The organism is Streptomyces sp. NPDC004126 (assembly GCF_050275515.1).
Lineage (GTDB): Bacteria > Actinomycetota > Actinomycetes > Streptomycetales > Streptomycetaceae > Streptomyces.
Genome location: NZ_JBNNPF010000036.1, coordinates 41,601 through 82,411, shown reverse-complemented (window position 1 = coordinate 82,411; position 40,811 = coordinate 41,601). Strand labels below are relative to the sequence as shown.

General features: G+C 74.8%; 36 protein-coding genes and 1 tRNA gene. 24 read left to right on the top strand and 13 right to left on the bottom strand.

Annotated elements, in window-relative coordinates; genetic code table 11:
- Positions 1-144 precede the first annotated feature (144 nt).
- Positions 145-699 carry an HNH endonuclease gene (locus ACQKM2_RS28730; protein ID WP_427714767.1) on the bottom strand — a complete coding sequence of 185 codons (555 nt, stop codon included), beginning with the start codon at positions 697-699 and terminating at the stop codon, positions 145-147.
- A gap of 278 nt (positions 700-977) precedes the next feature.
- Here ACQKM2_RS28730 and ACQKM2_RS28725 point away from each other — a divergent pair, with 278 nt between their 5' ends.
- The 14 genes from ACQKM2_RS28725 (at position 978) to ACQKM2_RS28660 (ending at position 19,856) form a co-directional block, all read left to right on the top strand.
- Entirely contained in the window at positions 978-2,057 is a 1,080-nt protein-coding gene (locus ACQKM2_RS28725; protein ID WP_427714766.1) for a mechanosensitive ion channel family protein, read from the top strand.
- 121 nt (positions 2,058-2,178) lie between these two features.
- Complete coding sequence (locus tag ACQKM2_RS28720; RefSeq protein WP_427714765.1) at positions 2,179-3,396, top strand: ROK family transcriptional regulator; 1,218 nt, start codon at positions 2,179-2,181, stop codon at positions 3,394-3,396.
- A 68-nt stretch (positions 3,397-3,464) separates the two neighbouring features.
- The gene (locus ACQKM2_RS28715; protein WP_427714764.1) at positions 3,465-4,799 is read left to right on the top strand and encodes an ABC transporter substrate-binding protein; all 1,335 of its coding nucleotides are present in this window, start codon (positions 3,465-3,467) and stop codon (positions 4,797-4,799) included.
- 5 nt (positions 4,800-4,804) lie between these two features.
- Positions 4,805-5,767, top strand: a complete 963-nt coding sequence (locus ACQKM2_RS28710; RefSeq protein WP_427714763.1) for a carbohydrate ABC transporter permease — start codon at positions 4,805-4,807, stop codon at positions 5,765-5,767.
- 1 nt (position 5,768) lies between these two features.
- Positions 5,769-6,608 carry a carbohydrate ABC transporter permease gene (locus ACQKM2_RS28705; protein ID WP_427714761.1) on the top strand — a complete coding sequence of 280 codons (840 nt, stop codon included), beginning with the start codon at positions 5,769-5,771 and terminating at the stop codon, positions 6,606-6,608.
- Between the two features lie 5 nt (positions 6,609-6,613).
- Complete coding sequence (locus ACQKM2_RS28700) at positions 6,614-7,879, top strand: 6-phospho-beta-glucosidase (RefSeq protein WP_427714759.1); 1,266 nt, start codon at positions 6,614-6,616, stop codon at positions 7,877-7,879.
- On the top strand, positions 7,870-8,859 hold the full coding sequence (locus tag ACQKM2_RS28695; RefSeq protein ID WP_427714758.1) for an N-acetylglucosamine kinase: 990 nt from the start codon (positions 7,870-7,872) through the stop codon (positions 8,857-8,859). Before ACQKM2_RS28700 ends, ACQKM2_RS28695 begins: the two co-directional genes overlap by 10 nt.
- Before the next feature lie 224 nt (positions 8,860-9,083).
- Entirely contained in the window at positions 9,084-10,490 is a 1,407-nt protein-coding gene (locus ACQKM2_RS28690; RefSeq protein WP_427714756.1) for a hypothetical protein, read from the top strand.
- Positions 10,491-10,495: 5 nt separating this feature from the next.
- Positions 10,496-11,497 carry a glutamate ABC transporter substrate-binding protein gene (locus ACQKM2_RS28685; RefSeq protein ID WP_427714754.1) on the top strand — a complete coding sequence of 334 codons (1,002 nt, stop codon included), beginning with the start codon at positions 10,496-10,498 and terminating at the stop codon, positions 11,495-11,497.
- A gap of 113 nt (positions 11,498-11,610) precedes the next feature.
- Complete coding sequence (locus ACQKM2_RS28680; RefSeq protein WP_427714774.1) at positions 11,611-12,870, top strand: hypothetical protein; 1,260 nt, start codon at positions 11,611-11,613, stop codon at positions 12,868-12,870.
- Between the two features lie 5 nt (positions 12,871-12,875).
- Positions 12,876-15,668, top strand: a complete 2,793-nt coding sequence (locus ACQKM2_RS28675; RefSeq protein ID WP_427714772.1) for a tetratricopeptide repeat protein — start codon at positions 12,876-12,878, stop codon at positions 15,666-15,668.
- Positions 15,669-16,139: 471 nt separating this feature from the next.
- Positions 16,140-17,399: a PP2C family protein-serine/threonine phosphatase gene (locus tag ACQKM2_RS28670; protein WP_427714753.1), complete on the top strand. Its 1,260-nt coding sequence runs from the start codon at positions 16,140-16,142 to the stop codon at positions 17,397-17,399.
- 41 nt (positions 17,400-17,440) lie between these two features.
- Positions 17,441-18,769 (top strand): vWA domain-containing protein, encoded by a 1,329-nt coding sequence (locus ACQKM2_RS28665; protein ID WP_427714751.1) that lies wholly within the window; start codon positions 17,441-17,443, stop codon positions 18,767-18,769.
- Between the two features lie 16 nt (positions 18,770-18,785).
- Complete coding sequence (locus ACQKM2_RS28660; protein WP_427714749.1) at positions 18,786-19,856, top strand: FHA domain-containing protein; 1,071 nt, start codon at positions 18,786-18,788, stop codon at positions 19,854-19,856.
- Here ACQKM2_RS28660 and ACQKM2_RS28655 read toward each other — a convergent pair.
- Positions 19,853-20,857, bottom strand: a complete 1,005-nt coding sequence (locus ACQKM2_RS28655) for a methyltransferase domain-containing protein (RefSeq protein ID WP_427714747.1) — start codon at positions 20,855-20,857, stop codon at positions 19,853-19,855. The genes ACQKM2_RS28660 and ACQKM2_RS28655 overlap by 4 nt on opposite strands.
- A gap of 108 nt (positions 20,858-20,965) precedes the next feature.
- Here ACQKM2_RS28655 and ACQKM2_RS28650 point away from each other — a divergent pair, with 108 nt between their 5' ends.
- From ACQKM2_RS28650 to ACQKM2_RS28640, 3 genes are all read left to right on the top strand, one after another.
- Positions 20,966-21,370, top strand: a complete 405-nt coding sequence (locus tag ACQKM2_RS28650; RefSeq protein WP_125817208.1) for a globin — start codon at positions 20,966-20,968, stop codon at positions 21,368-21,370.
- A gap of 183 nt (positions 21,371-21,553) precedes the next feature.
- The gene (locus ACQKM2_RS28645; protein WP_427714746.1) at positions 21,554-21,754 is read left to right on the top strand and encodes a hypothetical protein; all 201 of its coding nucleotides are present in this window, start codon (positions 21,554-21,556) and stop codon (positions 21,752-21,754) included.
- A 10-nt stretch (positions 21,755-21,764) separates the two neighbouring features.
- Positions 21,765-22,112, top strand: coding sequence for a DUF1036 domain-containing protein (locus ACQKM2_RS28640; protein WP_427714744.1), 348 nt, complete (start codon positions 21,765-21,767; stop codon positions 22,110-22,112).
- Between the two features lie 90 nt (positions 22,113-22,202).
- On the opposite strand, the gene ACQKM2_RS28635 is transcribed toward ACQKM2_RS28640, so the two are convergent.
- Genes ACQKM2_RS28635 through ettA form a run of 3 tightly spaced genes read right to left on the bottom strand, consistent with a single transcriptional unit; the run spans position 22,203 to position 25,075 of the window.
- The gene (locus ACQKM2_RS28635) at positions 22,203-22,937 is read right to left on the bottom strand and encodes a hypothetical protein (RefSeq protein ID WP_427714742.1); all 735 of its coding nucleotides are present in this window, start codon (positions 22,935-22,937) and stop codon (positions 22,203-22,205) included.
- Positions 22,934-23,401, bottom strand: a complete 468-nt coding sequence (locus tag ACQKM2_RS28630; RefSeq protein ID WP_427714740.1) for an acyl-CoA thioesterase — start codon at positions 23,399-23,401, stop codon at positions 22,934-22,936. The genes ACQKM2_RS28635 and ACQKM2_RS28630 overlap by 4 nt, the downstream gene beginning before the upstream one ends.
- A 9-nt stretch (positions 23,402-23,410) precedes the next feature.
- Positions 23,411-25,075, bottom strand: coding sequence for an energy-dependent translational throttle protein EttA (gene ettA / locus ACQKM2_RS28625; RefSeq protein ID WP_031145507.1), 1,665 nt, complete (start codon positions 25,073-25,075; stop codon positions 23,411-23,413).
- Positions 25,076-25,253: 178 nt separating this feature from the next.
- Between ettA and ACQKM2_RS28620 the strand changes: the two genes are divergently transcribed.
- Positions 25,254-25,829: a hypothetical protein gene (locus ACQKM2_RS28620; protein WP_427714739.1), complete on the top strand. Its 576-nt coding sequence runs from the start codon at positions 25,254-25,256 to the stop codon at positions 25,827-25,829.
- Here the strand turns inward: ACQKM2_RS28620 and ACQKM2_RS28615 are convergent.
- The 5 genes from ACQKM2_RS28615 to ACQKM2_RS28595 all read right to left on the bottom strand — a co-directional run bounded on the left by ACQKM2_RS28615 (position 25,814) and on the right by ACQKM2_RS28595 (position 32,877).
- On the bottom strand, positions 25,814-27,295 hold the full coding sequence (locus ACQKM2_RS28615) for a bifunctional phosphatase PAP2/diacylglycerol kinase family protein (RefSeq protein WP_427714738.1): 1,482 nt from the start codon (positions 27,293-27,295) through the stop codon (positions 25,814-25,816). The genes ACQKM2_RS28620 and ACQKM2_RS28615 overlap by 16 nt on opposite strands.
- 32 nt (positions 27,296-27,327) lie before the next feature.
- Positions 27,328-28,698: a TQXA domain-containing protein gene (locus ACQKM2_RS28610; RefSeq protein ID WP_427714736.1), complete on the bottom strand. Its 1,371-nt coding sequence runs from the start codon at positions 28,696-28,698 to the stop codon at positions 27,328-27,330.
- A 68-nt stretch (positions 28,699-28,766) separates the two neighbouring features.
- Positions 28,767-29,174 (bottom strand): single-stranded DNA-binding protein, encoded by a 408-nt coding sequence (locus ACQKM2_RS28605; RefSeq protein WP_427714734.1) that lies wholly within the window; start codon positions 29,172-29,174, stop codon positions 28,767-28,769.
- A 99-nt stretch (positions 29,175-29,273) separates the two neighbouring features.
- The gene (locus ACQKM2_RS28600) at positions 29,274-31,259 is read right to left on the bottom strand and encodes a GTPase (protein WP_427714732.1); all 1,986 of its coding nucleotides are present in this window, start codon (positions 31,257-31,259) and stop codon (positions 29,274-29,276) included.
- A gap of 4 nt (positions 31,260-31,263) precedes the next feature.
- The gene (locus tag ACQKM2_RS28595) at positions 31,264-32,877 is read right to left on the bottom strand and encodes a dynamin family protein (protein ID WP_427714731.1); all 1,614 of its coding nucleotides are present in this window, start codon (positions 32,875-32,877) and stop codon (positions 31,264-31,266) included.
- A gap of 332 nt (positions 32,878-33,209) precedes the next feature.
- Between ACQKM2_RS28595 and ACQKM2_RS28590 the strand changes: the two genes are divergently transcribed.
- Positions 33,210-33,282 (top strand) — tRNA-Arg (locus tag ACQKM2_RS28590).
- 247 nt (positions 33,283-33,529) lie between these two features.
- On the opposite strand, the gene ACQKM2_RS28585 is transcribed toward ACQKM2_RS28590, so the two are convergent.
- Positions 33,530-34,045, bottom strand: coding sequence for a phospholipase (locus ACQKM2_RS28585; protein ID WP_427714729.1), 516 nt, complete (start codon positions 34,043-34,045; stop codon positions 33,530-33,532).
- Positions 34,046-34,313: 268 nt separating this feature from the next.
- Here ACQKM2_RS28585 and ACQKM2_RS28580 point away from each other — a divergent pair, with 268 nt between their 5' ends.
- Positions 34,314-34,886: a hypothetical protein gene (locus tag ACQKM2_RS28580; RefSeq protein WP_427714727.1), complete on the top strand. Its 573-nt coding sequence runs from the start codon at positions 34,314-34,316 to the stop codon at positions 34,884-34,886.
- Between the two features lie 10 nt (positions 34,887-34,896).
- Here the strand turns inward: ACQKM2_RS28580 and ACQKM2_RS28575 are convergent, their stop codons facing one another.
- Positions 34,897-35,673 (bottom strand): alpha/beta fold hydrolase, encoded by a 777-nt coding sequence (locus ACQKM2_RS28575; RefSeq protein ID WP_427714725.1) that lies wholly within the window; start codon positions 35,671-35,673, stop codon positions 34,897-34,899.
- A 106-nt stretch (positions 35,674-35,779) separates the two neighbouring features.
- Between ACQKM2_RS28575 and ACQKM2_RS28570 the strand changes: the two genes are divergently transcribed.
- Positions 35,780-36,484, top strand: coding sequence for a 4'-phosphopantetheinyl transferase family protein (locus tag ACQKM2_RS28570; RefSeq protein ID WP_427714724.1), 705 nt, complete (start codon positions 35,780-35,782; stop codon positions 36,482-36,484).
- A 12-nt stretch (positions 36,485-36,496) separates the two neighbouring features.
- Here ACQKM2_RS28570 and ACQKM2_RS28565 read toward each other — a convergent pair whose 3' ends face one another.
- A complete protein-coding gene (locus ACQKM2_RS28565) occupies positions 36,497-37,186 on the bottom strand; it encodes a deaminase (protein ID WP_427714722.1) in 690 nt (229 codons plus the stop codon).
- 43 nt (positions 37,187-37,229) lie between these two features.
- On the opposite strand from ACQKM2_RS28565, the gene ACQKM2_RS28560 reads away from it, so the two are divergent.
- From ACQKM2_RS28560 to ACQKM2_RS28550, 3 genes are all read left to right on the top strand, one after another.
- A complete protein-coding gene (locus tag ACQKM2_RS28560; RefSeq protein WP_427714720.1) occupies positions 37,230-37,646 on the top strand; it encodes a GNAT family N-acetyltransferase in 417 nt (138 codons plus the stop codon).
- A 295-nt stretch (positions 37,647-37,941) separates the two neighbouring features.
- Positions 37,942-39,228, top strand: a complete 1,287-nt coding sequence (locus ACQKM2_RS28555) for a S8 family peptidase (RefSeq protein ID WP_427714719.1) — start codon at positions 37,942-37,944, stop codon at positions 39,226-39,228.
- Positions 39,229-39,430: 202 nt separating this feature from the next.
- Complete coding sequence (locus ACQKM2_RS28550; protein ID WP_427714718.1) at positions 39,431-40,726, top strand: hypothetical protein; 1,296 nt, start codon at positions 39,431-39,433, stop codon at positions 40,724-40,726.
- The last annotated feature ends 85 nt before the right edge of the window (positions 40,727-40,811 follow it).

The window sequence follows — 40,811 nt, the reverse complement described above, 5'->3', positions numbered from 1 at the left end:
GACAATCCCAGCCCCGCCGGCACCATCCAGCCCCGCCGGCGTTTGAGGCGCGGGGGTCTGGGGGCGGAGCCCCCAGGGGGTCCGAGGCGCAGCCCCGGGGAACGGGCGAAGGGCGGGTAGGGGACGGCCCCGCGCAGCGGGCCGTCAGGAGGCGGCCGCCGCCGCAGGGGTCGGGACCCCGATGCGCTCCAGCGCGTCCTGCGCCCCGTACGGCTGGAGGTACGGCATCCAGCGCGGATCCCGGTGCCCCGTGCCGATGATCCGCCACGCCAACCCCGACGGCGGAGCCGGCTGGTGGCGCAGCCGCCAGCCGAGTTCCAGCAGGTGCCGGTCCGCCTTCACGTGGTTGCACCGCCGGCATGCGGCGACCACGTTGTCCCAGACGTGCTGGCCCCCGCGGCTGCGCGGGATCACGTGGTCCACGCTCGTGGCGACGGCCCCGCAGTACATGCAGCGGCCGCCGTCGCGGGCGAACAGCGCGCGGCGGGTGAGTGGAACGGGCCCCCGGTAGGGGACCCGCACGAAGCGCTTGAGCCTGACCACGCTGGGCGCGGGGACGGCTCGTGTCGCGCTGTGCAGGAAGGCGCCCGATTCCTCCAGGGAGATTGCCTTGTTCTCCAGGACGAGGACGAGCGCGCGGCGGAGCGGTACGACGCCGAGGGGCTCGTACGACGCGTTGAGGACCAGGACGTGCGGCACGGACTGCCTCCTTGTACGCCGGCGGCGCGTGGCTCGCGCCGGGACGATCTGCTCTCAGTCTCCCCTTACGGCTGGTCGAAGCGCCACCACGCGCCGGTAACGGGCCCGGGGTGTTTTCAACCACACTCCCTTTCATCCCCAGGTGAGTCCGGTCTCTCCCTCGAACAACGCAACGAGGTCGGTCCCGCGCCCCGTTAGTGTGGATGGCCTGCCCGCACAGCCAGCACGACCGTACGACCGTTCCGCGGGCGGACCGCTATGCCCTGGAGGTTCCCGCCGTGCCCTCGCCCGCCACCCTGCTGCCGCAGGCCGCGTCCACCACCGACGACGCCGCCGAGAGCGTGACGAACGCCGCGAGCTTCGTCGAGGAGAACTGGGCCACCTGGCTGAGCATCGGACTGCGGATCCTGCTGATCATCGTGATCGCGGTGGCGCTGCGCAGCGTGGTCCGCAAGGCCCTGACGAAGCTGATAAGCCGGATGAACACCAGCGCGGAGGCCGTGGAGGGCACGGCGCTGGGCGGGCTGCTGGTCAATGCCGAGCGGCGCCGCCAGCGGTCGGAGGCGATCGGCTCCGTGCTGCGTTCGGTGTCCTCGTTCCTGATCCTGGGTACGGCCGCGCTGATGGTGCTGGCGGCGCTGAAGATCGACCTGGGTCCGCTGCTGGCGAGTGCCGGTGTGGCCGGTGTGGCGATCGGTTTCGGTGCCCGCAACCTGGTGACGGACTTCCTCTCCGGCGTGTTCATGATCATGGAGGACCAGTACGGCGTGGGCGACAAGATCGACGCCGGGGTGGCCTCCGGCGAGGTCATCGAGGTCGGCCTGCGCGTGACCAAGCTGCGCGGCGACAACGGTGAGATCTGGTACGTCCGCAACGGCGAGATCAAGCGCATCGGGAACCTGAGCCAGGGCTGGGCGACGGCGGGCGTGGCCGTGCAGGTCAAGCCGACGGAGAACCTGGCGCACATCCGCGAGGTGGTCCAGGGGGTCGCGGACACCCTGGCGAAGGAGACCCCGTGGGACGAGCGCCTGTGGGGCCCGGTGGAGGTGCTGGGCCTGGACGAGGTGCTGCTGGCCTCCATGACGGTGAAGGTGTCGGCGAAGACCATGCCGGGCCAGCAGTTCGCGGTGGAGCGCGAGCTGCGCTGGCGGATCAAGGACGCGTTCGACGCGGCGGGCATCCGGATCATCGGCGGCGCGCCGGCCCCGGGCGAGGACGAGGTCCCTGCCGACCCGGCGGCGGCCGTCGCGGCGCCGTCCGCGCTGGCCAATCCGGCCTCCCCGCAGTCCCTGGCCACCGCCCCGATACCGACCGCGCCGGCGCCCGCGCCCGCGCCGGGGGTCCGGCTGCCCAAGTAGCCCCCGCCCACGCCGTACGCTGCCCCGCCGGTCCGTTCCGGCGGGGCAGCGGCATTGACAGGCCTCCGAAGCCAATAGGAAACTTAACTAACAGTCTCCTCGGTGAGGGAGGGAACCCGCCATGCCCGCCGCCACCCCGGGAACGCCCAGCCTGCTGCGCGCCATGAACGACCGCGCCGCCCTGGAGCTGCTGCTGACGCACGGCCCCCTGTCCCGGACCCGGATCGGGCACCTCACCGGGCTGTCGAAGCCCACCGCCTCCCAGCTGCTCGCCCGCCTGGAGGCCGCCGGGCTCGTCGTCGCCACCGGCACCGACGGCGGCCGCCCCGGCCCGAACGCCCAGCTGTACGCGCTCAACGCCCGCGCCGCCCACGTCGGCGGCCTCGACGTGACCCCCGACCGGGTGCTCGCCGCCGTCGCCGACCTGGCCGGCACCGTGGTCGGCCGCTTCGAGCTCCCCTACACCGAGGGCGCCGACGCCGTCGGCCAGGTCACCCGGGCCCTCGGCGGAGCCCTGGAGGACGCCGGGCTGACCCTGTCCGACCTGCACCGCCTGGTCATCGCCACCCCCGGCGCCTTCGACCCGCGCACCGGACGGCTGCGCTACGCCAGCCACCTCCCCGGCTGGCACTCCCCCACCCTCCTCGACGAGCTGGCCGCGGCCCTGCCCCTGCCGGTCGAGTACGAGAACGACGTCAACCTCGCCGCGGTCGCCGAGCACCGCCTCGGCGCGGCCCGCGGCCACGAGGACTTCGTCCTGCTGTGGAACGAGGAGGGCCTCGGCGCCGCCCTCGTCCTCGGCGGCCGGCTGCACCGCGGCTGGACGGGCGGCGCGGGCGAGGTGGGCTTCCTGCCCGTGCCCGGCCACCCCCTGGTCCGCCAGGTCACCCGGGCCAACACCGGCGGCTACCAGGAGCTGGCCGGCGTACAGGTGCTGCCCGCGCTCGCCGCCTCGGCCGGACTCGGCCCCGGCTCCGGCTCCGCCCCGGGCGCCCCGCACGCCGCGCAGGTGGCCGCCGGGACCGAGCTGCTGCGGCGGGCCGCCGCCGAACCGGAGGGCGCCCGCCTGGCCTTCCTCCGGTCCTACGCCACCGCGCTCGCCACCGGTCTCGCCTCGCTGGTCGCCGTACTGGACCCGGAGATCGTGGTCCTGTCGGGCGCCCTGATCACCGCGGGCGGCGACCCGCTGCGCACCCTGCTGGAGGACGAGCTCGCCGAACTGGCCCCCTCCCGGCCGCGGCTGGTCACCGGCGAGGTGCGCGAGCGGCCCGTGCTGCGCGGCGCGCTGGAGAGCGCCCTGGCCGCCACCCGCGAGGAAGTCTTCGACACCTCCCGCTGACGCCGACACCCGTAGCCCCCGTACCCCCCACCCCTCATCCAGTTCTCCCCCAGAGAGCGAGCCCCGCCATGCCCCGAGCCGCACGCCTGACCACCACCGCGGCCGCCCTTGCCGCCATATCCGTACTCGCCACCTCCTGCACCGGCCAGAACGGCGCCGGCGCCGGCGACGACCCGAAGGCCGACGTCACCATCGCCTTCTGGCACGGCTGGTCCGCCCCCTCCGAGGTCAAGGCGATCCAGGACAGCATCGACCGCTTCGAGAAGGCCCACCCGAACATCAAGGTCAAAGCCACCGGCAACATGACCGACGACAAGATCAACCAGGCGCTGCGCGCGGGCGGGGACAAGGCCCCCGACGTCGTCTCCTCCTTCGCCACCGACAGCGTCGGCAAGTTCTGCAACTCCGGCGCCTTCGCCGACCTGAACCCCTTCATGGCGAAGTCCGGGGTCGACGGGGCGAAGGTCTTCCCCGCGACCCTGCTGGAGTACACGCGCTACAAGGGCAACCAGTGCACCCTGCCGCTGCTGCACGACGCCTACGGCCTCGTCTACAACAAGACCGCGTTCGCCGCCGCCGGGATCACCGAAGCGCCCGTGACGTGGAGCGAGTTCGCCGAGGTCGCGCAGAAGCTCACCAAGCCCAAGGGCGATTCGTACGAACAGCTGGGCGTGATGCCCACCTTCCACGGCTACGAGACCACCCCGCAGCGCCTCGTCGCCCAGTGGAGCCCCACCTACTTCACCGCCGACGGCAAGGCGAACCTGGCCGGCGACCCGGCCTTCGCGAAGATGCTGACCGCCCAGAAGGACCTGGTGGCCAAGCTCGGCGGCTACGAGAAGCTGGAACGCTTCCGCGCGGGATTCGGAGACGAGTGGAGCGCCGAACACCCCTTCCACAAGGGACTCGTCGCCATGCAGATCGACGGCGAGTGGCGCCCGGCCATGGCCAAGGAAGCCGGCGTCCCCTTCGAGATCGGCACCGCCCCGCTGCCCGTGCCCGACGACCAGCGGGCCGACTACGGCAAGGGCTACCTCTCCGGCACCGTCATGGGCATCTCCTCCGCGAGCCGGAAGCAGAACGCCGCCTGGGAGCTGGTGCGGTACATGACCACCGACACCGAGGCCGTCGTCGCCTTCGCCAACGCCATCCACAACATCCCGTCCACGCTGGCCGCGCTGCAGTCGCCGCAGCTCCGGGTGACCCCCGAGTCGAAGACGTTCCTCGACATCGCCCGGCACGCGAAGTCGAACACCACCCCCGCCCGGGCCGACGGCGGCGCCTACCAGCTGACCTTCCAGGACTTCGCGTACGCCGTCGAGAAGGGCGACGTCCCCGACCTCGCCGCCGGGCTCGCCAAGACCGACCGGCAGATCGACACGGACATCGCGAAGGCCGAGTAGCCCCGATGACCCCGGCCGCGGACACCCCGCACACCCCCGCCCTGCGGGCCAGGCACCGGCGCTCCGCCCTGCGGACCCTCGCCTTCCTGTCGCCCTGGCTGATCGGCTCCGCCGTCTTCTTCGCCTACCCGCTGCTGTCCACCGTCTACTTCTCCTTCACCCGCTACGACGGCTTCCGGCCCCCGGTCTTCAACGGCCTGGACAACTGGAGCTACGTCTTCACCGACTATCCGCTCTTCTGGCCGGCCATGCGCAACACCCTGTGGCTGGTCGTGGTCATGGTGAGCTGCCGGGTCGTCTTCGGCCTCGGCGTCGGACTGCTCGTCACCAAGGTCAAGACCGGTGCCGGGCTCTTCCGGACCCTGTTCTACCTGCCCTACCTGGCCCCGCCGGTGGCCGCGACCCTCGCCTTCGTCTTCCTCCTCAACCCCGGCACCGGCCCGGTCAACACCCTGCTGGACGCCGCCGGGCTGCCCGCGCCCGGCTGGTTCACCGACGCCGGCTGGTCCAAGCCCGCGCTCACCGCCCTCGCGGTGTGGGGCACCGGCGACCTGATGGTGATCTTCATGGCCGCGCTGCTCGACGTACCGAAGGAGCAGTACGAGGCCGCCGAGCTGGACGGCGCCGGGGCCTGGGCCCGCTTCCGGCACATCACCCTGCCGAACATCTCCCCCGTCGTGCTGTTCGCCGTGGTCACCGGGGTCATCCAGGCCATGCAGTACTACACGCAGCCGACGGTCGCCTCGAAGGCCGCCGCCGGGATCATCGGCGGCTCCGGCCAGCAGACCGAGCCGGGCTACCCCGGCAGGTCCACGCTGACCCTCCCCCAGACCGTCTACCACCTCGGCTTCCAGCGCTTCGACTACGGCTCCGCCTGCGTCCTGGCCCTGGTGCTGTTCGCCCTCTCCATGGCCTTCACCGCGCTCCTGATGCGCCGCCGGGGCGGACTGATCGGAACGGGTGACTGACATGCGCGCACACCGCCGCAAGGCCGTGCTCCACTGGGTCGGGGTGCACTCCCTGGCCGTCGCCGCCGCCCTGTTCTTCGTCCTCCCCTTCGTCTTCCTCCTCCTCACCTCGCTGATGAGCGACCAGCAGGCACTGACCCGCGAGCTGTGGCCGCGCACCTGGGAATGGGGCAACTACGCGCAGGTCTGGCACACCCCCGGCTTCCTGACCTGGTGGCGCAACACCCTGCTGTACGCGGGGCTCGGGACCGTGCTGACCGTGGTGTCCTCGGTGCCCGTCGCCTACGCCCTCGCCAAGTTCCGCTTCCGCGGACGGCGGCTCGCGCTGCTCCTGGTGATCGCCACGATGATGCTGCCGCCGCAGGTGGTCGTCATCCCCATGTACCTCTTCTGGGCGAAGCAGCTCGACCTGTCCGGCACCCTGTGGCCGCTGATCGTGCCCCTGGCCTTCGGCGACGCGTTCGCGATCTTCCTGCTGCGGCAGTTCCTGCTGACCATCCCCGACGAGTACCTCGACGCGGCCCGCGTCGACGGCTGCGGCGAGGTCCGCACCCTGCTGCGCGTCGTCCTGCCCATGGCGAAGCCGGGCATCGCGGCCGTCGCCCTGTTCCAGTTCTTCTACGCCTGGAACGACTACTTCGGCCCGCAGATCTACGCCTCCGACAACCCGGCCGCCTGGACCCTCAGCTACGGCCTGGAGTCCTTCAAGGGGGCGCACCACACCAACTGGAACCTGACCATGGCGGCGACGGTGCTCGTCATGGCCCCGGTGATCGTCCTCTTCTTCTTCGCCCAGAAGGCGTTCGTCGAGGGAGTCACCCTGACCGGATTGAAAGGCTGATCCCGATGAAACTCGCAGTGGTGGGCGGCGGTTCCACCTACACGCCCGAACTGGCCGACGGTTTCGCACGGCTGCGCGACACCCTGCCCGTCAGCGAACTCGTGCTGGTCGACCCGGCCGCCGAACGGCTTGAGCTGGTCGGCGGCCTGGCCCGGCGGATCTTCGCCCGGCAGGGCCACCCGGGGCGCGTCACCACCACCTCCGACCTGGACGCGGGCGTCGCCGGCGCCGACGCGGTGCTGCTGCAGCTGCGCGTCGGCGGGCAGGCGGCCCGGCTCCAGGACGAGACGTGGCCGCTGGAGTGCGGCTGCGTCGGCCAGGAGACCACCGGTGCCGGCGGGCTCGCCAAGGCCCTGCGGACCGTACCGGTGGTCCTCGACATCGCCGAACGGGTCCGCCGGGCCGCCCCCGACGCCTGGATCATCGACTTCACCAACCCGGTCGGGATCGTCACCCGGGCCCTGCTCCAGGCCGGGCACAAGGCCGTCGGGCTGTGCAACGTCGCCATCGGCTTCCAGCGCAAGTTCGCGCGGCTGCTGGACGTGGCGCCCGCCGAGGTCCACCTCGACCACGTCGGCCTCAACCACCTGACCTGGGAACTCGGGGTCCGGCTCGGCGGCCCGGACGGCACCGACGTGCTGCCGCGGCTGCTGGCCGAGCACGGGGACGCCGTCGCCGCCGACCTGCACCTGCCGCGGGCGCTGCTGGACCGGCTCGGCGCGGTGCCCTCGTACTACCTGCGCTACTTCTACGCCCACGACGAGGTGGTCCGGGAACTCGGCGAGAAGCCCTCGCGGGCCGCCGAGGTCGCCGCGATGGAGCGGGAGCTCCTCGCCCTGTACGCCGACCCCGCGCTCGACGAGAAGCCCGCGCTGCTGGCCAAGCGGGGCGGGGCCTTCTACTCCGAGGCCGCCGTGGACCTCGCGGCGGCCCTGCTGGGCGGCGGCGGGCCGTCCGTCCAGGTGGTCAACGCCCGCAACGGCGGCACGCTGCCGTTCCTGGCGGACGACGCCGTGATCGAGGTGCAGGCGCGGGTCGACGGCAACGGCCCGGTACCGCTGCCCGCGCCCCGGCTCGACCCCCTGTACGCCGGGCTGGTCGCGCACGTCGCCGCGTACGAGGACCTCGCCCTGGACGCGGCCCTGCGCGGCGGGCGCGAGCGGGTCTTCAAGGCCCTGCTGGCCCATCCGCTCGTCGGACAGTACGACCTCGCCGAGGGGCTCGCCGACCGGCTCCTCGCGCACAACAAGGAGCACCTGCCGTGGGCGTAGCCGTCCCGCCCGCCTGCGCCGTCGTCGCGATCGACGCGGGCAACAGCAAGACCGACGCCGCGCTGGTCGCCGCCGACGGCACGGTCCTCGGCACCGGGCGCGCCGGGGGCTTCCAGCCGCCCGTGACCGGTGTGGAGGCGGCCGTGGACGTCCTCGCGGAGGCCGTCGCCGGGGCGGCGGCGGCCGCCGGGCTGCCCGGGGTGCCGCGCGCGGCCCGGGTCTCGGCCTGTCTGGCCAACGCCGACCTGCCGGTGGAGGAGCGCCGGCTCACCGAGGCGGTGGCGGCGCGGGGCTGGGGCGCGGCCACCGAGGTGCGCAACGACACCTTCGCGATCCTGCGGGCGGGTGCGGACGGCCCGCTCGGGGTCGCCGTGGTCTGCGGGGCGGGCATCAACTGCGTGGGCATGCTGCCCGACGGGCGGACCGCCCGCTTCGCCGCCCTCGGGCAGATCTCCGGGGACTGGGGCGGCGGGGGCGGCCTGGCCCAGGAGGCCCTGTGGTGGGCGGCCCGCGCCGAGGACGGACGGGGCGGGCCCACGGCCCTGGCGGCGGCGCTGCCGGGGCACTTCGGGCTGGCTTCGATGGCGGCGCTGATCGAGGCGCTGCACCTGGGCGGGCTGGACCGGGGGCGGCTGCACGAGCTGGTGCCGGTGCTGTTCGCGGTGGCGGGGGCGGGCGACGCGGTGGCGGCGGCGCTGGTGGAGCGGCAGGCCGAGGAGGTGGTGGCGCTGGCGTCGGTGGCGCTGGAGCGGCTCGGCCTGCTGGAGCGGGAGGCGCCGGTGCTGCTGGGCGGCGGTGTGCTCGCGGCCCGGCACCCGGGGCTGAACGGCCGGATCGGGGAACTGCTGGCCGCCCGCGCCCCCCTGGCCCGGCTCTCGGTGGTCACGGCCGCGCCGGTGCTGGGTGCGGCCCTGCTGGGCCTGGACGCGCTGGGCGCGCCGCCCGCGGCGATGGCGAGGCTGCGTGCCCGGTTCGAGTGAACCCGGGCCGCCGGCGCGCACCTGCGGAACCACGGGGGCCGCTGCGGCGTATTGACGGTGAAGGGTGACGGGGGAACGGCCGGGGGCAGGAGCCGGGGGCGGCGGCCGGAGGTCCGGGAGGGGGTCCGGAAGGGGGATCGTCCAAGATCGGGCACCGGGTGCTGTGGTCGGGCGCCGCTACGGCCATACTGCTGCGGAGCAGAGGGACCGAGGGGGAGGTCACGGTGGCCATCACGACACGCGCGTCCGCGCCCGGGGGCGGTACCTCCGGGACGCCCGCCGGGCCGGCTGGGAGACCGTCCGCGCCGCCGGGGCGCAGTACCGCCTGGGCCGAGGGCGTGGAGCGGGTGCGCGCCGCGGCGACGACCGAGCCGGGCCGGCTGCGGATCATCGGCGCGGTGCTGGCCGCCCTGGTCGTGCTGTTCGGCGCGGTCGCGGTGTGGGAGGTGTCCGGCCGGGCCACCGCCGCGGAGGACGTGGTGGGCCGCAGCCAGCCGCTGAGCGCGGACGCCGCGAGCATCTACCGCTCCCTCGCCGACGCCGACACGGCCTCCTCCAGCGGTTTCCTCGCGGGTGCCCAGGAGCCCCGGGAGGTCCGCCAGCGCTACGAGAAGGACATCGCGAACGCCTCCCGGCTGCTGGTGAGCGCGGCCGCGAACACCGGGGCCGGCGGGGAGTCCCGCAAGGAGATCGCGCTGCTCGGCGAGCAGCTGCCCCGGTACACCGGTCTGATCGAGCAGGCCCGCGCCACGAACCGGCAGGGCCTGCCGCTGGGCGGCGCCTACCTGCGCTACGCGAACGAGCAGATGAGCACGGTGCTGCTGCCGGCGGCGCAGCGGCTCTACGAGGCGGAGACGGGCCGGCTGTACACGGACTACGACGAGGCCCGGTCCTGGCCGGTGGCGGCGACGGGCGCGGGCGTGCTCGCGCTGGGCGCCCTGGTGTGGGCGCAGCGGCGGAACTACCGTCGTACCAACCGGGTCTTCAACCACGGGCTGCTGGCGGCGACGGCCGCCGCGTCGGTGGTGCTGCTGTGGCTGACGGTGGGGCAGTCGGTCGCGCGGGCGGGGCTGGGCGAGGCCCGGGCCGACGGCCAGGAGTCCCTGAAGGTGCTCAACGACGCGCGGATCGCCTCGCTCCAGGCGCGGGCGAACGAGAACCTGACGCTGATCGCGCGGGGTGCCGTACTGGCCGAGGACAAGAAGTCCGACAAGTACGACGTGGACTACGAGAAGAACATGAAGCAGCTCGACGCCGGGCTGGCACGGGCGCTGCGGCTGGCCGACGACGCGAGCGGCCGGGAGCCGGTCTCGAAGGCCGTCGAGGGCGTGGCGCAGTGGAAGCAGCGGCACGCGGCGGCCCGGGACGCCGACATGAAGGGCGACTACGAGCAGGCCCTGCCGCAGGTCATCGGGGACGCGAAGCACAAGGACAGCAGCGGGGCCTCGTTCGACACGGTGGACGCCTCCCTGGAGCGGGCCGTGGCCCATGAGCAGAAGCAGTTCACCGTGGCCGCCCGGGACGGGCTCGGCGCGCTGGGCGGGCTGGTGACGGGCTCGGCGGTGCTGGCGGTCGCCGGCGCGGCGGCGGCCCTCCTCGGCATCGGCCGCAGGCTTTCGGAGTACAGGTGAGATCGATGCGGATACGAGGCACACGGGTGCGGCGTGCGGCGGGCCGGCTGCGCGGCTGGGGCGGGGTGAGCGCGATGGCCGCGGCCTGCGCGGTGACGGCCGCGGCGGTGCTGCTGCCGCTGGCCGGGTCCTCGCCGTCCGGCGGTTCCGGCGTGGTCCACGATCCGGCTTCGATCGCGGTGGTCCCGTACGCGCCGGCCGACACCTGCCAGGATCCGGAAGCCAGTCTGCGTCCGTCGGGGCTGGACGGCCCGGCGATCGAGCGGATCCGCAAGGCGGGCAAGCTCGTGGCGGGCGTGGACCAGAACAGCTTCAAGTGGGGCTACCGCAATCCGGACGGCCACCTGGACGGTTTCGACATCGACCTGGTCAAGGCGATAGCGAAGGACATCCTGGGCAACGAGGACCTGGTCATCTACCGGGCGATCCCGACCAGTCAGCGCGTCCCGGCGCTCCAGGAGGGCCGGGTCGACATCGTGGTGCGGACCATGACGATCAACTGCAAGCGGCTGGAGGACGTCGCGTTCTCGACGGCCTACTTCGAGGCGGGCCAGCAGGTGCTGGCCCCCAAGGGTTCGCCGATCACCGGCTACGACGCCTCGCTGAAGGGCCGCCGGATCTGCACGGCGGCCGGTTCCACGGCGGAGGCGGCCCTGAAGTCCCAGTCGTACGGGTCGGTCGGGGTGTCGGTGGCGAACCAGCTGGACTGCCTGGTGCGGCTCCAGCTGGGCGAGGTGGACGGGATCATCACGGACAACGCGCTGGCCGCCGGGCAGGCGGCGCAGGACCCGTCGGTGCAGCTGGTCGGGGCGCCGTTCACCCGCGAGTTCTACGGGGTGGCGATGAACAAGGACGCCTCCGACCTGGTGCGCCGGGTGAACAAGGTGCTGGAGAACTACCGGGCGGGCGGTGACCAGAGCCCGTGGGCGACCTCGTACCGCAAGCACTTCGAGGACGTCCTGCCGAAGGCGAGCGTGCCTCCGGCGCCCAAGTACCGGGACGGCTGAGGCCCATGGCGGATTCGGAGCGGTACGTGAGCGAGTGGGGCGGACTTCATGCGGGCGGGGACCGGGCGGGCGGCTTCCGTGCGGCGGGGCGGCCCGGGGCGGGGGCCGCGGTGATGGACCGGGACGACGTGGACCGTGCGCTGGCCCGTCTGGGTGCGGAGCACGAGGCCGTGGAGACGTCCCTGCTCGCGCTGCAGGACCACGCGGGCCGGCGGCTGCTGGAGGGCGCCGCGCTGAGCGGGGTCACCAAGGAGCGGTGGGCCTCCGCGGACGCGGCGGTGACCCGGCTGTGGACGTACTTCGACGCGTACAGCGGGGCGCTGGCAGCGGCCCGGGAGATCCGCGAGCGGCGCCGCTGGCCGAGCCGGGAGGACCTGGCGGAGCTGACGGAGCGGCTGCGCGGACCGGGGGTGACGATCGCCGGGGCCGGCGCGGAGGGCGTGGCGCTGGCGGAGCGCTTCTCGCTGGCCGAGCTGGTGTCCCGGATGAACGAGCTGTACGCGGCCTCCCTGGACGTGGTGGTCGCCGCGGACGCGGTGTGGTCGGCGCTGCCCGCGCGGATCGACCTGCTCGCCGCCGAGCTGCACCGGACGCGTTCGCTGGCGCACTCGGTGGGGGTGCGGCCGGGCGAGCACCCCTCGGGGGACGACCTGGAGGAGATCACCGCCGAGCTGGCGGAGCTGCGGGCGTCGGTGATCGCGGACCCGCTGGCCTTCTGGGTGGCGGTGGCGGGGAGTTCCGCCCCGGGCGGGGGCCGTCCGGACACCGCCCGCTACGACCGGGCGGCGCGCGCGCTGGACGACGTACGCCGTGAGGTCGAGGCGGTCCTGACGGTGCGGCAGGACGCGGAGCAGCGGCTGATCGCGGTGCGGGACCTGCTGTCGCGGGCGGACCGGACCCTGGCGGAGGCGCGGACGGCGCGCGGGGAGGTGCTGGCGAAGATCGCGGCGTCGGAGGTGCCGGCGGTCAGCGGTCCGCCGACGGTCCTGCAGGAGCAGCTGGCGGCGGCGGCCGAGTACCGGCGGCAGTCGCAGTGGCACCGGCTGTCCCCGCTGCTCGACGCGCTGGAGGACCGGGCCGAGGAGGAACTGCGGCGGGCCCGTGAATCGTTGACAGCGGTGACGGCGCCGCTGGCGGTCCGGGCCGAGCTGCGCGGGCGGCTCGACGCGTACAAGGCGAAGGCGGCCCGGCACGGCCTGGCGGAGGACCCGCTGCTGATCGAGCGGTACGACGCGGCCCGGCGGATGCTGTGGAGCGCGCCCTGCGACCTGCGGGCCGCCGAGCAGGCGGTGTGGCGCTACCAGCAGGCGACGGCGGAGGCGCTGGCGCCGCAGGACCACCGGCCCGGACGGCCGGGGGAGGAGGAGGCATGAGCCTGATCGGATCGCCCTGCCTTCGTCCGGGCTGCCCGGGGTCGTACGAGGACATGGGCGGCGGCGAGGTGTACTGCGACACCTGCGGGCTCGCTCCGGTGGGAGCGGTCGCGGCGGGCGCGGAGGAGCTGGTGTCGCCGCCGACGGGGATGACGAGCGCCGCCCGGCTGGGGGACTCGCGGGGTTCGGCGGGTTCGCGCGGTTCGGGGCGCTCCTCGGCGTCGGCGCGTTCGTCGCGGTCCTCGCGGTCCTCGTCCTCGCGGCGTTCGGTGTCGGGGCGGCTGTCGCGGGCGCTGCCCGGTTCGGTGTCCACCCGGTCGGTGTCGGTGCGCAGTTCGGGCTCGTCGGCGTCCTCGTCGGGGCGCAGCCGGCTGGGCGCGGGGCTGGTCAGCGTCCCGGAGGTGCCGCGTCCGGACCCTTCGGCGGCGGTGCTGGAGAACCCGGAGGTGCCGGAGCGCAAGCGGTTCTGCTCGCGCTCGGACTGCGGCGCGCCGGTGGGCCGGGCGCGCGGGGACCGGCCGGGGCGCACGGAGGGCTTCTGCACCAAGTGCGGGCACCCGTACTCGTTCGTGCCGAAGCTGCGCGCCGGGGACGTGGTGCACGGCCAGTACGAGGTGGCGGGCTGTCTCGCGCACGGCGGGCTCGGCTGGGTCTACCTGGCGGTGGACCGGGCGGTGTCGGACCGGTGGGTGGTGCTCAAGGGCCTGCTCGACACCGGGGACCAGGACGCGATGGAGGCGGCGATCTCCGAGCGGCGCTTCCTCGCGGAGATCGAGCACTCGAACATCGTGCGGATCTACAACTTCGTGGAGCACCTGGACCAGCGGACGGGTTCGCTGGACGGGTACATCGTCATGGAGTACGTGGGCGGCAAGTCGCTGAAGGAGATCGCCAACGAGCGGCGGCGGCCGGACGGGCGGCGCGATCCGCTGCCGGTGGAGCAGGCGTGCGCGTACGGGATCGAGGCCCTGGAGGCGCTCGGACACCTGCACAGCCGGAACCTGCTGTACTGCGACTTCAAGGTCGACAACGCGATCCAGCAGCAGGACCAGCTGAAGCTGATCGACATGGGTGCGGTGCGGCGGATGGACGACGAGGAGTCGGCCATCTACGGCACGGTGGGCTACCAGGCGCCGGAGGTGGCGGAGCTGGGGCCCTCGGTGGCCTCGGACCTGTACACGGTGGCGCGCACGCTGGCGGTGCTGACCTTCGACTTCCAGGGCTACACGAACGTGTTCGTGGACTCGCTGCCGGATCCGGAGCACATCGAGGTGTTCCAGCGGTACGAGTCCTTCTACCGGCTGCTGGTGCGGGCGACGGATCCGGATCCGGGGCGGCGGTTCGCGTCGGCGCAGGAGATGGCCGACCAGCTGACGGGCGTGCTGCGGGAGGTCGTGGCGCTGCAGACGGGCCGGCCGCGGCCGTGGCTGTCGACCCTGTTCGGGCCGGAACTGCGGGTTCCGGACACTGAGTTGTACGAGGACGCGGCGGGGGCGGAGGTGTCCCGGCTGGGCGTGCGGCCGGTGGCCTCCCGGCGGGGCGGAGGCCTGTTCGGGCGGCGCTCCGGCGGCGCGGAGGCCGAGGCGGGGGGCGCGGCGGAGGGCGCGGCGGCCGGCTCCGGCGGCGGTGCCGCCGCCGTGGGCGCGGGGGCCGTGAACCCGGCTGCGGCCGGTGCGGCCGAGGTCGCCGGTGCGTCCGGGGTCGCCGCCGTGCCCATTGCGCCCGTCGGGGGCGGGGCGTTGCCCTCGCTCGGGACCACCGCCACGCACATCGCCGGGGCCCCGGTGCCCGGGCCGCGGCACGCCGCCGCGGCGCCCGCGCAGGCGTTCGGGCCGCTCCCGGTGCCGCGTACGCCCGTACCGGCGGCGGCCGGCCTGGCGGTGCTCGACGCCCGTGACACCGCGCTCGCGCTGCCGGTGCCGCTGGTGGACCCGACCGACCCCAATGCCGGGTTCCTCGCCGGACTCCTCGCCTCCGCTCCCGCCGACCTGCTCGGCGCCCTGGCCGCGGCCCCGGCCGACTCCGCCGAGCTGCGGCTGCGGGAGCTGCGCGCCCGGCTCGAACTGGGCGAACTGGCCGTGGCCGGCGAGGCCCTGGCCGAGCTGGAGGCCCGCCATCCGGACGACTGGCGGGTGGTGTGGGCACGCGGGATCGCCTCCCTGGCCACCGGGGACGACGAGATAGCGGCCCTGTCCTTCGACGCCGTCTACGACGCCTTCCCGGGCGAGCCGGCGCCGAAGCTGGCGCTCGGGCTGTGCGCCGAGGTCCTGGGCCAGCTGGACAACGCCGCCGAGTACTACCGGCTCGTCTGGATCACCGACCCGGGCTTCGTGAGCGCGGCCTTCGGGCTGGCCCGGGTCCAACTGGCCGCCGGGGACCGGGACGCGGCGGTGCGCACCCTGGAATCCGTACCGGAGGCGTCGATCCACTACACCGCCGCACGGGTGGCGGCGGTACGGGCACGCCTGCGCGACCGGTCCCCGGACGAGGAGCTGCTGGCCGACCTCGTGGCGGCTTCGGGCCAGGTGGAGGCGCTGCGGCGGTTCGGCCTGGATCCGGAGCGGCAGGAGCGGCTGGCGACGGAGGTTCTGGGCTCCGCCCTGGACTGGGTACTGTCGGGTAGCCGGGGTGCCGACCCCGGCCGGACCTCGCTGCTCGGCAGTCAACTGGACGAGCGGGGGCTGCGCTTCGGCCTGGAACGCTCCTACCGTGTCCTCGCCCGGCTGGCGCAGCGGGGCGAGGAGCGGATCGAACTGGTGGAACGGGCAAACCGTTTCCGTCCCCGGACGTGGGTGTGAGTGATGTCGATGCATCGGCTGTCGGGCTGCCCCAGCTGCGCGGAGCCCCTGGAGGAGGGTGACCGTTTCTGCGGCGTGTGCGGATACGCCCTCTCCGCCGCGCCCCCGGACGCGGACCCCACCCCGACCCTCCCGGTCACCCCGACCGCGGGCACGGCGGGCCGGGCCGGCCACGAACCCCCGGCCGGCACCCCGCCGGCACCTCCGGCCGCACCCCCAGCACCTCTGGCCGCGCCGTCGGCTCCTGCAGCCGTCCCGCCGGTCCCTCCGGCACCTCCGGCCGTCCCGCCGGTGCCCCCGGCCGGCCCGCCGGTGCCCCCGGCCGGCCCGCCGGTGCCCCCGGCCGCGCCGTCTGCTCGTACGGCCGCACCCCCGGCACCTCCGGCCGTCCCGCCGGTCCCGTCGGCCGCGCCCCCGGCCCCGGCCCCGGCCCCGGCCCCGGCCCCGGCCCCGGCCCCGGCACATCCTGCCGTGCCGCCCGCACCGGCCGCGGCTGCCGTGACGGCGCCCGGGTGGGAGCCCGGGTACGGCGCCCCGGCGGGCTCGGCCGCGCCCGGCGGCCAGCCCTCCCCCGCCGCCGTCCCGGCCGGGGCCGCGTACTCCGTCCCCGGCTACGGCGGGGCCCCGGCCGGGTACGGCGTGCCCGCGCCCGGCTGGGAGGGCGAGGGCCCGGACGCCCCCTGGGCCTCCGCCGCCCCCGGCCCCGACGGCCCCGACGGCCCGCACGAAGACCCGTACGCCCCGCAGGGCACCGGCACCGGGGAGGCGCACGCCGCCGCCCCGCAGGGCGAGGGCCGGACCTGCGTCGCCTGCCGCGCCGGGCACGTGGACACCGACGGGTACTGCGAGCACTGCGGCCACGCGCAGCCCCGCGAGCGGGACCACCTGGAGGAGGAGCTCTGCAGCGTCGCCGCCGTCAGCGACCGCGGCCTGCGCCACCACCGCAACGAGGACTCCTTCGCCGTCTCGGCCACCGCCCTGCCCGACGGATCCGCCGCGACCGTCGCCATCGTCTGCGACGGCGTCTCCTCCGCCAGCCGCCCCGACGAGGCCTCGGCCGCGGCCGCCGGCGCAGCCAACGAGGCGCTCCTGGACGCCCTTCCGCGCGGCGCCGACCCGGTGGCGGCCATGCACGGGGCGATCCTCGCGGCGGCCGCCGCCGTCGCCGCGCTCGCCCCGCCGGCCCCCGGCGCGCAGAACGCCCCCGCCTGCACGCTGGTCGGAGCCGTCGTCAGCGGCGGCGTGCTCACCATCGGCTGGGTCGGCGACAGCCGCGCCTACTGGGTGCCGGACGACCGCGCGGCCCTGGCCCGGCGGCTCACCGAGGACGACTCCTGGGCCGCGCAGATGGTCGCGGCGGGCCTGATGGGCGAGGCCGAGGCCTACGCCGACGTCCGGGCCCACGCCATCACCGGCTGGCTCGGGGCCGACGCGTACGACCTCGAACCGCACACCGCCAGCTTCAGACCGGACCACCCCGGCGTGGTGGTCGTCTGCACGGACGGCCTGTGGAACTACGCCGAGTCCGCGCAGGAGATGGCGCAGGTCCTGCCCGCGGACGCCGCCGACCGGCCGCTGCACAGCGCGCAGGTCCTGGTCGGGCACGCCCTGGACGGGGGCGGACACGACAACATCACCGTCGCCGTCGTGCCCTTCGCGGGCCCGGCGCAGCCCCACGCCCAGAGCGAAGCGGAACCCGAAGCGGAACCGCAGGCCCGCCCCCGGGCCTGACCATCCGCCACCCCAGCCGGCCCGGAGGAGGAGACCGACCGATGGCGAACTTCGCCAAGCCGAGCGCACCCCGCTTCAGCGTGGAGGTGTACCAGAACGAGTTCCTGCCCGAGGGCGGACGGGACGTGCACGCCATCGTGACGGTCACCTCCACCGGCGGAGCCACGGCCACCGCCGCGCACGTGCCCGGCGGCCAGGACGCCGCCGTCGTGATCATGGTGGACTGCTCCGGCTCCATGGAGTACCCGCCGGACAAGATGCGGGGCGCCCGCGAGGCCACCGCCGCCGCGATCGACACCCTGCGCGACGGCACCGCGTTCGCCGTGATCGCCGGGACGCACGAGGCCCGGGAGGTCTACCCCGGCCAGGGCGGCCTCGCCACCGCCGGGCCCGCCACCCGCGCCCAGGCCAAGGAGGCGCTGCGCGGCCTGCGGTCGGGCGGCGGCACGGCCATCGGGACCTGGCTGCGGCTCGCCGACGGCCTGCTGCGCCGCACCCCGGCGACGATCCGGCACGGCATCCTGCTCACCGACGGCCGCAACGAGCACGAGGACCCGGCCGTGCTGCGCGCCACCCTCGACGCCTGCGCCGGCCGCTTCACCTGCGACGCCCGCGGGGTGGGTACGGACTGGGAGGTGAAGGAGGTCACCGGCATCGCGAGGGCGCTGCTCGGCTCCGCCGACATCGTCGCCGATCCGGCCCACCTCGCCGAGGACTTCACGCGCATGATGGAGCAGGCCATGCGCAAGGAGGTCGCGGACGTCGCGCTGCGCCTGTGGACCCCGGTCGGCGCGGAGGTCCAGTACGTCAAGCAGGTCTCGCCGTCCGTCCACGACCTGACCGGCCGCCGCACCGAGGCGGGCCCGCGCGCCGGGGACTACCCGACCGGCTCGTGGGGCGACGAGTCCCGCGAGTACCACGTGTGCGTCCGGGTGCCGGGGGCCGCCGTGGGCCAGGAGATGCTGGCCGCCCGCGCCTCGCTGGTGCTGCCGGGAGTGGACGGCGGGCCCCGGCCCCCGCTCGCGCAGGGACTGGTCCGGGCGGTGTGGACGGACGACCTCGCGGCGTCGACGGCCATCAGCCCCCAGGTGGCGCACTACACGGGACAGGCGGAACTCGCGGAGGCTATCCAGCAGGGCCTGGAAGCCCGCAAAATGGGCGATGTCGACGGTGCGACGGCGAAGCTGGGCCGTGCCGTGCAGTTGGCGAGCGCCTCCGGGAACGCCGACACCGCCAAACTGCTCTCGAAGGTGGTGGATGTCGTGGACGCGGCGGCGGGTACTGTGCGGCTGAAGGCGAAGGTCGCCGATGCCGACGAGATGACCCTTGAAACGCGTTCGACGCAGACCGTCCGAGTGAAGAAGACCTGAGAAGAAGCCTGACGCGATGACGCAGGAAAAAGGGGGAAACGCCGCGATGCCGACCTGCCCGAACGGCCACCAGTCCGCCTCCGACGACTGGTGCGAGGTCTGCGGCCTCCGCATGACCGCCGGCGCCGCCCCCGCTGCACCCTCCTACGGCTACGGCTACCCTCCCACCGGCGGGGAGCCGACCGCCCAGGCCGAACTGTGCCCGCAGTGCCGGACCCCGCGCGAGGCGATGGCCCCCTTCTGCGAGGAGTGCCGGTACAACTTCCTCACCCGCTCGGCGACCCCGTACGCCGCCGAGCCCGTACCGGCCGCGGGCCCCGGCGCGTCCGGGCCCGGCACCGGCGCGGTGGCCACCCCGCCGCCCCCGCCGCCGGCCCCGCCGCAGCCGGTGTTCTCCCAGGACCACTTCGACTACCAGGGGTCCCGCCCGTCCCGGGTCAACCGGCCGGCCGAGCCGCTGCAGAGCGATGACGACTGGGTGCTCCAGCCGCCCGCGCAGGAGCAGCCCGTCGCCGCGCCGGTGCAGGCTCAGCCGCAGCCCGTACCGCAGGAGTTCCGGCCGCAGTCCGAGTACCCGCAGTCCGAGTACCGGCAGCAGCCCGACTACCAGCAGCCCCGGCCGCCGCAGCCGCCGCTGCCGCCGCAGCCCGAGCCCTTCGCGGCCCCGGACCGCGCCGGCAGCGCCTCCTGGTCGGCGACGATCGGCCCCGACCGCTCGTACTTCATGGCGATGATGCAGCGCAGCGGTCCCGAGGCCGCCGCGCTCAACCTGCCCGCCTACTCCCCGGAGCTCCACCTCCCGCTCTCCGGCGGCCAGATCACCATCGGCCGCCGCCGCGCCTCCACGGGCGAGTCCCCGGACATCGACCTGTCGGTGCCCCCGGAGGACCCGGGCGTCTCCCACCAGCACGCGGTGCTGGTCCAGCAGCCGGACCTGACCTGGGCCGTGGTCGACCAGAACTCCACCAACGGCACCACCATCAACGGCGGCGAGGACCCCATCCAGCCGTACGTGCCCGTCCCCCTCGCCGACGGCGACCGCGTCCACGTCGGAGCCTGGACCACGATCACGGTCCGCCGCGGCTAACCGCGGGGCGGCGGGGGCTCCTCCCCCAGGGGCCACACGTAGGGCCCCTGGGGATCGTCGAGCCAGGCCCACTGCCCCTCCGGCGTGACCGTGACCCCGAACCGTTCGCGCGCCGGCCGCCCCTCGCCCCGCCACAGGTCGAGCGCCTCGCGCGGGTGCAGCACGTCCGCGGTCAGGATCAGCAGGAACTGGAAGCGCTCGTTCTCCACCAGTTCGTACGGGATCCCGTGCAGCGGCCCGGTCGCCCCGGGCGGCCCCGGCGCGGCCGTGGCCCCGCGCAGCGGGACGAAGTACGCCGGGGTGTGCAGGAAGCGGCCCTCCGCGAAACCGGCGTCCCTGACGGTCAGCGCGATCAGCCCCGTCGACAGCGGGGCCAGGATCCGCGCCCCCGGCCGGCACTGGCCGAGCCAGGCGGGCGGGATCAGCGGCAGGGTGCAGGTCACGAGGATCCGGTCGAAGGGCGCCCGGGCCGGGCAGCCGCGCGCCCCGTCGCCGGTGACCACGGCGGGCCGGTAGCCGAGCCGGGCCAGGTGGGAGCGCGCCGACTCGGTGATCTCCTCGTCCAGGTCCACCGTGGTGACGAGGCCGTCGCCGAGGCGGTGGCAGAGCAGGGCCGCGTTGTAGCCGGTGCCGGCACCGATCTCCAGCACGTTGTCCCCGTCGCGCACCCGGAGCGCGTCCAGCATCTTCGCCATCAGGGAGGGCTGGCTGCTGGAGGAGACCAGCTCGCCGTCGCGCAGCCGCGTGGCGAGCGGGGCGTCGGTGTACACCCCGCGCAGCCAGCGGGCCCGGCGCTCGGGGTCCGGGTCCTCGTCCCACAGCCGCTCGTGCCCCGCTCCGCGCCCGGTCCAGAAGTACGGCACGAACAGGTGCCGGGGCACGGCGGCGAAGGCCGCCCGCCAGGCCGGGTCCTCCAGCACGCCCGCGGCGGTGAGTTCCCGTACCTGGGCGGCGTGCGCCGTCTCCCGCAGGTCCTTCTCCGCGGCCTTCGCCGTGCCCATGTCTCCACTGTGCTGCGGGCGGGCCCCGGGTGCGACCTCTCGGCGGGGCCGGGTGCCGCCGGTCCTAGGACCGGGGTCCTCCGTCCGGGCGTCTGAGACGATGGTCGGGTGAATGACGACGCGCAGAGCACGGTGCAGGAGACGACCTTCTACGAGCAGGTCGGCGGCGAAGAGACCTTCCGCCGACTGGTCCACCGCTTCTACCAGGGGGTCGCGGGGGACCCGCTGCTGCGCCCGATGTACCCGGAGGAGGACCTCGGGCCCGCCGAGGAGCGGTTCGCACTGTTCCTGATGCAGTACTGGGGCGGCCCGACGACGTACAGCGAGCACCGCGGGCACCCGCGCCTGCGCATGCGGCACGCACCGTTCCAGGTGGACGCGGCCGCGCACGACGCGTGGCTCGCCCACATGCGCGTGGCGGTGGACGAGCTGGGGCTCGCGCCGCAGCACGAGGCGCAGCTGTGGCGGTACCTGACCTACGCGGCCGCCTCGATGATCAACACCGCGGGCTAGCGCACAGCTCGCGGGGCGCGCCCTGCGTGCGCCGTGCGCGCGCCCCTGCAAGCGGCCGTACGCGGCCCCCCGGACGAGCGCCCGCTCCGGCCCGTACGGGGCACGGGCGGGCGGTCCGCGGTACCCCGCGCGCACTCCCGGGAACCCCTCCGTCGCACCAGCACCGACGGAACTGGAGGTTCCATGTCACAGGACACTGCGGACGCGGCGGATCCGACCACCGACGCCGACGAGGAGGCACTGGACCGCGCCCTGGCCGCGGGCCGGTCCGCCGCGGCTCCCGGTCCGCACGAGAGTACGAGCGCGTCCCAACCGGGTCGCGGGCCGGCCGCGTACCGGTCCGACGGACAGCCGGCCGCCCGCAGGCAGCCGGACTCGGAATAGGAGGCGCGCCATGTCCTTGAGGTTCCAGAACAACTACCACCGCGAGATCTGGACGATGGTGGAGCGGCACCAGCCCAACTGCTCCGACGGCAGCAACTGGGTGAAGGAGGGCTGGTGGAGGATCGGCCCCGGGGAGAGCGCGGTCGTCTACGGCGGTGACGTCAGTGCCGTCAACCAGATCTGGTACTGCTACGCGTACTCGGGCGACGGCGTCGAGTGGCGGGACCGCTTCCAGGAGACGGTCCCGCACCGCGCCTTCGAGTGGTGTTCGAACACGTCGGACAGCAGCTCACGGACGATCCTCATGAACGAGTTCGTCGTGAGCCGTCCGAACCACGTGCACTCGTTCAACCCGTAGCCGGCGCCGGGCACGCAGCAGGCCCGTCCGCCCCCGGTGACCGGCGGGCGGGCGGGCCGGTCCGTGACACGGGCCCTGGACGGGACGAACCTAGACGGGCCGCACCTGGAGGGCGCCGAGGCCGGCGGGGCCGCCGCCGGGGCGGCGCAGGGCGACGGAGCCGTAGGGGGTGCGCAGCCGCAGCCAGCCGCCGGAGACGAGCAGCTCCAGCGGGTCCGGGGCACCGGCGGCGGAGCCCCCGGAGCCGGAACCGGCGGGGACCGTGGAGCGCACCGGGCGCAGGAAGCCCAGGGACTGGGCGGCGTGCACGGCGCGCAGCGGCAGCTCGGTGTCGCCCAGGGTCCGCGACCAGATCTCGCGGCCGATGCGGTCCCGCTCGGAGCGGGTCCGGTGCTGCGGGGGCAGGGCCTCGTCACGGGCGCGGAACTCGGCCACGGCGGCGGCCACGGCCGCGCGCACCGCCTCGGGGGCGGGCAGGCCGGGAACGGGACGCCAGCCGCCGCGGGGCGGCAGGACGCCCGCCCAGGGCGGGCCGGTGACGGGTCCGGGCACGGTCACGGCGGCGCCGCTCTCGTCGACGGCCTCCAGCAGCTCGCCCGCGGAGACGGTGACGTCCAGCGGGGTCGCGAGGGGCTCGGCGAGGCGTGCCGCGCGGACGGCCAGGACCTCGAAGGAGGGCGGGCGTCCGAAGACGGCGAGCGCGCCGCCGCCCGCCGGCGCCTGGAGGCGTACGGCGGCGGCGCGGTCGTAGTGCACCAGCCGGCCCAGGAAGGCGGCGAGGTCCGCCGCCTCCCCGGAGTCGGCGAGGCGCAGCTGTCCGCTCATGCCGCGAGGCGCCTTCCGGCGGCCGCGGGAGCGTTCTCGGGGGTGTCGAGGTACTGCTCCAGGAAGTGCCGTTCCTCGTCGGTGATGCGGCGGGGCCGCCCCTCGGCGAGGTTGTAGGGCACGACGACCGTCTCCGCGCGGACGTAGACGGTCTCCGGCGCGTCCTCGGTCGCCTCGTCCTTGACCTCGTAGCGGATGGTCAGGGACGCGGCGCCTATCCGGGTCACCCAGGACTCGATGAGCACCGGCTCGTGCCGGTGCACGAGGGGGAGCTTGTAGTCGATCTCGTGGCGGGCCACGACGGACCCGCCCGTGAAGGACTCGCTGCCCTCTCCCGGCGCCAGGCGGAACATGAAGTCGATGCGCGCCTCCTCCAGGTAGCGGAGGAAGACGACGTTGTTGACGTGCCCGAAGGCATCCATGTCCGCCCAGCGGAGGGGGCACCGGTAGTGGTGTCTGGCCATGACCGCGACCTAGCCCCGGGTGAGCTTCTTGTAGGTGGCGCGGTGCGGACGGGTGGCGTCCGGGCCGAGCCGCTCGACCTTGTTCTTCTCGTAGGACTCGAAGTTGCCCTCGAACCAGAACCACTTGGACTCGCCCTCGTAGGCGAGGATGTGGGTGGCCACCCGGTCCAGGAACCAGCGGTCGTGGGAGACGACCACGGCCGCACCCGGGAACTCCAGCAGCGCGTTCTCCAGGGAGCCCAGGGTCTCGACGTCGAGGTCGTTGGTGGGCTCGTCGAGGAGCAGCAGGTTGCCGCCCTGCTTGAGGGTGAGCGCGAGGTTCAGGCGGTTGCGCTCACCACCGGAGAGGACACCGGCCGGCTTCTGCTGGTCCGGGCCCTTGAAGCCGAAGGCGCTGACGTACGCGCGGGACGGCATCTCGACGTTGCCGACGTTGATGTAGTCCAGCTCGTCCGACACGACCGCCCAGAGGGTCTTCTTGGGGTCGATGTTGGCGCGGCCCTGGTCGACGTACGAGATCTTGACGGTCTCGCCGACCTTGATCTCGCCGGAGTCCGGCTTCTCCAGGCCCTGGATCATCTTGAAGAGCGTGGTCTTGCCGGCGCCGTTCGGGCCGATGATGCCGACGATGCCGTTGCGCGGCAGCGTGAAGGACAGGTCGTCGATGAGGACCTTGTCACCGAACGCCTTGGAGAGGTTGTTGACCTCGACCACGATCGAGCCCAGGCGCGGGCCCGGCGGGATCTGGATCTCCTCGAAGTCGAGCTTGCGCATCTTGTCGGCCTCGGCCGCCATCTCCTCGTAGCGAGCGAGACGGGCCTTGGACTTCGCCTGGCGGCCCTTGGCGTTGGAGCGGACCCACTCCAGCTCTTCCTTGAGGCGCTTGGCGCGCTTCTCGTCCTTCTTGCCCTCGACCTTGAGGCGCTCGGCCTTCTTCTCCAGGTAGGTGGAGTAGTTGCCCTCGTAGGGGTGCGCGCGGCCGCGGTCGAGTTCGAGGATCCACTCCGCGACGTTGTCGAGGAAGTAGCGGTCGTGGGTGACGGCCACGACGGCGCCCTTGTACTGGGCCAGGTGCTGCTCCAGCCAGTTCACGGACTCGGCGTCGAGGTGGTTGGTGGGCTCGTCGAGGAGCAGCAGGTCGGGGGCCTCCAGCAGCAGCTTGCAGAGGGCCACGCGGCGCTTCTCACCACCGGAGAGGTTGGTGACGGGCCAGTCGCCGGGCGGGCAGCCCAGGGCGTCCATGGCCTGCTCCAGCTGGGCGTCGAGGTCCCACGCGTTGGCGTGGTCCAGGTCGTCCTGGAGCTTGCCCATCTCCTCCATCAGCTCGTCGGTGTAGTTCGTCGCCATTTCCTCGGCGATCGCGTTGAACCGGTTGAGCTTCTGCTTGATCGGGCCGACGCCGTCCTCGACGTTCTCCAGGACCGTCTTGGACTCGTCGAGCTTCGGCTCCTGCATGAGGATGCCGACGGAGTAGCCGGGCGACAGGAAGGCGTCACCGTTGGAAGGCTGCTCGATGCCCGCCATGATCTTCAGGACGGTGGACTTACCGGCGCCGTTCGGGCCGACCACGCCGATCTTGGCCCCCGGCAGGAAGTTCAGGAAGACGTCGTCGAGGATCACCTTGTCGCCGTGCGCCTTGCGCGTCTTGCGCATGGTGTAGATGAACTCAGCCAAGAGAAACCGTCCGGCAGATCGATGGTGGGCAGATACACCCCATACTGCCGTACGTCCATCCCCCGGGGGAAACCAGTACTGGCCCCCCGGGGCCCCCGCGGGCCCCCGGCCAGGGCAGGATGACCCTGAGTACCACCGGCATCACCAGTACGGGTACGACGCTCCGGGGGGAGTCCTTGTGGACGGCTGGCCGCTACCGCTCGCGATAGCGCTCATCGGGATGGCGGGCACGCTCTTCGCGCCACTGCTGACGCAGCGGCTCGTCGGCCGGGTCCAGTCCGAGCAGTTCGAGCGGCAGGAACGGATCGCCGAGGGCCAGAGGCGGCACGAGCGCGCGGTGGCGGAGCTGGACGTCCGCCGGGCCTGCTACGTGGCGGCGATGGCCGGGTACCGGCGCTACCGGATCGAGCTCATGAACTTCCTGTGGCTCGTCCACCGGGCGGACACCGCCCCGGAGGCCACGGCACGGGGCCGGGCCGGGCTGGAGGACGCCCGGCAGGCCGTGCACCTGGCATTCGCGGAGGCGCAGCTGGTCGGCTCCGAGGCGGTCGTGGCCGAGCTGGACTCGACGACCGAACGGCTCGCAGGCGCTTTCTACCGGATCCTGCGCCTGCAGGAGGGCGACCCGGAACCGGACGGCTCCTTCGAGGCCGTCAAGGCGGATCTGCTCGGGCTCGGGGAACGGTGGCGGGAGATGCGGGCCGTGATGCGGGCCGACCTCGGGACGGACCCCGAGGTTCAGCGGGGGCGGTAGACGGGGAGGGCGTCGGGGAGGGCGTCCAGGGTGAGGGCGGCGGGGGCCTGGGCGTATTCGCCGTCGTAGGCGAGCGGGGTGCCGGGCGGGACGTCCGCGACGCGCAGGCGGCGCAGCCGGGTGGCGATGTGGACGGGTGACCGGCTGAGCGGGCCGGCGAACGCGGCGGCCAGCAGGCGCGGGCCGGGGCGGCCGCCGCCGTGGACGATCCGCAGGTCGAGCAGGCCCTCGCCGAGGCCGGCCCGGCGGCGGGGTGCGGGGCCCGTGCCCTGGTAGGTGCCGTTGCCGGCGAAGAGCAGCCACGCGCTGCGGGGCCGCCCGGCCAGGGTCATCCGTACGGGCCGCTCGGCCCGCAGCACCCGCCAGGCGGCCAGTACGGCGGCCGGCCCGCCCCCGATGCGCGGCGCCCACCGCAGGCGGTGCCGCAGCAGCTCGGGGTAGGCGCCGATGCTGAAGTTGTTCAGGAAGTACCGGACCTCCTGCCCGGCCCCGCCGGCCGGGGTGATGCGGCCCAGGGAGACGCGGACCGCCTGGCCCGCGGCGAGGGCGCGGCAGGTGTCCTCCGGGCCGGTGAGGCCGAGGTCCAGCGCGAAGTGGTTGAGGGTGCCGCCGGGGAACACCGCGAGCGGCACCCCGGCCCGCAGGGCGGCGGTCGCGGCGGCGTTGACGGTGCCGTCGCCCCCGTACACCCCGAGCACCTCCGCCCGGGCGGCGGCCGCCGCCATCGCGGCCTCCACCTCCTCCCCCGCGCACTCCACGACCTCCGCCCGCGGCAGCAGCTCGCGCAGCACGTCGAGCCCCGTCCCGCGGGCCGTGCCGGACGCGGTGTTCACCACGACCGTCAGCCCGGCCCCGTCCGGCAGGGCGGGCGCGTCGGCCGCCGGGCGCTCCGCGCCGGGGACGGCCCGCGCCTGCTCGGCGCGGCGCACGAGGCCGCGTACGGCGAACCCGGCCGCGGCCCCGAGGGCCGCGCCCGCCAGCACGTCGGACGGGTAGTGCACGCCGGTGTAGACCCGGGAGAAGGCCACCGACGCGGCGACCGGGGCCACCACGGCCCCCCATCCGGGGGATTCCAGGGCGAGGCCGACGGTGAAGGCGGCGGCCGAGGCGGAGTGCCCGGACGGGAAGGAGGTGGTCCACGGCGGCACGGCCGGCAGCCGCGCCACGGGCACCCCTTCCAGCAGCGGCCTGGGCCTGCGCACGGACCACTTGCCGACGGTGTTGACGGCGGCCGAGGCCAGCGCCAGCGAGGCGGCGGCGGTCAGCGCCCCCTTGCGGGCCCGGGGCGAGCCGACGACGGTGATCACCGCGGCGGTGCCGCCCCACAGCACCCCGTGGTTCGCGGCCCGGCCCAGGGCGGGCAGCACCCGCTCGGCCCCGGGCCAGTGCCGCTGTGCCACGAGGTCGAACAGTCGTCGGTCCCAGGCCGCGAGGGTGCCCCGCCAGGTCAGTTTCTGATCAGCCACCCCTCGCCCCTACCCCGGGCAGCCGCCCGGAATCAGCCCTCGCCGTCCTCCCCCTCGAACGGACGCTTGCGCAGCAGCAGGACGACCATGCCGCCCAGCACCACCAGCCCGACCGCGAGGGAGGCGATGACCGGGGTGGCCGCGGAGCTGCCGCTGGTCGCCAGCCGCTCCTCGTCCGGGGAGTCCGACCCGGCCGTGGCTGACTCGGCCACCGCCACCTCGGACGCGCCGGCCAGCTGGCCCACGGTCCCGGCCGCGCCCGCCGGGACGGCCGGCGGCTGCGGCCAGACACCGGTGGCGGTGGCGGCCGCCGCGGACTCGCTGGAGCCGGCCACGATCTGCGCCTCGGCCGGGATCCCGCTGGTGAAGACCCGCCCGACGGGCACCTTCGTGGAGCCGTGCACGGTCACCGAGGCCGTCCCGTCCGGGGTGCCGGCGGGCACCTCGAAGTACAGCCGGCTGCCGTTGCCCGCGGAGGTCACCGGCCGCCCCTCGGAGTCGACCACCCGCACCCCCATGGCGGTGGCGGCCGCGTCGGGGGTGACGGTGACGCTCTGCGCCCCCGTCCGGACGGTGACCGGGCCCAGCCGGGTGCCGACGGCGCCCGTCAGCGGACCGGACACCTGTCCGGGGTCCAGTCCCAGCGACGCCGGCGGCTCCGGCAGCCGGCCGGCCTCCCGCTGGAGGTAGTCGGCGAGCCGCGCCGCCGCCGGGTCGGCCGCCTCCACCTGCGCGCCGTCGGCCAGCCGCCAGATCGCCACCTGGGTCCCGGCGGCCGCGCTCTCCGCGGTCAGCGCCCCGGCCCCGGCCGCCTTCGCCAGCCCGGCCAGGTCGTTGTGCTGGGGGTAGGAGTGCTCCAGGACCCAGCGGATCCGGCCGCCCGCGTCGGTGTTCTGGGCCAGGGGGCTGCCGCCCCAGCCGCTCTCCGTGTACCGGGCCTGGGGCTGCGCGTAGCCGGCGATCCCGACTCCGTACGTCTGGAGCATGCCGCCGCCGTCGACCCGCATCTCGTACAGCCCGGCGGGGATCTGCCGGACCGAGCCGTCCCCGGCGCGCAGGACCGCCTGCCCGTACGTCTTGAGGCCGTCGAGCACGGCGCTCGCGCCCCCGGCGGCCCGGCCGGCGGCTGCCGGGCCGGAGTCCGCCGCGGCGCGGGCGCCGGGTGCGGCGGTGAGGGCCGCGGCCAGCAGGGCCGCCGCCAGGGGCCGACGGACGGAGCCGCGTGCCGCACCGACGGGGGCGACGGCCGCAACCGGACCGCCACCGACGGTAAGCGGAACCTCCGGACGGACCGGTCCGGCCTCGGGTGGGACGGTGGACGCGGAGGCGGGCCCGCCCGCGGACGCGGTGGACGCCGCGCGGGGATCGGAGGATGCGGAGGATGCGGGAACAGCAATCGGCACAGTTCTCCCCTTCGGGCCGAAGACCAAGGTGCCCGTGAGTACCGGGGAATCCTAGCCGCCTCGAACACTCAGACCACCGCCGCCTTCTGAGGGCCCATCAGTGGGGTGTCCGTCTTGACGACCCTGCGGAAGGCCGCCGTTCCGCGGGTGAGGTCGTGTCCGACGGCGATCGCGTCGATGTCCGCCGAAAACCAGCGGACGCCCTCGCCGTCGGGCGGGTCCTCCCGGACCCGCAGACGCCCGTGCACCACCAGCGGTTCCCCGACCGAGACGGAACTGGCCAGGTTGACCGCCAGCACCCGGCGCGCCCACACGGTGTAGAAGCTGGTGGGGCGGTCCGTCCAGGTCTCCGTGCGCCGGTCGAAGTACCGCGGGGTCACGGCGAAGCGGAATCTCGCGGACGGACCGGTCACCGTCTCCTTGAAGTCGATCTGCGTCGCCACGTGCCCGACCAGCGTCACCAGGGTGTCGTTCATCCCGGCCGCCCTCCCCCGCACTCCGTACCCGTGCGGACCATCCGCACGAGGTACGACCATGCTGGCCCCGGGCCCCGGCACCCCGCTCCGGCCTGTGGATTACTGGCGGGTTGTGGACAACTTCGTCCCCCCTGCGGCGACCGCCGCGTACTGCTCGCGCACCTCGCGGTAGCGCAGCAGCTCGGCCGCCACCGGTTCCAGCACCCGGGCCCGGCCGCAGCCGGCCGCCGCCTGCCTGAGCCGCCGTTCGGCGTCCTGGCCGTACCTGCGGGCCGGGCCCCGGGCGGCGATCGAGCAGGCCCACTCCACCAGCGGCCCGCCGACGATGCCCGCCACCATGAACAGCACGGGCGGCAGCAGCTTCGGCTCCAGGACCCCGACGATCTGCCCGACCAGCCACAGCCCGCCGAAGATCTGCACCAGCGTCATGGCCGCCTGCGCCAGCACCGCGACCGGCCACCAGGCGGGCCGCGGCGGCTTCGCGCCGGGCACGGCGACGGCCGCGCCCAGGGTCACCGCCAGCTCGTCCAGCGCCTCCGGCAGCCGCTCGGCACCGCGCACGGCGGTCTCCCGCACGGCCTGCGCCCAGGGGTCGGGCAGGCCGACGACGGCCTCGTCGGCGACCGTCCGCACGGCCTGCTCCACGCGCTGGCGGGCGGTCACCTCCTCCTCGGGGGGTGCGGCGGCGGCCGTGCCGGAGCCGCGGCCCTTGGCCGACATGAGGGCCAGGGAGGCGAGCGAGCGGGGGGCGCGCCGGCTCTCGTACCAGCGCCACAGCCGCAGCCAGGGCGTGCCGCAGGCCGTGCCCGCGTTGCGCCGCCAGGCCCGTTCGGCGGCGAGGCCGGCCGCGTACGCCCCGACCGCTTCCGCGAGCCGGTCCTCGAACTCGGCGCGCGCCGCCTCGCCGATCTCGGGGCCGGAGGGTCCGGAGTGCCCGTCGGCGACGTAGAGCGGGCGCAGGCGCAGGGCGGCCCGGTCGACGTCGGCGGAGATCCGCCGGGTCGCGGCGCCCTTCTCCTGGGTGAACTGTCCGAGGAGCTCGCGGAGTTCCCCGACGCCCTCACCCGTCAGGGCGGACAGTCCGAGGACGGTGGCGCCGGGATCGCCGTGCTCGCCGAGGGCGATCCCGTCGTCGTCCAGCAGCCGCCGCAGGTCGTCGAGTACGAGGTCGGCGGCGTCGCCGGGGAGCCGGTCGACCTGGTTCAGGACGACGAAGGTGACCTCGGCGTGCCCGGCCAGCGGCCGCAGGTACCGCTCGTGCAGGACGGCGTCCGCGTACTTCTCCGGGTCCACCACCCACACCACGGCGTCGACCAGCGCCAGCACCCGGTCGACGTGCTCCCGGTGCGCGCCGAGCGCCGAGTCCAGGTCGGGCAGGTCGACGAGGACCATGCCGCGCAGCGCCTCGGCCTCCGGGGTCTCGCGGGGCCGGCGCCGCAGCCGTCCGGGGATCTCCAGCCGGTCGAGCAGTCCGGCGGCGCCGTCGGACCAGCTGCAGGCGATGGGGGCGGCTGTGGTCGGGCGGCGCAGTCCGGTTTCGGAGATCTGCACTCCGGCGAGTGAATTGAAGAGGGTGGACTTGCCGCTTCCGGTGGCTCCGGCGATGGCGACGACGGTGTGCTGCGGGGACAGGCCGCGGCGCGCGGCGGCTTCGTCGAGGACCCGTCCGGCCTCGGCGAGGGTCTTGCCGTCGAGGCGGGTGCGGGACAGTCCGACGAGCTGGCGCAGGGCGTCGAGGCGCGTCCGCAGGGCCTGGGCCTCGGGGCTGAGCGGGGGCGCGGGCGCCTTGCCGCCGTCGCTGCCGGCGCCGGAGACCGCCCGCACGATCGCCTCGTCGCCGCCGTCGTCGTCCTCGGCGCCCGCGCCGCCGCGTGCGCCTTCGGCTCCGCCTTCCGCCTCCTCGTCGAGGCCGCCGGCGAGGAGGGCGGCGTCGAGCAGCGCGTCGTCGATGAGGGCGTCCCCGGCGCGCGCGCCGCTGCCGCGCGGGCCGCCCTTGCGGTTGGCCCTGTTGCGCGAGCGTGCGATGAACCCGTCGTCCCACCGGTCGCCGGCGTGGTCGCGGTCGCGGTCGGTCACGGCGGTCACCGCGTCACCTCTCCTTCTGCAGTACGGACAGCGCGGCGATCAGCTCGGCCTGTGGTTCGGGGGTGACTTCGAGGGCCTGGAGGGGGGCGAGCCGGCGGTCCCGTTCGGCGCGCAGGACCTGGTCGAGGTGGTCCCCGACGAGTTCGCCGCCGCGGTCGCGCAGGCGTACGGCGGCCTGTACGCCGATCCGCTCGGCCAGCTTCTCCCCCGCCGGGCGGGCCCGTTTGCCGCCGAGGAGGGCGGCGACGAGGAGGGCGGCGACGCCGTCGGGGTCGGGCGCGGGCTGCTTGCCGAGCTTGGCGACCTCCTCCTCGGCGAGTTCCTCCAGTACGCGCCGCCAGCGGCGTACGGCCATGCCGATACGTTCCGCCGCCTCCCGGTCGGGTGCGGGCAGCGGCACCGCGCCGGCGGCGGGTTCGCGCCGCCAGACGTCGGCGATCCGCTCGTCGGCGGCGGCGACGGCGCACTGCAGGAGCGCGGCGAGGGATTCCGCGAGGGAGTCGAGGAGTTCGTCGGCGCTGGTGTCGAGGGGGTAGCCGCGCCACCGGGTGAGGGCGTCGCCGGCGAGCACGGCGCCCTTGTCGAGGCGGTTGCGGACCCGCTTGCCCTCCTGCCGGTACGCGTCCTCGACGGCGGAGGTCAGCCGGACCGCGGCGGCGTGCTGCGCGGCGACGGCGGAGGCCAGCTCCGGCATGCGGCGCTTGAGGGAGTCGAGGGCGCCGAGGGCGGTCCGGCCGACCGCGTACTGCCGGGCGGCCGGGTCGTGGACGTGGTGGGTGAGCCAGGCGAGCAGCGGCGCGACGGCACTGGCCGGCAGCAGCCCGCCGCCGCCTGCGGACTCGGGCAGTTCGGGCACGGTGAACCGCGGTACGTCGCCCAGCCCGGCGCGGGTGAGCAGTGCGCCGTACTGGCGCGAGACCTCGGCGAGCACCTGGTGCGGGACGCGGTCGAGGACGGTGATCAGGGTGGCGTTGTACTGCTTGGCGGTGCGCAGCAGGTGCCAGGGGACGGCGTCGGCGTACCGCGAGGCGGTGGTGACCATGACCCAGACGTCCGCGGCGCAGATCAGCTCGGCGGCGAGGGTGCGGTTCTCGACGACGAGGGAGTCGATGTCGGGGGCGTCGAGGACGGCGAGGCCGCGCGGGAGGGTGGACACGGTCTCGATCCGGAGCTCGCTGGTGGCGCCGGGGTGGCCGGGGGCGCGCAGGGGGTTCTTCCTGGAGGGGGGCACCAGGTCCTCGTCGGACTGGGGCGCCCAGACGCGCATGAGGTCGGGGAGGATCCGCATCCCGGCGAACCAGTGGTGGTCGTCCGGGTGGCAGACGAGGACCGGGGTGCGGGTGGTGGGGCGCAGCACTCCGGCTTCGCTGACCTGGCGGCCGACGAGGGAGTTGACGAGGGTGGACTTGCCGGCCCCGGTGGAGCCGCCGACGACGGCGAGGAGCGGCGCCTCGGGCGCCTTCAGCCGGGGGACGAGGTAGTCGTCGAGCTGCGCGAGCAGCTCTGCTCTGGTCTGGCGGGCGCGTGGGGCGCCCGGCAGGGGCAGCGGCAGACGCACGGACGCGACCCGGTCGCGCAGGGCGGACAGGGCATCGAGCAGCTGAGGCCGAACATCCAAGGTCACCACATGCGAAGAATGCCCAATTTGGGACCATTTTTGAAGCTTATACGCCCTCTGCGCGCCGACCGCGACTCCTGAGGGACATCATGGACACGGCGGACGAGTGGGACGCAGGCATAACGAGTGCACAACACCCAGGCCGACGCGGCGCAAAAGCGGTGCGAGAATCGCACCTGCCTGCGATTATCGGGACCGCTTCACCGAACCTCCACAACGTGGCACGCGAGTGAAGCAACCGGGACAAGGCAACCGGAGCCCTATCCTTGACCCGGCACGGACCGCAGTCCCACCCCCACCAAGGGGCTCCAGGCCACCACGGTCACCTTCCGGCCCCCGTAGCTCAGTGGATAGAGCAGGCGCCTTCTAAGCGCTTGGCCGCAGGTTCGAGTCCTGCCGGGGGCACTTCCTTCCACCCTCCCCGGGGGTTTCCCGGGGCCGTCCGGGCCGCCTCGAAGGGCGGTCGTCACGGCGTCCGCGATTGGCGGAAATTCACTCGACAGGACCCTTGCGGGATCCTTGCACCCGCAAAAGCGGAAAGCCCAAAACCGGAAGAGCACCGTCCCGCCCGACGGGGGTTTGTTCGGGCGGGACGGCGTGCGGGGTGGCTCCGGGGGCGACTTCGGGGTCGGCTTCGGGTCCGGGTCCTGGATCAGCCGGCCTGTGAGGCGGAGACGGGGGCGGGCTCGGCGGGGGCCCCGTCGGCCGGGGCGTCCTGCGGGGAGACGCCGAAGGCCTTCACCGCCTGGTAGTACGTCCAGGCCGTGCTGTCGCAGGAACCCTTCTTGACGCCCGAGTACTGCGAGCAGACCCGCTTCAGGTCGGCGTAGAAGCCGTCGTCCAGCCGGGACTTGTTGGCGGAGAAGGTGCCGGCCGCCTTGTAGTTGCGGTAGCCGAAGTCGTGGCGGGCGCAGGCCGTCTGGAAGGGGAAGCCGAAGGGGTTGTCGGGGGACGAGGAGCAGTAGTCCGTCGACCAGTCGAAGGCGTACGAGGCCCAGTTGCCCTGGCTGCCGCGCGCCGCGACCCAGGCGTTGTAGCTGGAGGCGCTGGTCTGCGTCCAGCCGCTCAGCACCTGCGGCTTGTCCGCCGGGACCGCCGAGGCCGGGGTGGCGAGGGCCAGCAGGCCCGCGGACACGGACGCGAGCAGGGGGACGAGACGGCGACGCATGGCATTCCTCCGAGTGGGGGCGGCGGGGCGAGCGGGCGACGGGGCCGCCCGGTCCAACTCCCGGCGCGGCGTCGGGACTCACCCTCGGAGCACGCCATATCCCCGACCCCTACCGCCCCTATAACGCGGCCCGGACGCGTACGTGTCGGCCCGGCTCCCCCTGGACCGCACCCCTCTCAGGTATGACCCCGTCTCCGACCTCCGGCAGATTCGAGGTTGATACCGGGGAGGGACGCGCGCGTGACTCCCGGCCCGAACACTTATGGGTATGAACCGCCGTCCGCTCGTCATCGCCGCCGCCGTCGCGGGAGTCCTCGCCCTGGCCGCCTTCGCGCTGCCCAACCTGCCGCCCAACCCGGTCACGGACGCCCTGCAGAAGCAGGTCCTGCGGGAGAAGGGCACGCGGTACGCCAGTGCCGCCGACGCACCGAAGAAGGGCGACCGGGCGTTCGTCCTGCCCAGCTGGATACCGGGGGACGCCACCGACATACGGATCCGCGCGCGCGGCGACGGCGGGGCCAGGCTGATCAGGTTCACCCTCGGCAAGACCCCGCTCGACGGTCCGCAGTGCGCCGGCGGAACGCCGAAGAAGGCGGGCGGCCCCCGCCTGGGCGCCCGCTGGTGGCCCGGCGACACGCGGCGCGAGGAGCGCCCCGAGTGCCGGGACCGCTACCAGTACCAGGTGTCGGTGCGCGGCCGGCAGGTCTACGCCTGGACCGACGGGACGCCCTCCCCCGGAGCCCGAATACCGGACGGCGGTGGCCCGGACGGCGGTGGCCCGGACGGCGGTGGCCCGGCCGTCGCGCCCGCCGCGGTCTCCGGCGGCACCCCCGCCCGGTAGGGGGAGCCGCTCAGCCGGCCTCGCGGGCCAGGACCGCGGCCGCGGCCCGGGCGAAGCCCTCCGGGTTGTCGAGCATGATGTTGTGCCCGCAGTCCGGTACGGCCACCACGGCGACGCCGGCGGCCTCCAGGGCATCGGCGCCGGCGAGCGGTCCGTCCTGCTCCGGGAGGAGGAAGCCGCGCGGGATCCTCAGCTCCAGCAGGAGCTCCCGCATGGTGGGCGTGGTGCCCGCGGCCAGGTTCACGGCGCTGCGGTGCAGGGCGGTGCGGCCGGCCAGCCGCATGGTCGACCACCAGTGCGCGCCGACCCGGTCCCGGACCTCCGCCCAGCCTCCGGCCAGGAACTCCTCCTCCGTGTAGGAGGCGAGGCCGCTGCTGCCGGCCGTGGCCGGACTGGGTGGCTGCGGGTCCAGGTTGGCGTCCACCAGGACGAGGCGGGAGACCAGCCGGGGGTGCCGGGCGGCCAGCACGATGGCCACCGCTCCGCCCATGCTGTGGGCGATCACCTCGGCGCCTTCGGCACCGGCCGCGGCCATGGCCTCCGCCACGGCGTCGGCGTGCGCCTCCAGGGTGTACGAGAACGTCTCGGGACGGTCGCTGTGGCCGTGCCCCAGCATGTCGAGCAGCAGCGAGCGCCGCCCGGCGAGCAGCGGGTGCACGGCGCTCGCGGCGAAGTAGGCCGGGGAGGTCGAGCCGAGCCCGTGCAGGTAGACGCGGGGCGCGTCCGCTCCCGGCAGTTCGACCCAGCGGATCCGGTCGCCTTCCGGCGTCACGATGGCACTGTGCACGGCGAGTTCCCCCTGGAGTGATGCGCGGAGTGATGCGCGAAGTGATGATCGACAAGTCAGGCACGAGGGTAACCAGGGCTCCAGCGGCCTCGTCTACCCTCGTCGGATGACCTTGTACGTGAACCAGCTCGACGGCGCCGAGCCCCTGACCGGACCGCCCCCGGCCGGGTCCGGTGTGGCGGTGTGGTCGCTGGACACCACGCGCGAGGCGATCGGCGGTCACGAGGCCGGCGGGGCCCGGGCGCTGCTGGACGCGGCCGAACGGGAGCGCGCCGACCGGCTGCTGCGCCCGGCCGACCAGCGCAGCTACCTCGCCTCGCACCTGGGGCTGCGCGTGCTGCTCGGCCGGTACCTGGGGCTGCCGCCGGAGGAGGTCGCCCTGGTCCGCGAGGACTGCCCGGGGTGCGGGGGGCCGCACGGCCGTCCCGCCGTGGCCGGGGGCTCGGTGCACTTCTCGCTGTCCCACAGCGACGACGTGGCGTACTTCGCCTTCTCGGGGGTGCCGGTGGGCGTCGACGTGGAGGGGGTGCCGAAGGCGAGCGCGGTGGCCGACGTCCTGAGCAGCCTGCATCCGGCGGAGGCGGGCGAGATCGCCGCGCTCCCGGAGGCGGAGCGGCAGGTGGCGCTGGCCCGGGTGTGGGCCCGCAAGGAGGCCTGCCTGAAGGGCACCGGCGCCGGGGTCGCCTTCGGCCTGGCCGAGCCGTACGTGGGCTCGGGCCCCGGCCCCGCCCCGGTCCCGGGCTGGACCCTGCGCGACCTCCCCGCCCCGGCCGGCTACGCCGCCGCGGTCGCGATCCGCGCCGCCGCCTGACCGGAGCCCCCGTCAGCGGCCCCGCCGCCGCCCCACCCTGGCGGTACGCGCCCGAGCGGCGGGGGCCAGCAGGGGCCACAGCCCGGCCAGCCACACCCCGGCCGAACCGGGAGCCGGCAGCCCCGCGGGCACGGCGTCGTGGAGCGCGGCCGTCTCCGGTTCCACGGCCCGGTGGTGGGACAGGATCGCCGGCTCGGCCGGCCCGGCGGCCGCGACGGCCACGCTGCGCAGGAACATCACGTTCGCGGCGAGCAGCCACACCGGGTCCCCGACCGGCTCGGCCCCCGACGCCCCGTCGCACCCCTCGGCCAGTGCCCACGGGTCCGGCGCCAGGTAGCGCACCGCCCCGACCCCCGTGAACCCGGCCGCCGCCGCGCACATCGCGCACGGTTCCTGCGTGCTCCACAGCGTGGCGGAGCCGAGGTCCCACCCCGTCCGGGCGGCCCCGAGCGCGTTCATCTCGGCGTGGGCCAGGGGCGTGCCCCGCAGCGGGCCCGCGCCCGGCCCCTCCCCGGGGGGCTCGTAGGCCTCGTTGCGGCCCTGGGCCAGCACACGCCCCGCCGGGTCCGTCAGAACCGCCCCGACCGCCAGACCTCCGGCGGCCAGCGCCGCGTGGGCCAGTTCCAGGGCCCGCCGCACCGCCTCCGGCGCCGACCGCCACGCCGTCCCGAACTCCCCGTCCCCGCCCGCTTCCTGCGTCATATCCGCATGCTCGCACGCCCCCGCCGCCCCTACCCTGGCCGCCATGGACATCCGCCGCGCCCGCAGCGCCGCCGAACTCGCAGCCGCCGAGGACCTCTTCGACGGGCCCGCCCGGACCGAGTGGTCCGAGCTCTTCCTCGCCCGGTCCGGCCACCTGATGCTCATCGCCTACGTCGACGGGGTGCCCGCCGGCATGGTCTCCGGCGTCGAGATGACCCACCCCGACAAGGGCACCGAGATGTGCCTGTACGAGCTGTCCGTGGGCGAGGGGTACCGCCGGCGCGGCATCGGCCGGGCCCTGACGCTGGCCCTCGCCGACGAGGCCCGGGCACGCGGCTGCTACGGCATGTGGGTGGGGGTCGACACGGACAACGAGGCTGCGCTGGCCACGTACGCGTCGGCGGGCGCCGAGGACGAGGGCGTCTTCTCGATGCGCGGCTGGCCCCTGCGCGACGCCTGACGGCGAGCGGCGGCGGACCAGGAGGCGAAGGCCCCGGTCCGCCCCCGGCGGTCGCGGAGAACGCCGGTCCGGCCCCGGTCCACCGGCACCCCTCCGGCGGAGTGCCGCAGGGCCGGCCGACGCCGCCTGAAGGCGCACCGCGGACCGGGGAGGCGGCGGACCCCCGCCCCTCCCCGGCGGCCGGGGAGGGCGCCGGTCCGGCACCGGTCCGGCCGCACCCCTCCGGCGGCGTGTCGTGGGGCCAGTCGGCGCACCCTCCGCGCGGGGGCGGTCGCGCTGGCCGAGCATCGGGCGCATGACCGCGATGACCTCCCTGCTCCCGGCCGCCGCACTGCTGGCGGCGGCCGCCGTCCTGCCGCCGCCGCACCCCGCCTCCGCCGCCGCCTCCGACGGCGCCCCCGCCTCCTACGTCGTGATGCTGAAGGACACCACCTCCCGCGCCCCGACCCGGGCCCTGGCCGCCGAGGCGGCGCGGGCGGGGGACGAGGTCGGGGCGGTCTACGACGCCGCCCTCAACGGCTTCGCGGTGCGGACCACCGCGGCCCGCGCCGCCGTCCTCGCCGCCGATCCCCGGGTCGCCTCCGTGGAGCCGGACGCGCCGTTCCGGATCTCCGGCGCGTCCTCCGACCCCGAGCCCCCGGCCGTCCCCGTCCCCGCCCCCGCCCCCGTCGTGGCGCCCGGCCCGGCCGCCCTGACCCAGCGGCCGGCCCCCTGGGCGCTCGACCGGATCGACCAGCGCGAGCTGCCCCTCGACGGTTCGTACACGTACTCCGGGAACAGCGGCCAGGGCGTCACCGTCTACGTGGTCGACACCGGGATCAACACCCTCCACCAGGAGTTCGGCGGCCGCGCCCGCAACGGCTACTCCGGCTACAGCGGGCTGTTCCAGGGCGGCGCCCAGGACTGCAACGGCCACGGCACGCACGTCGCCGCCACCGTCGGCGGGGCGACGTACGGGGTCGCGAAGGGGGTCTCCCTGGTCGGTGTGAAGGTGGCCGACTGCCGGGGCGACGGGAGCCTCTCGGTGATCCTGCGCGGCCTCGACTGGATGGTGAAGGACCACGTCAGGAACCCGGCCCGGGGTCCCGCCGTCGCCAACATGAGCATGGGCGGCACCCGGAGCCACTCCATGGACGCGGCGGTGATCCGCGCGGTCGCCTACGGGATCACCTTCACCGTGGCCGCCGGCAACGAAGCCCGGGACGCCTGCTCCGGCTCCCCGGCCGCCGTCCCGCAGGCCCTCACGGTCGGCGCGACCGACGACGCGGACCGGCGTCCGGCCTTCTCCAACCACGGCCGCTGCGTGGACATCTCGGCACCGGGACAGTCCGTCACCTCGGCCTGGAAGGGCTCCCCGACCGCCCTCGCGCGTGCCTCGGGCACCTCCATGGCCGCCCCGCACGTCGCCGGCGCCGCCGCGCTGCTGCTGGCGGACGGCCGGGCCGCGACCCCCGCGGAGGTGGGCCGGCTGCTCGTCCGCGACGCCGTCCCGGACCGGATCGCGAACCTGCCCGCCGGAACCCCGAACCTGCTCCTGCACGTCGCGGCGGCACCCCCGGCAACAGCCCCGGCGGCACCGTAGCCCGGCAGCACCGACCAGTCGGTATCCGATGTCCCACCAGACCGGGTCTGATGGGACATCAATGTCTGTGCGCTTCGGGCGAAAGCAAGCCATTGACTTCTCAACACCGCGACGCGTCAATGACGGCCATCCGCACCGGCTCGGCCTTCCCCACACAGCGGGTGGGGGGAGGGGTTCGTCATGACGAAGGAGTCGCGACCCTGTGAGTACGAGAACCCTCAGACGAAGAGTGCTGGCCGGGGCGGGCGCCCTGTCCCTGGCCCTGACGGGCGGCGTCGTGGCCCTGACGGGACCGGCGCAGGCCGCGACCAAGACCACACCCGTGCCGGTGAAGTGCGTCGCCCCCGCGCCCCAGCCGGGCGCCAACGGCAACCAGGACTACACCGTCACGGTGCCGGACACCGCCAAGGCGGGCGAGACCGTGCCGATCACCATCGACCCCGGCGAGACGCCGGTCGTCCCGATGTTCACCATCGACACGGTCAACACCATCAAGGCGAAGCTGCTCGTCGGCGGGGTCGCCCAGACGGTCACCAGCCCGCCGGTGAACAGCCACCAGGAAGCCGGCAAGAAGGCCGACCCGCCCGCCTTCAACGGCACGATCAAGATCCCGGACGGCACCGAGGGCACGACCGTCCAGATCACGATCGACCAGGTGGTCACGGACGCCGACCTCGGCGGCACGGTCTACACGACGACCTGTACGCCGGACCCGCGCCCCAGCGCCCCGGTCGCCTCGATCGCCGTCGAGGCCCTGCCGAAGGACCCGGTCACCACCAAGCTGACGCCCAACAGCGGCAAGGCCGGCACCGCCGTCACCGCCACCGGCGCCAACTTCCCGGCCGGCCCGGTCACCTGCTCCGCCCAGCTCGCGGGCGTGGCGACCGGTGACGCCGGCACCGGCACGGCGGACGCGTCCGGCGCCGCCACCTGCAACATCACGATCACCAAGAAGGCCGACACGATCAAGATCGACGGATCGGTCGCCCCCGCCAAGCCCTTCGTGTTCATCGAGGAGCAGGCGGGCGTGCAGAACCCGGTGGACATCGAGGTGCTGCCCGGGCCGCTGGCCCTCGGCCCGAAGGACGGCCAGCCGGCCGTCAGCTTCGGGGCGGTGACCATCAACGGCAAGGCCCAGTCGGTGTTCGGCGCGTTCAACGCCGCGACCGTCCAGGACTTCCGGGGCGGCAGCCTCGGCTGGGACGTGACGGCGACCCGTACGCCGTTCCTGAACCAGGCGACGGGCCACTCGATGGCCAAGGCGCAGCTCGGCATCCAGCCGTCCTGCACCGTGACCAACCCGGACAGCCCGAGCACCTGCACGGCCGGCGCCCCGGGCGCCATCTCGGGCACGCCGATGAAGGTCGCCTCGCAGGCGGCCGGCGGTGAGGAGCTGACCGGCGGCGAGTTCGCCGTGGGCGGCGCGGCGATGATCCAGCTGCCGCCGTTCATGTTCGCCGACACCTACCAGTCGGTCGTGACCTTCTCCATCGCCTGACGGACGACCCGAAGCGGGTGGTGGGGGGGGGGGGGCCCCCCCCCCCCCCCCCCACCAACCCCCCCCCCCGCCCGACCACACCCCC

What these genes read in the sequence shown, in the direction of transcription:
- ACQKM2_RS28700 (WP_427714759.1), top strand. Translation starts at nt 6,614, where the DNA reads ATGAAACTCGCAGTGGTGGGCGGCGGTTCCACCTACACGCCCGAACTG.
- ACQKM2_RS28665 (WP_427714751.1), top strand. Translation starts at nt 17,441, where the DNA reads ATGGCGAACTTCGCCAAGCCGAGCGCACCCCGCTTCAGCGTGGAGGTG.
- ACQKM2_RS28565 (WP_427714722.1), bottom strand. Translation starts at nt 37,186, where the DNA reads ATGACGCAGGAAGCGGGCGGGGACGGGGAGTTCGGGACGGCGTGGCGG.
- ACQKM2_RS28585 (WP_427714729.1), bottom strand. Translation starts at nt 34,045, where the DNA reads ATGCGTCGCCGTCTCGTCCCCCTGCTCGCGTCCGTGTCCGCGGGCCTG.
- ACQKM2_RS28645 (WP_427714746.1), top strand. Translation starts at nt 21,554, where the DNA reads ATGTCACAGGACACTGCGGACGCGGCGGATCCGACCACCGACGCCGAC.
- ACQKM2_RS28640 (WP_427714744.1), top strand. Translation starts at nt 21,765, where the DNA reads ATGTCCTTGAGGTTCCAGAACAACTACCACCGCGAGATCTGGACGATG.
- ACQKM2_RS28715 (WP_427714764.1), top strand. Translation starts at nt 3,465, where the DNA reads ATGCCCCGAGCCGCACGCCTGACCACCACCGCGGCCGCCCTTGCCGCC.
- ACQKM2_RS28635 (WP_427714742.1), bottom strand. Translation starts at nt 22,937, where the DNA reads ATGAGCGGACAGCTGCGCCTCGCCGACTCCGGGGAGGCGGCGGACCTC.
- ACQKM2_RS28655 (WP_427714747.1), bottom strand. Translation starts at nt 20,857, where the DNA reads ATGGGCACGGCGAAGGCCGCGGAGAAGGACCTGCGGGAGACGGCGCAC.
- ACQKM2_RS28710 (WP_427714763.1), top strand. Translation starts at nt 4,805, where the DNA reads ATGACCCCGGCCGCGGACACCCCGCACACCCCCGCCCTGCGGGCCAGG.
- ACQKM2_RS28705 (WP_427714761.1), top strand. Translation starts at nt 5,769, where the DNA reads ATGCGCGCACACCGCCGCAAGGCCGTGCTCCACTGGGTCGGGGTGCAC.
- ACQKM2_RS28720 (WP_427714765.1), top strand. Translation starts at nt 2,179, where the DNA reads ATGCCCGCCGCCACCCCGGGAACGCCCAGCCTGCTGCGCGCCATGAAC.
- ACQKM2_RS28680 (WP_427714774.1), top strand. Translation starts at nt 11,611, where the DNA reads ATGGACCGGGACGACGTGGACCGTGCGCTGGCCCGTCTGGGTGCGGAG.
- ACQKM2_RS28660 (WP_427714749.1), top strand. Translation starts at nt 18,786, where the DNA reads ATGACGCAGGAAAAAGGGGGAAACGCCGCGATGCCGACCTGCCCGAAC.
- ACQKM2_RS28560 (WP_427714720.1), top strand. Translation starts at nt 37,230, where the DNA reads ATGGACATCCGCCGCGCCCGCAGCGCCGCCGAACTCGCAGCCGCCGAG.
- ACQKM2_RS28570 (WP_427714724.1), top strand. Translation starts at nt 35,780, where the DNA reads ATGACCTTGTACGTGAACCAGCTCGACGGCGCCGAGCCCCTGACCGGA.
- ACQKM2_RS28580 (WP_427714727.1), top strand. Translation starts at nt 34,314, where the DNA reads ATGAACCGCCGTCCGCTCGTCATCGCCGCCGCCGTCGCGGGAGTCCTC.
- ACQKM2_RS28685 (WP_427714754.1), top strand. Translation starts at nt 10,496, where the DNA reads ATGCGGATACGAGGCACACGGGTGCGGCGTGCGGCGGGCCGGCTGCGC.
- ACQKM2_RS28605 (WP_427714734.1), bottom strand. Translation starts at nt 29,174, where the DNA reads ATGAACGACACCCTGGTGACGCTGGTCGGGCACGTGGCGACGCAGATC.
- ACQKM2_RS28555 (WP_427714719.1), top strand. Translation starts at nt 37,942, where the DNA reads ATGACCGCGATGACCTCCCTGCTCCCGGCCGCCGCACTGCTGGCGGCG.
- ACQKM2_RS28630 (WP_427714740.1), bottom strand. Translation starts at nt 23,401, where the DNA reads ATGGCCAGACACCACTACCGGTGCCCCCTCCGCTGGGCGGACATGGAT.